Annotated in this window: 51 protein-coding genes, 3 tRNA genes and 2 pseudogenes (2 of these 56 only partly in view); 30 read left to right on the top strand and 26 right to left on the bottom strand. The window is 70.1% G+C overall.

The genetic code is table 11. The features are described from left to right. The 4 genes from ACZ39I_RS36390 to ACZ39I_RS36375 all read left to right on the top strand — a co-directional run. Positions 1-887 carry the 3' portion of an AAA domain-containing protein gene (locus ACZ39I_RS36390; protein WP_467249257.1) on the top strand. 469 nt of this gene lie to the left of the window's left edge, so the window shows 887 of its 1356 coding nt (coding positions 470-1356); its start codon lies off the left edge, out of view; its stop codon occupies positions 885-887. A 307-nt stretch (positions 888-1194) separates the two neighbouring features. After that, entirely contained in the window at positions 1195-1563 is a 369-nt protein-coding gene (locus tag ACZ39I_RS36385; RefSeq protein WP_352391320.1) for a hypothetical protein, read from the top strand. 119 nt (positions 1564-1682) lie between these two features. Further along, complete coding sequence (locus ACZ39I_RS36380) at positions 1683-2270, top strand: bifunctional DNA primase/polymerase (protein WP_352391319.1); 588 nt, start codon at positions 1683-1685, stop codon at positions 2268-2270. After that, a tRNA-Lys gene (locus tag ACZ39I_RS36375) sits at positions 2261-2334 on the top strand. The genes ACZ39I_RS36380 and ACZ39I_RS36375 overlap by 10 nt, the downstream gene beginning before the upstream one ends. Before the next feature lie 101 nt (positions 2335-2435). Here the strand turns inward: ACZ39I_RS36375 and ACZ39I_RS36370 are convergent. Beyond that, positions 2436-4463 carry a S8 family serine peptidase gene (locus tag ACZ39I_RS36370; RefSeq protein ID WP_467249255.1) on the bottom strand — a complete coding sequence of 676 codons (2028 nt, stop codon included), beginning with the start codon at positions 4461-4463 and terminating at the stop codon, positions 2436-2438. Positions 4464-4928: 465 nt separating this feature from the next. Here ACZ39I_RS36370 and ACZ39I_RS36365 point away from each other — a divergent pair, with 465 nt between their 5' ends. Beyond that, entirely contained in the window at positions 4929-5681 is a 753-nt protein-coding gene (locus ACZ39I_RS36365; RefSeq protein ID WP_467249253.1) for a ZIP family metal transporter, read from the top strand. Between the two features lie 70 nt (positions 5682-5751). Here the strand turns inward: ACZ39I_RS36365 and ACZ39I_RS36360 are convergent, their stop codons facing one another. The 3 genes from ACZ39I_RS36360 to ACZ39I_RS36350 all read right to left on the bottom strand — a co-directional run bounded on the left by ACZ39I_RS36360 (position 5752) and on the right by ACZ39I_RS36350 (position 9259). Then, positions 5752-6006 carry a hypothetical protein gene (locus tag ACZ39I_RS36360; protein WP_467249251.1) on the bottom strand — a complete coding sequence of 85 codons (255 nt, stop codon included), beginning with the start codon at positions 6004-6006 and terminating at the stop codon, positions 5752-5754. A gap of 190 nt (positions 6007-6196) precedes the next feature. Continuing rightward, on the bottom strand, positions 6197-7699 hold the full coding sequence (locus tag ACZ39I_RS36355; RefSeq protein WP_467249249.1) for a tyrosinase family protein: 1503 nt from the start codon (positions 7697-7699) through the stop codon (positions 6197-6199). 276 nt (positions 7700-7975) lie between these two features. Then, entirely contained in the window at positions 7976-9259 is a 1284-nt protein-coding gene (locus ACZ39I_RS36350) for a M6 family metalloprotease domain-containing protein (RefSeq protein ID WP_467249247.1), read from the bottom strand. A 284-nt stretch (positions 9260-9543) separates the two neighbouring features. On the opposite strand from ACZ39I_RS36350, the gene ACZ39I_RS36345 reads away from it, so the two are divergent. Further along, positions 9544-11358, top strand: coding sequence for a putative bifunctional diguanylate cyclase/phosphodiesterase (locus ACZ39I_RS36345; protein WP_467249245.1), 1815 nt, complete (start codon positions 9544-9546; stop codon positions 11356-11358). A 9-nt stretch (positions 11359-11367) separates the two neighbouring features. On the opposite strand, the gene ACZ39I_RS36340 is transcribed toward ACZ39I_RS36345, so the two are convergent. Next, positions 11368-12489, bottom strand: coding sequence for an LLM class flavin-dependent oxidoreductase (locus ACZ39I_RS36340; RefSeq protein WP_467249243.1), 1122 nt, complete (start codon positions 12487-12489; stop codon positions 11368-11370). Positions 12490-12664: 175 nt separating this feature from the next. On the opposite strand from ACZ39I_RS36340, the gene ACZ39I_RS36335 reads away from it, so the two are divergent. Continuing rightward, positions 12665-12931 (top strand): hypothetical protein, encoded by a 267-nt coding sequence (locus ACZ39I_RS36335; protein ID WP_467249241.1) that lies wholly within the window; start codon positions 12665-12667, stop codon positions 12929-12931. Positions 12932-12945: 14 nt separating this feature from the next. Then, positions 12946-13479 (top strand): hypothetical protein, encoded by a 534-nt coding sequence (locus tag ACZ39I_RS36330; protein ID WP_467249239.1) that lies wholly within the window; start codon positions 12946-12948, stop codon positions 13477-13479. A gap of 19 nt (positions 13480-13498) precedes the next feature. Here ACZ39I_RS36330 and ACZ39I_RS36325 read toward each other — a convergent pair whose 3' ends face one another. Both ACZ39I_RS36325 and ACZ39I_RS36320 read right to left on the bottom strand, forming a co-directional pair. After that, entirely contained in the window at positions 13499-14230 is a 732-nt protein-coding gene (locus ACZ39I_RS36325) for a maleate cis-trans isomerase family protein (RefSeq protein ID WP_467249237.1), read from the bottom strand. Next, positions 14227-15051, bottom strand: coding sequence for a maleate cis-trans isomerase family protein (locus ACZ39I_RS36320; RefSeq protein WP_467249235.1), 825 nt, complete (start codon positions 15049-15051; stop codon positions 14227-14229). The genes ACZ39I_RS36325 and ACZ39I_RS36320 overlap by 4 nt, the downstream gene beginning before the upstream one ends. Positions 15052-15192: 141 nt before the next feature. On the opposite strand from ACZ39I_RS36320, the gene ACZ39I_RS36315 reads away from it, so the two are divergent. Together ACZ39I_RS36315 and ACZ39I_RS36310 are read left to right on the top strand one after the other, a co-directional pair. Continuing rightward, positions 15193-16140 (top strand): D-2-hydroxyacid dehydrogenase, encoded by a 948-nt coding sequence (locus ACZ39I_RS36315; RefSeq protein WP_467249233.1) that lies wholly within the window; start codon positions 15193-15195, stop codon positions 16138-16140. A 19-nt stretch (positions 16141-16159) separates the two neighbouring features. Beyond that, positions 16160-17584 carry an amidase gene (locus tag ACZ39I_RS36310; RefSeq protein WP_467249231.1) on the top strand — a complete coding sequence of 475 codons (1425 nt, stop codon included), beginning with the start codon at positions 16160-16162 and terminating at the stop codon, positions 17582-17584. A 207-nt stretch (positions 17585-17791) separates the two neighbouring features. On the opposite strand, the gene ACZ39I_RS36305 is transcribed toward ACZ39I_RS36310, so the two are convergent. Further along, positions 17792-18286 (bottom strand): DUF3830 family protein, encoded by a 495-nt coding sequence (locus tag ACZ39I_RS36305; protein ID WP_467249229.1) that lies wholly within the window; start codon positions 18284-18286, stop codon positions 17792-17794. 97 nt (positions 18287-18383) lie between these two features. On the opposite strand from ACZ39I_RS36305, the gene ehuB reads away from it, so the two are divergent. From ehuB to ACZ39I_RS36275, 6 genes are all read left to right on the top strand, one after another. Beyond that, positions 18384-19289: an ectoine/hydroxyectoine ABC transporter substrate-binding protein EhuB gene (gene ehuB / locus ACZ39I_RS36300; protein WP_467249227.1), complete on the top strand. Its 906-nt coding sequence runs from the start codon at positions 18384-18386 to the stop codon at positions 19287-19289. Then, complete coding sequence (gene ehuC, locus ACZ39I_RS36295) at positions 19286-19984, top strand: ectoine/hydroxyectoine ABC transporter permease subunit EhuC (protein WP_467249225.1); 699 nt, start codon at positions 19286-19288, stop codon at positions 19982-19984. Before ehuB ends, ehuC begins: the two co-directional genes overlap by 4 nt. Then, positions 19981-20631: an ectoine/hydroxyectoine ABC transporter permease subunit EhuD gene (gene ehuD / locus ACZ39I_RS36290; RefSeq protein WP_403652701.1), complete on the top strand. Its 651-nt coding sequence runs from the start codon at positions 19981-19983 to the stop codon at positions 20629-20631. Before ehuC ends, ehuD begins: the two co-directional genes overlap by 4 nt. Then, positions 20621-21418, top strand: coding sequence for an ectoine/hydroxyectoine ABC transporter ATP-binding protein EhuA (gene ehuA, locus ACZ39I_RS36285; protein WP_467249223.1), 798 nt, complete (start codon positions 20621-20623; stop codon positions 21416-21418). Before ehuD ends, ehuA begins: the two co-directional genes overlap by 11 nt. 221 nt (positions 21419-21639) lie before the next feature. After that, on the top strand, positions 21640-22398 hold the full coding sequence (locus ACZ39I_RS36280) for an IclR family transcriptional regulator (protein ID WP_467249221.1): 759 nt from the start codon (positions 21640-21642) through the stop codon (positions 22396-22398). A 101-nt stretch (positions 22399-22499) separates the two neighbouring features. Continuing rightward, positions 22500-22576: transfer RNA gene (locus ACZ39I_RS36275), tRNA-Lys, on the top strand. A gap of 242 nt (positions 22577-22818) precedes the next feature. On the opposite strand, the gene ACZ39I_RS36270 is transcribed toward ACZ39I_RS36275, so the two are convergent. The 5 genes from ACZ39I_RS36270 to ACZ39I_RS36250 all read right to left on the bottom strand — a co-directional run bounded on the left by ACZ39I_RS36270 (position 22819) and on the right by ACZ39I_RS36250 (position 28255). Then, positions 22819-24423: a long-chain-fatty-acid--CoA ligase gene (locus ACZ39I_RS36270; RefSeq protein ID WP_467249219.1), complete on the bottom strand. Its 1605-nt coding sequence runs from the start codon at positions 24421-24423 to the stop codon at positions 22819-22821. Positions 24424-24463: 40 nt separating this feature from the next. Continuing rightward, the gene (locus ACZ39I_RS36265; protein WP_467249217.1) at positions 24464-24898 is read right to left on the bottom strand and encodes a hypothetical protein; all 435 of its coding nucleotides are present in this window, start codon (positions 24896-24898) and stop codon (positions 24464-24466) included. Positions 24899-24983: 85 nt separating this feature from the next. Next, a complete protein-coding gene (locus tag ACZ39I_RS36260) occupies positions 24984-25589 on the bottom strand; it encodes a lytic polysaccharide monooxygenase auxiliary activity family 9 protein (protein WP_467249215.1) in 606 nt (201 codons plus the stop codon). 95 nt (positions 25590-25684) lie between these two features. Then, a complete protein-coding gene (locus tag ACZ39I_RS36255) occupies positions 25685-26794 on the bottom strand; it encodes an SPFH domain-containing protein (protein WP_467249213.1) in 1110 nt (369 codons plus the stop codon). 138 nt (positions 26795-26932) lie between these two features. After that, a complete protein-coding gene (locus ACZ39I_RS36250; protein WP_467249211.1) occupies positions 26933-28255 on the bottom strand; it encodes a peptidoglycan-binding protein in 1323 nt (440 codons plus the stop codon). 154 nt (positions 28256-28409) lie between these two features. Between ACZ39I_RS36250 and ACZ39I_RS36245 the strand changes: the two genes are divergently transcribed. From ACZ39I_RS36245 to glxA, 3 genes are all read left to right on the top strand, one after another. Beyond that, positions 28410-28483 (top strand) — tRNA-Lys (locus ACZ39I_RS36245). A gap of 588 nt (positions 28484-29071) precedes the next feature. Further along, positions 29072-31069 (top strand): glycosyltransferase family 2 protein, encoded by a 1998-nt coding sequence (locus ACZ39I_RS36240; protein WP_467249209.1) that lies wholly within the window; start codon positions 29072-29074, stop codon positions 31067-31069. After that, positions 31066-33003 carry a radical copper oxidase GlxA gene (gene glxA / locus ACZ39I_RS36235; RefSeq protein ID WP_467249207.1) on the top strand — a complete coding sequence of 646 codons (1938 nt, stop codon included), beginning with the start codon at positions 31066-31068 and terminating at the stop codon, positions 33001-33003. Before ACZ39I_RS36240 ends, glxA begins: the two co-directional genes overlap by 4 nt. A 73-nt stretch (positions 33004-33076) precedes the next feature. Here the strand turns inward: glxA and ACZ39I_RS36230 are convergent, their stop codons facing one another. Beyond that, entirely contained in the window at positions 33077-34117 is a 1041-nt protein-coding gene (locus ACZ39I_RS36230; RefSeq protein WP_467249205.1) for a glycoside hydrolase family 6 protein, read from the bottom strand. A gap of 162 nt (positions 34118-34279) precedes the next feature. Here ACZ39I_RS36230 and ACZ39I_RS36225 point away from each other — a divergent pair, with 162 nt between their 5' ends. Further along, entirely contained in the window at positions 34280-35059 is a 780-nt protein-coding gene (locus ACZ39I_RS36225) for a GAF and ANTAR domain-containing protein (RefSeq protein WP_467249203.1), read from the top strand. A gap of 271 nt (positions 35060-35330) precedes the next feature. Here ACZ39I_RS36225 and ACZ39I_RS36220 read toward each other — a convergent pair whose 3' ends face one another. Both ACZ39I_RS36220 and ACZ39I_RS36215 read right to left on the bottom strand, forming a co-directional pair. Beyond that, positions 35331-35975: a class F sortase gene (locus ACZ39I_RS36220; RefSeq protein ID WP_467249300.1), complete on the bottom strand. Its 645-nt coding sequence runs from the start codon at positions 35973-35975 to the stop codon at positions 35331-35333. Positions 35976-35981: 6 nt separating this feature from the next. Beyond that, positions 35982-36509 carry a hypothetical protein gene (locus ACZ39I_RS36215; RefSeq protein ID WP_467249201.1) on the bottom strand — a complete coding sequence of 176 codons (528 nt, stop codon included), beginning with the start codon at positions 36507-36509 and terminating at the stop codon, positions 35982-35984. 167 nt (positions 36510-36676) lie between these two features. Between ACZ39I_RS36215 and ACZ39I_RS36210 the strand changes: the two genes are divergently transcribed. The 3 genes and pseudogenes from ACZ39I_RS36210 to ACZ39I_RS36200 all read left to right on the top strand — a co-directional run bounded on the left by ACZ39I_RS36210 (position 36677) and on the right by ACZ39I_RS36200 (position 39765). Beyond that, complete coding sequence (locus ACZ39I_RS36210) at positions 36677-37585, top strand: helix-turn-helix domain-containing protein (protein ID WP_467249199.1); 909 nt, start codon at positions 36677-36679, stop codon at positions 37583-37585. A gap of 1 nt (position 37586) precedes the next feature. Beyond that, a pseudogene (locus ACZ39I_RS36205) lies at positions 37587-37840 on the top strand (hypothetical protein); the annotation flags it as partial. A 212-nt stretch (positions 37841-38052) separates the two neighbouring features. Further along, positions 38053-39765, top strand: a complete 1713-nt coding sequence (locus ACZ39I_RS36200) for an LPXTG cell wall anchor domain-containing protein (protein ID WP_467249197.1) — start codon at positions 38053-38055, stop codon at positions 39763-39765. Positions 39766-39947: 182 nt separating this feature from the next. Here ACZ39I_RS36200 and ACZ39I_RS36195 read toward each other — a convergent pair whose 3' ends face one another. Continuing rightward, a complete protein-coding gene (locus ACZ39I_RS36195) occupies positions 39948-40727 on the bottom strand; it encodes an HAD-IIA family hydrolase (protein ID WP_280851281.1) in 780 nt (259 codons plus the stop codon). A 113-nt stretch (positions 40728-40840) separates the two neighbouring features. Further along, positions 40841-41635, bottom strand: coding sequence for a hypothetical protein (locus ACZ39I_RS36190; RefSeq protein WP_467249195.1), 795 nt, complete (start codon positions 41633-41635; stop codon positions 40841-40843). 6 nt (positions 41636-41641) lie between these two features. Between ACZ39I_RS36190 and ACZ39I_RS36185 the strand changes: the two genes are divergently transcribed. Next, the gene (locus ACZ39I_RS36185; RefSeq protein ID WP_467249193.1) at positions 41642-41977 is read left to right on the top strand and encodes a hypothetical protein; all 336 of its coding nucleotides are present in this window, start codon (positions 41642-41644) and stop codon (positions 41975-41977) included. 100 nt (positions 41978-42077) lie between these two features. Here the strand turns inward: ACZ39I_RS36185 and ACZ39I_RS36180 are convergent, their stop codons facing one another. Next, positions 42078-43202, bottom strand: a complete 1125-nt coding sequence (locus tag ACZ39I_RS36180) for an ROK family transcriptional regulator (RefSeq protein ID WP_467249191.1) — start codon at positions 43200-43202, stop codon at positions 42078-42080. Positions 43203-43250: 48 nt separating this feature from the next. Here ACZ39I_RS36180 and ACZ39I_RS36175 point away from each other — a divergent pair, with 48 nt between their 5' ends. Genes ACZ39I_RS36175 through ACZ39I_RS36165 form a run of 3 tightly spaced genes read left to right on the top strand, consistent with a single transcriptional unit; the run spans position 43251 to position 45734 of the window. Then, positions 43251-44324 carry a Gfo/Idh/MocA family protein gene (locus ACZ39I_RS36175; protein ID WP_467249189.1) on the top strand — a complete coding sequence of 358 codons (1074 nt, stop codon included), beginning with the start codon at positions 43251-43253 and terminating at the stop codon, positions 44322-44324. Continuing rightward, positions 44321-44830: a heme-degrading domain-containing protein gene (locus tag ACZ39I_RS36170; RefSeq protein ID WP_352391288.1), complete on the top strand. Its 510-nt coding sequence runs from the start codon at positions 44321-44323 to the stop codon at positions 44828-44830. The genes ACZ39I_RS36175 and ACZ39I_RS36170 overlap by 4 nt, the downstream gene beginning before the upstream one ends. A 46-nt stretch (positions 44831-44876) precedes the next feature. Next, complete coding sequence (locus tag ACZ39I_RS36165) at positions 44877-45734, top strand: LLM class F420-dependent oxidoreductase (RefSeq protein ID WP_467249187.1); 858 nt, start codon at positions 44877-44879, stop codon at positions 45732-45734. Positions 45735-45772: 38 nt separating this feature from the next. On the opposite strand, the gene ACZ39I_RS36160 is transcribed toward ACZ39I_RS36165, so the two are convergent. The 5 genes and pseudogenes from ACZ39I_RS36160 to ACZ39I_RS36140 form a co-directional block, all read right to left on the bottom strand. After that, positions 45773-46630, bottom strand: coding sequence for a fumarylacetoacetate hydrolase family protein (locus tag ACZ39I_RS36160; RefSeq protein WP_467249185.1), 858 nt, complete (start codon positions 46628-46630; stop codon positions 45773-45775). A gap of 116 nt (positions 46631-46746) precedes the next feature. Beyond that, positions 46747-47460 (bottom strand): YidC/Oxa1 family membrane protein insertase, encoded by a 714-nt coding sequence (locus ACZ39I_RS36155; protein ID WP_467249183.1) that lies wholly within the window; start codon positions 47458-47460, stop codon positions 46747-46749. A gap of 87 nt (positions 47461-47547) precedes the next feature. After that, positions 47548-47859, bottom strand: coding sequence for a DUF6412 domain-containing protein (locus tag ACZ39I_RS36150; protein WP_467249181.1), 312 nt, complete (start codon positions 47857-47859; stop codon positions 47548-47550). Positions 47860-47896: 37 nt separating this feature from the next. After that, positions 47897-48022: pseudogene (locus tag ACZ39I_RS36145) on the bottom strand (winged helix-turn-helix transcriptional regulator); the annotation flags it as partial. A 14-nt stretch (positions 48023-48036) separates the two neighbouring features. After that, the gene (locus ACZ39I_RS36140; RefSeq protein WP_467249179.1) at positions 48037-48834 is read right to left on the bottom strand and encodes a class E sortase; all 798 of its coding nucleotides are present in this window, start codon (positions 48832-48834) and stop codon (positions 48037-48039) included. A 300-nt stretch (positions 48835-49134) separates the two neighbouring features. On the opposite strand from ACZ39I_RS36140, the gene ACZ39I_RS36135 reads away from it, so the two are divergent. Together ACZ39I_RS36135 and ACZ39I_RS36130 are read left to right on the top strand one after the other, a co-directional pair. After that, positions 49135-50607, top strand: a complete 1473-nt coding sequence (locus ACZ39I_RS36135) for a glycoside hydrolase (RefSeq protein ID WP_467249177.1) — start codon at positions 49135-49137, stop codon at positions 50605-50607. 116 nt (positions 50608-50723) lie between these two features. After that, positions 50724-51734 carry an SEC-C metal-binding domain-containing protein gene (locus tag ACZ39I_RS36130; RefSeq protein ID WP_467249175.1) on the top strand — a complete coding sequence of 337 codons (1011 nt, stop codon included), beginning with the start codon at positions 50724-50726 and terminating at the stop codon, positions 51732-51734. A 75-nt stretch (positions 51735-51809) separates the two neighbouring features. Here ACZ39I_RS36130 and ACZ39I_RS36125 read toward each other — a convergent pair whose 3' ends face one another. Together ACZ39I_RS36125 and ACZ39I_RS36120 are read right to left on the bottom strand one after the other, a co-directional pair. After that, positions 51810-52166 carry a hypothetical protein gene (locus tag ACZ39I_RS36125; protein ID WP_467249173.1) on the bottom strand — a complete coding sequence of 119 codons (357 nt, stop codon included), beginning with the start codon at positions 52164-52166 and terminating at the stop codon, positions 51810-51812. A 352-nt stretch (positions 52167-52518) separates the two neighbouring features. Beyond that, complete coding sequence (locus tag ACZ39I_RS36120) at positions 52519-52998, bottom strand: hypothetical protein (protein WP_467249171.1); 480 nt, start codon at positions 52996-52998, stop codon at positions 52519-52521. Positions 52999-53388: 390 nt separating this feature from the next. Here ACZ39I_RS36120 and ACZ39I_RS36115 point away from each other — a divergent pair, with 390 nt between their 5' ends. Further along, positions 53389-55690 carry the 5' portion of a DEAD/DEAH box helicase gene (locus tag ACZ39I_RS36115; RefSeq protein ID WP_467249299.1) on the top strand. It continues 860 nt past the right edge of the window, so 2302 of the gene's 3162 nt are visible here — the first part of the coding sequence; the start codon lies at positions 53389-53391; its stop codon lies off the right edge, out of view.

The following is a 55690-nucleotide window of genomic DNA, read 5'->3' as shown; positions in this document are numbered from 1 at the left end:
ACGCGCTGCTGGCGGTGGCGGGCCTGTTCGAGCGGGCGCTGTTCGTGGGGGACCCGGGGCAGCTGGATCCGTTCGCGATCGTGGGCAGTGAGCAGTGGGCGGGGCTGTCGTACGACCCCTCGGCCTCGGCGGTGACGACCCTGCTGGCCCACAACCCCGAGCTGCCCCAGCACCGCCTGCCGGTGTCCTGGCGGCTCCCCGCCTCGGCCGCACCCCTGGTCTCGGACGCCTTCTACCCCTACACGCCCTTCCGCAGCGGCACCGGTCACGACGACCGCAGGCTCACCTTCGGCGTCCCCTCGGACGGCTCGGGCCCCGACCGGGTGATCGACGCGGCGGCGGAGTCCGGCTGGGGCCTGCTGGAGCTGCCCGCACGGCACACTCCCCGCACGGACCCCGAGGCGGTGCGGGCCGTCGCGGCCGTCGTACGGCGGCTGCTGGACCGGGGTGGGGCGGCCACGTCGGAGCGCTCACCGGACCCCGCGCCGCTGACGGCCGACCGTATCGCGGTGGGAACGGCGCACCGGGACCAGGCGGCTGCGGTCCGCGCGGCGCTGACCGACCTCGGCGTCACCCAGGTCACCGTCGACACGGCGAACCGTCTCCAGGGCCGCGAGTACGACGTCACGGTGATCCTCCACCCGCTCTCCGGCCGCCCCGACGCCACCGCCTTCCACCTGGAGACGGGCCGCCTGTGCGTCCTGACCTCCCGCCACCGCCACGCTTGCGTCGTGGTGTGCCGGGCGGGCGTGAGCGACCTGCTGGACGACTACCCGTCCACGGAACCGGTCCAGCTGGGAACCCTGGTGAAGTTCCCGGACGGCTGGGAGGCCAACCACGCGGTGCTCGCACGGCTGGCGGAGCATCGGGTCGCGTGGAGACCGTGAGCGACGTGCCCGGCCCCCTGACCACAGGCGCCCGCTCAGCGCCGCCCCACCGCCGGACGGAGTCCGGCACGCCGCCGGAGGCGGCCGATGGCTACAGCCCCGGACGGCTGGGAGGCCAACCACGCGGTACTGGCGCGGCTGGCGGAGCATCGCGTCGCGTGGAGACCGTGAGCGGGAACACCGCGCGGGCCGTAGACCTTGGTACGGCAGCAGGCGTCCCGCCCTCTTGCACGGGCGCGGGACAATGGACGGTGGCCCATGCATCGGCGGGCCGTCGGTACGGACGACGTACGAGGAGGATGAAGACATGGCGGAGCCCACGCCGCGTCGGAACGAGCCGCGGCTGCGCCCCGCGCCCCTGCTGTTCGAGCCCACACAGGTGGCCGAGGACCCGGAGCACTTCTTCGACCTGGAGTCGATCGACGACCCGCGCGCGCTGCTGACCCGGTCCACCGAGCTGGCGCAGGCCTTCCGCGCGGCGGCGGACCGTGCCGTGGAGTTCCAGGCGATGGCGGCGGCCCAGCTGGCCGACCCCCGGCGCTTCGACCGGCTCACGACGGCGGACATCGCCGAGCGTGCCGAGTGGACCGAGGACTACGCGAAGAAGATGGTCGAGTTCGGCCGTGACCTGCTGCGCGGCGCGGAGGGCGGAGCGGGGCACGCCGACCCGGTGTGAGCCCGTAAACGATCCCTGGCATATGCCAGGTGGGCAAGATACCCCTCCACGCCCCCTCCTGTCCCGATTTCTCACAACCCTGCGGAACGGCCCGCTCACAGCCGGTAGATGTAGGCGGCATGAGCACTCGCGACGAACCCTTCTCGGACCGCTTCGACGTCTCCGGCGTCACCGCGGACGGCGCGGCCTGGCTCGCCTCGGCGGGGGCGTACCCGCGCAGCACCCTGTCGTTCTGGGACGAGCGGCCCGCCGCTCCGGTCGTCCTGCCCTGCGGCACCGCCTTCGACGTGGTCAGCGCCCCCGCGATGTTCGGACGCCGGATGCTCGACCGGCTGTGGGACGAGGGACCGGGCTCGGGCCCGGTGGCGACGCTCCGGGGCCGGATGCTGCTCTTCGCGGCCCCGGGCACGGCACAGCGGCTGCCGTCCCTGCTGCGGTGGGAGGAGTGCGGCCGTACGGCGGCGATCCCGCCGCTGCTGTGCCACGGCGCCGGTGACGCGGTGACCGTGCCGCCCCCGCTGAGCGCCGCGAAATCGGCACTGACCTCCCGCTGGCTGGTCGCCCCCGACACCCGTCACCCCTGGCTCCCGGGCCCGGAAATCCTGCTCTGGGCGGCCGTCCGAGCGGCCCGCACCGCCGTACGGATATCGATTTTTCCCCCAGCCGATCAGGATGCTAAGGTCTACGACGTCAGCAGGCGCCGCTAGCTCAGTTGGTTAGAGCAGCTGACTCTTAATCAGCGGGTCCGGGGTTCGAGTCCCTGGCGGCGCACAGACAATGAAGGCCTCCCGCCAGCGCGGGGGGCCTTCATTTTTGACGGCGCTACTTCTCCTGGGAGGGCGCCTTGGTCGTTCTCAGAGTCGGCTCACGCCTCAGAGGATGCGCCAGGCGACGGCGTAAGGCTGGGTGAACCGGGTGATCCGGTGGGCCCTGACGACGACCTCGGCCTCCCCGGCGGGAATCTCCCGCCACAGCACCTGCTCGACGTTGTTGACACGGTCGAATCCTGGGTCCGTACCCATGTTGCCGTGGTGCTCCTGACCGTCCGCCCGAACGATCAGGTCGAGGTCGTTCTGCAGGGCCGCGCCAGGGGGATCCGTCCAGACGAGGGTGACCTTCAGGGTGTGGGTCGCCCCCTCCGGGATCGTGATGGCGAACGCTCGCTCTTCTCCCTGGTCCAGCTCCTTGGCGTCGGTGAAGCCGGCCCGGCCGGCGTCGGTCGGCAGGACGACGGCACGCTGAAGGTTGACGATGCCGAAACCCGAGCTGTTGTTGGGGGAGGCACCCGCTTCGGTGGGGCTGTACTGGCCGGCAAGTTCGTCGGCACCGTTGACCAGCATGGCCTTGATGAGCGCGGCGCTGGGCTTCGGCGTGCCGTGCTTCATCAGCGTCTCGCGCAGCACCGCCACACAGCCGGCGACCAGTGGAGTGGCCATACTGGTACCGCTGTCGAACATGTACGCGGGGTCCGTGGAGACGCCGAAGAGGTGGCCGTCGGGAGCCACGCGCGAGCGGGTCGACAGGATCGACGTACCGGGGGCGACGAGGGTCGGAGAGATCCGGCCCTCCTGGGTCGGGCCGCGACTGCTGAAAGCCGCCAACCCGCTCGGGTTGTCCGCCATCCGGTCGCCGTGGATCGGCGGGGCGGGGAACGAAGCCGGTCTCAGCTCGTCATAGGTGCGGGAGATGTCGGGGCGGTTGCTTTCACTGGCGCCGACCGTGATGACGTTCTTGGCCCCGCATTCCCCACTGACGGAGCGCAGGTTGACGCGACCGTCACCGTCGCGGTCCGTGCCGTCGTTGCCCGCGGCGAAGCAGATGACGAAGTCCTTCTTCTCCCAGACCATCTGATCGGCTTCGGCCGCGCTCCGGTTGTACGGGAGCCCCGGGGTGGTCGGGCCCCACGAGTTGGTGTGGATCCGCGCCCCGTCCTCCAGGTAGGGCGGCCTGAACAGATTGAGCAGGTTCGTCGGGATGCCGGTGAGAAAGCCGTCCTCGTCGATCAGGGACTGCAGGACCAGTCTCGCTCCGGGAGCCGTGCCGGTGACGGCGCCGCCCATCGACGCCGACGTCCCGTCGCCGAGGACCGACCCCGCCACATGGGTGCCGTGCCCGTCGGGGTCGTCCGTCCGTGCGGGGCTCTTACGTCCCAGGGCGATCAGGCGCTTGACCCGGCCGTTGAAGGCTGGGTGCACATCAGTGACCGACCCCTTGTCGAAGCCGGTATCGGCGACGCATACGATCTGGCCCTCGCCGCGGAACTTCGTGCCGTTGAGTGACACCTGGGCGTGCATCAGCGTCCCCGCGACGGTGTTGTACAGCATCCTCTCGGGGACTTCCTCGACTGTCCGCACCTCGTCGAGTGCAGCCAGTGCGGCCAGGTCCTCCTCACGGACCGCCGCGCGCAGCTTGCCGTGATCGGGCCGTACGTCGCCGGGGCTGATGCCGGCTGCCGCGGCGATCCGATCCCGTACCCCGTCGGTGTTCGCGTCGACGTCCTCGTGGAGGACGATGTCGACGGTACGGGTCCGCGGGCCTGCCGCCTCGACGGGGTCGGCCAGCACGGCGAGACCCGGGCGGAGCCGGCCCGACCGGAGCGACTGGGCGATCTTGAAGCCCTTCAGGTACACATCCGCCCAGGCCACGAAGGGCAGAGCGCGCACTGCAGCCAGGTCCGTGGGCCGGTAGCCGCACAGGTAGGTGTCGTCCGGAACGTATTCCTGGATCACCACGCCGAGTGCCGCGAGTTGCTCCTTCTCTTCGGGCGACGGCGGGTGCGTGGTCTGGACGAGCAGGTAGTTGGACTCGGTGGCGTCCTCGGACGTCAGCGAATGGGTGGCCATCTCATGGGCCTGGGCCAGCGGGTCCACCGTGACGCCGTTGATGGTGATACGGGACATGTCGAACTCCCGGAGGGTACGGGTGAGGGTGATGGCGCGCACGGGGCCGCCGCGGCTCTCGCCGCCAGGGCTCAGGTTGGCGCCGACCCGACCGGAGCCTGTCCGGGACGGTGGCGCGCCGGGCTGCGCGGTCGCTTCCGTTCAGCCCACACGCTAGGCGTGCTGTCGCCGGCCGGCACCTGGAGCACCCGTGAAGGCCCCTGTCCGGGGCCGATGTTGCTCCGAAGGGGGCATTTCCCGCCCTGCAGGTGCTTTGGCGTGCGTGTACGGCGTCTCGGTCGGCCCTCGCCTGGGAGTCGGGGCCGCCCTCACCCGTATGCCCCGTGGAGCAGCCCGACAGCATGCGGCTGGGCAGGACATGCGGCAGCGTCACGAAGGCATGGCCGCCGTGCCCCGTGTCACGGCCCGGCGGTTCAGCTCTCCCTCGCAGCGCTCCGGGGCGGATGACTTGATGAAAGGCGAGCGGTGGTCGGTAGTACGGTTGCCGAGGCAGGGGCACAGTCCGCGCTGCCTTGGGGAGCGTTCGTCCCGGGGCAGTACCTGGGACTGGTCCTGATCGCCGCAGGAACGCTCCTCGGGGCTTGGTCGGGGCGGCGTTGGTCGCGTCACTCGACGGTGCTGCTCGGGGCCGCCTCGGGAGTGCTGCTGGCGGTGGCCGGCGTCGACATCGTGCCGCATGCGCTTCACGAGGCGAACGAGGCGGGGCTGTCCGGCTGGGTGGTGCCGGTGACCGCGTTGACGGCTTTCGCGCTTGCCTCGGCGGGGTCCCTGATGCGCGGGCGGGGTGAGCCGGGGCGCCTTGTGAGTGCCGGGACAGCGGTGGGCCTTGTGCTGCACCGGATGGTGGAGGGCATGACGGTCGTCCTGCTGGCCTCGGTTGTCGTGGTGGCCGCGCTGGTCGTGCACTCAGTCAGTGAAGGACTCGCGCTGACGGCGGTCCTCGATACTCGGAGCCGGCGGCGCCTGACTCCGTGGCTGATCGCCGTCTGCCTGAGCCCGCTCGTGGGCGGCTTGATCACCGAGACGGCTCCCGTTCCGGAGTGGGTGCATGCACTGCTGCTCGCGGCGGTCGCGGGGGTGCTGCTGCGGGGTGCGTGCACGGGCCTGACGCTGGTCCAGCGCCGGCGGTCGAGCGGGGAGTTGGTAGCTCCGACCGTGCTGCTGGCGCTCGGGTCGGCTGCCATCATCACGATGACGGCCGTACTGGTCCTGCACTGACCGCGGCGGCACGCCGATCCGGCCCGAGCCCTCCGGCACGGAAGACCAGCAGCCGGACCGGCCTGCCGCGTCAGGCCTGGCGCTTCACCGCAAGGAAGCTGGCCGTTTGTCCGGCCCTGGCCAGGGTGGCGCCGCTCCCGTGATCCTCGGCGCGCAGTACCGTCCCGGCGAGGGTCATCCGCTGGCCGATCCCGGTGTCCCAGTGGCGCAGGACGACGCCGTCGTACTCGTAGTGGAAGTCCGCGATGGGGCTACCCGGCCTGCCCTTGCCGGTCAGGGTGAACGCGAAGGGAGACGCGCCAGATGCCCGGCCGACCATGTCCATGCCTATGGTGTCGCCTCCCGGTTCCTCCTACGAGAAGACCAGCTCACCACTGACGGTGCCGTCCGGTTCGGCGGTGAGCCTGAGCTCGAGCTGCGCGAACTGGAGTTTGTTGAAGTCATCGACGGGCTCCGGCCGGTTCAGGAAGCTCCGGTATGTGTACGTTCCCGTCAGCTCTGCTGCGTCCGGATGGTCATGCCTCCTGCACGAGCAACCGCGCGTTGATGGTGGGACTGCCCGCCTGTGCGAGCGGGAAGGCCGTACCGATCTCCTCGGCGTGCCCTGGCACATCGATACGGACGGACAGCGTCCGGTCGAGAAGCCGGTCCTGTGTCATCCGGAAGTCAATGTTGACGATGCCGTGATGCACACAAGTCGCACATTCTCGCGGATCGTCCGGTTGGAAGAAGAAGCGCTTCGCGATCGTCTCACCGTCGGCGAGCAGACTCACGACGAACGACCCTGGGATGTTCAGCCGGTGGATCCCCTTCACGCGCACCGAGACCGGGTCGGTGCTCCGGAACGCGAAGGTGCGGGCGGCTTCCATGCTTCCGGACAGGTTCTCCAACGCGCCCTCCGCGGGGCTGACGAGATCCAGCCGATCGTACGAGACTTCGGTTTCGATCATCTGCTCGGCGGTCGCGCTGAACGGCGGCAGTGCGTTGAACGGCGCGGTGAGCCAATCGGTGTTCTGCCCCAGGATGGTTCGGAAGCCGGTCAGCGTGGTCGCGCCGACCCGTGTCTGCCAGCTCAGCCAGAGGCGGTCGAGGTTGCAGTGGAAGAACCAGAACACCGGGTCATAGGACGCGACATCGGGGTTGCCCATCGTCGGTCCGATCGATCCGTGGCCACTGTCATGGGCCTGGATCGAAAAGTCCTGGTAACCGTTCACATCGGACGCGCCCCACACCGACTGGGTCAATGACGTGGCGAGGTCGGCCAGGACCTCGTAGTCATTCATGTTCCGTGCGATGTCGGCGGCCGGGAAGCGCTGAGTCGTGTACGGAAAGAGTCCGGCCACGGGGTTCGGCGTCACGGCGGCGCCGGGATCGGCCGGCAGAGCGTACTCGTCGAACGGCGGATGCTGCAGTCGGTCCGGCAGCTCGGTGGTGATGTCCCAGTAGGGAAGCGTCACCCCCTCACAGCCCGGGACGGAGCGCAGCGCGTCCTCGAACACGCGCAGGTACTGGCGGTGCCAGGCGATGAAGCGGTCCTCGTGGTGCAAGCACCAACGCCTCGGGAGACCGTGCTTCCCGGCCAGGACGAAGTAACTGTCCGCAGCCTCCGGGGGGCGGGCCATCAGACCGGTGAACGCTGTCGTCAGCAGGTCGAACTCGGCGTCGCTCAGCGTCGTGACGTCCTTGCGCAGCCGAGTCGGGACCTGTCCGTCCGGCGGTGGCTCGACTGGCGTCACCGTACCGAGCGGGAATCCGTTGACAATCCAGTTACGGAACGTCTGCGAGCGTTCGGCACTCCATTTTCCCGCTGCGTCGGGGGGCATCTTTGCGTTTGGCGGAGCGGTCTGCGCGTGAATTGCCAGCGCGTTGCTCCTCACCCCGTCGTAGGTGCCGAGCTCGATTCCCTTGGTGGCCATGTGATCCACGTCTTCGGGGCGGAAGAAGAAGCGGATGTCCGCCAGATACGTCGGCGCCGCAACAACTTGGTTGACGATCGCGCTGTTCTCGGTCGCAGTCATACTTCTCCTCTGTACCAACGGGCATCTGCCGCCGGAGTTGAGGGAGCCGGGGGTTGATTCGTCCCATGACGCTCCGTCGGGAATGCCCCACAGTTAGGTGTCACGCGCCTTGGGGGTGAAGTGGGAGAGCTTGACGCAGAGGGATCGGCGGATGGCGACGATGCTCGCCCTGGCGGGTGCCCCCTCTGGGGCTGCAACTCCATGCAAACACTGGCAGAGCTGTGTTGCCAGTCGGAGATCCGGCAGCCCGTATGTCATGCATTCGGGTATCCGCCGCTATCGAGGCGCGATCTCCACATCCCACGCCCCCGTCGTCGTCCGCCCCGTCACCGTCACCCGGACGTTCTCCCCCGGGACCCTGAAGCTCTCGCCGACGTCGACGGGGGCGTCTGCGAGGGGTGGGTAGACCGAGTTCTCCCAGCAGGCCTCCGTGCGGGGGTGGGCGTCGATCACTTCGATCGGGCCGCCGCCGGACGCCGCGCCGCTGTGGACGCGGTAGATGAGCACGCCCTGCCGGCAGACCGCCGCGTCGTTGCCCACCGCCGCGCGCGCCTCGAAGGCGAGCGCGCTGTCGGCCCCGGTGCGTACGACCGCGAGCTTCGTGCCGCGCCCGAGTCCGAAGATCCCGGCGCGGTCGGGCCCGGCCGCCACCGGCTCCAGGGCCAGCCGCACCGGCTTCGGCCCCCGTACGCACACCACCTGCCGCCGCTCCAGCCAGCCCAGCTTCCACTTGTGCCAGGCGAACAGATCCGGGGCCAGACCGAACTGGCTGCCCATCAGGTCCCAGTCGCCGACGTAGGTGTCCCAGTCGCCCTTGCCGTCCATCGGCCGGTGGTAGAGGTCCGGCAGGTCGAAGACGTGCCCGGTCTCGTGGGCCAGCACCAGACGGTCCGGCGGGTGCTTCTCGAAGACTGTGACGACCCGGCGGATGTCCGTGCGGTCGGCCCGTAGCGGCACATCCAGGTTGACGACCTTCGTGGCGTCCGAGTCGACGCCGGGCGCGTCCGGGTCGGCGACGAAGTAGACGACGTCGTAGCGCGAGAAGTCGACCTGGCCGTCCGCCGCGGCGAGCGCGTCCCGCAGATAGGCGCCCCGGTGCTCGGCACTCCAGTCGCGCTGTATGACGTACGCCGTCGACGGGCGCGGCATCCGGATCCAGTGCCGCAGCGGGTGCGGACGCAGGGTGAAGCGGCCGTAGGAGGTGCGTTCGAAGAAGCGGGTGGTGGCCGGGAAGTGATCGGCGGTCAGCTGGGCGGGGGTGGTCAGCGGCGGGGCGTCCGGGAAGGACAGGAAGACCATCACCGCGTCGAGGGCACGGGCCGGGCGCGGATAGGCGGTGTTCCAGGTGTCCAGGCCCTCCGAGTGGTGGGCCCCGGTGCGTTCCAGGGTGCAGGGCGCCGAGGAGAAGGGTCCGGCGACCGAGGGGCCGGTGATGAGGGAGGTGGCGGCGAGGGCAGCCAGGGTGGTGAACACGGCGGCGGTGCTGCGCAGTCGCGGGCGCGGCACAGTGCGCGGAAACGGGCGCGGCAACGGGACCTCCGGGAGCGGTTCACGGGACACCGCACCCAGCCTGTGTGAGTTTGGGGTAGTACGCCCTGTTTATCTGCACCGGACGAGTGAGTTGGCGTGACCTGCCGAACCGGCCGACACCCCCGAATCACTCACGGAACGTCACAACCGGTCTTGAGCCTCAAGAACCCGTCCAGCTGCGGGCAGAAACGATCTGCCAGAAGGGGTTGCCGGTCCCCCGGACCGGGCAATGGCTGGAAGGGCCCGGGGGCAGCCTCTATGATCGGCACACTTTCCTGCGCGGACAGCGATCGAGTGCACTGCGGGAGCTAGCGGTGAACGGAACGTCCGAAGGGCCGGCGCCCGCGGCAGACCTCGACGGGGCTGCCGTTACAGAGAGTGATATCGCGACACCTTTTCGTACCGAGCCGCCGTCGCATCGCGCGGCGTTCGCGGCGGCGCCGCTGGCCATGGCCGTGGTGGACCGCGAGGGCACGGTCGTCGACGCCAACCCCGCCTTCGGCGAGCTGCTCGGCGCCGTACCGGAGGAGCTGACCGGGACCCCGGCCGCCGACCTGGTGGACCTGGCCTCGGACGCCCGCACCTGGCACTCCTATCGCGAGGTGCTGCGCGGCCGTCAGGCGAAGCTGCGCTGCAAGCGCCGGCTCAAGCATCCCGACGGGCACTCCATGTGGGCGCAGATCACGGTCACCCCACTGGCCGCGGACTCCCACGGCTCACCCGGTGTCCTGCTCTCCGTCGCCGACATCACCGCCCGCCGTGAACTCCAGGCCCGGCTGCGGCACTTGCAGATGCACGATCCGGTGACCCGGCTGCCCAACCGCACGCTGTTCTTCGAGCGGCTGACGGCCGCGCTGGAGCCGGAGTCGTACGAGCAGGGCGGCACGGGCCGGATCGGACTGTGCTACCTGGACCTCGACGGGTTCCAGGCCGTCAACGACACCCTCGGCCACCGGGTCGGCGACCGGCTGCTGGCCGCCGTCGCCGAGCGCCTGACGCGCTGCTCGGACGAGGCCGGCCACGGCCGGGCGACCGCTCCCCTGGTGGCGCGGCTGGGCGGCGACGAGTTCGCGCTGCTCGTCGAGGACTCCACCGGTACGGAGCAGCTCGCCGACCTCGCCGAATCCCTGCTGAAGGCGATCCAGGCACCCTTCGACCTCTCCGGCCACCGGATGTCGGTGTCGGCGTCGATCGGGGTCGTCGAGCGGCGGGCCGAGGGCACCTCGGCGACCGCGCTGATGCAGGCCGCCGACACCACGCTGTACTGGGCCAAGACCGACGGCCGGGACCGCTGGACGCTGTTCGACCCCGAGCGCAACGCCCACCGCATGACCCGCCAGGCCCTCGCCTCCACCCTGCGCCCGGCCATCGAGCGCGGCGAGTTCCAGCTGGAGTACCAGCCGCTGGTGGGCATGGAGGACGGCCGGTTGCGCGGGGTCGAGGCGCTGGTGCGCTGGAACCATCCGCAGTTCGGGATGCTGACGCCGAATCGGTTCATCGCACTGGCCGAGGAGGACGGCTCGATCGTCCCGCTGGGCCGCTGGATCCTGGCCACCGCCTGCCGTCAGGCCCGGCAGTGGCAGCTGGACCGCCCCGACGAGCCGCCGATCTTCGTCAGCGTCAATGTGGCCGTCCGTCAGGTCTGGGACTCCGACCTGGTCGCGGACGTGGCGCAGACCCTCGCGGAGACCGGCCTGGCCCCGCACCTGCTCCAGCTCGAACTCACCGAGTCCGCGGTGATGGGCTCGGCGGGCCGCCCGCTCCAGGCCCTGCAGGCGCTGAGCGACATGGGCGTCGGCATCGCGATCGACGACTTCGGCACCGGCTACTCGAACCTCGCCTACCTCAGCCGCCTCCCGGTCTCCGTCCTGAAACTGGACGGCTCCTTCGTCCGGGGCTTCCAGTACGAGGGTGAGGGCGTCCCCCCGAACCCGGCCGACGAGATCGTCGTCGAGGCGATGATCCAGCTCGCCCACCGCCTCGGCCTCACCGTGACGGCGGAGTGCGTCGAGACCTCGGCCCAGGCCAGTCGGCTGCGCCGCATCGGCTGCGACACCGGCCAGGGCTGGCTGTACTCGCGGCCGGTGTCGCCGGATCGTATCTCCGGGCTGATGCGTGTGAAGGCCTAGCCGACAGGCCTAGGAGATCGCAGCGGCCGTGGGCAGCCCGTAGGCGTCCGCGACGAGCTCGTACGAACGCAGGCGTATGTCGCCGCTGTGGGCGTTGCCCGTGATCATCAGTTCGTCGGCGCCGGTGCGCTTGTGGAGGTCGTCGAGACCGGAGCGGACCTCGTCGGCGGTGCCGTGGATGACGTTCGCGTTCCAGGAGTTCGCGAACTCCTCCTCCATCGGGCTGAACTCGTAGGCCTCCGCCTCCTCGGGGGTGGGGACCAGACCGGGGCGGCCGGTGCGCAGCCGGATCATGTTGAGCGCGGCGGCGCGGACCTGGCGGCGGGCCTCCTTCTCGTCGTCGGTGGCGAGGGCGGAGACGCCGATGAGGGCGTAGGGCTCGGCGAGGACCGCGGAGGGCCGGAAGGACTCGCGGTACAGGTCCAGGGCCGGGATGGTGTTCTGCGCCGAGAAGTGGTGCGCGAAGGCGAAGGGCAGACCGAGGGAGCCGGCCAGCTGTGCGCTGAAGCCGGAGGAGCCGAGCAGCCAGAGCGGCGGGCGGTGCGGGGACTGGACGCCGCCGGGCGAGGTGGCCTGGACGGGGCCGGGTACCGCGTGGATGCGGCGGTAGGGGTGGCCGTCCGGGAAGTCGTCGTCCAGGAAGCGGGTGAGCTCGGCGAGCTGCTGGGGGAAGTCGTCGGCGCCCTCGTTGAGCCGGTCCGTGCGGCGCAGGGCGGCCGCGGTGGCGCCGTCCGTGCCCGGGGCCCGGCCGAGGCCCAGGTCGACGCGGCCCGGGGCCATCGCCTCCAGCGTGCCGAACTGCTCGGCGATCACCAGCGGGGCGTGGTTGGGGAGCATGACGCCGCCGGAGCCGAGCCGGATGCGGGTGGTGTGGGCGGCGAGGTGGGCGAGGATCACCGCGGGCGAGGAGGACGCCACGCCTGGCATGGAGTGGTGCTCGGCGACCCAGTAGCGGTGGAAGCCGCGGGACTCGGCGAGCCTGGCGATGGCGACGCTGGTGCGCAGGGCGTCGGTGGCCGTGCGTCCGGCGCCGACGGTGACCAGGTCGAGCACCGAGAGAGGTACGGGGGCGGTGCCCTGTGCGGTACCTCGGATCTCGTCTTCCGCCACGGTGGGGTGCCTCCTGCTCATGAGCCGTGCGCTGTCGTCCTGACAACAACAGGAGAGTGTCCCCGGTTGTTCCCGAGAGTGGTCGCTCATGTCCCCCGGAGTCCCGTCTTCCGTATCCCGTACGGCAGTTGACCGCTTGTCGCACGGGCCCCCGGGTACCCAGAACGCACCGCCCCACAGACCGGAGGGATCGCCCATGACGCAGGAGAACACGTCGCGGCCGCCGTCGTCGGAGCTCGGACCGCTCGAACCCGGCACCGCGCAGCGCGCCCAGCTGTCCGTCCGGATCGCCGACATCGCGTGGACCGCGCTGAGTGTCGTCGCCGCCCTGTGGGTGATCCTGGCCACCGTCGACGCCGTGCGCGGCTCGGGCTCGTGGGCCTACTCAGTGGTGGCCCTGGTCCTGCTGGCCATCGGCCTGACGATGCGGTTGCGAGCCGTCCGCCGCCGCGACCGGATGTGACGGGGAGGCCGGCCGTGGAACGCGTCAACTCCTTTCTCGGCAAGCACGTGTGGGCCCAGGTCGTCCTTTCCCTCCTGGTCGCGTGCGCCGTGGTCCTGCTGCTGTCCCCGGAGCGCTCGATCGCCTCGGCCCTGCTGTACGTGGTGTTCGCCTCGGTCGGCGGGGTCGGCGTCATGCTCGCCGTGCGGCGCCGGGAGAAGCGGGCCGCCGGAGGCTCCGTGGACAGCCTCGTGTCGTTGGACCGGAAGCTGCGCCGGGGCGAGGTCCCCGCGGACCCGCAGGAGCGGCAGGCCATGCGCGGCCTGGTCGAGGACCGTCTGCACCGCACCCGCCACCGGGTCGCGGCCCAGGTCGGCCTCGCCGTCATGTGCTGCGTGGTCGTGGTGGCGACGGCTCTGACCGCGAGCCTGCCGCAGACCCTCGGCATGAGCCTGTTCGCCGGGGTCTTCCTGGGCTGGCTCGTCCTGTACGGAAACCGTCAGCACCGGCGACTGCGCGCCATGCACACGGAACTCACCGCCGAGGCCGCCCAGGACCGTCGGCGGTGAGCCCCTGACCGGGCGCGTCTCACACCTGGACGATCGGCTCCCTCGTGAACAGCGTCCCCATCGCCGGCGCGTTCACCCGGCGGTCCGTCAGCCTCAGGGCCTCCCAGACGGTGACCTGGTTCGCGGTGAGGACCGGCTTGCCCAGCTCCTTCTCCAGGGCCGGGATGTGGGTGACCGTGTGGAGGGCGGTGTCCGGGAGGAGGACCGCCTCGGCGTCCGGTGAGTCGGCCTCCCGGGCCAGCGCGAAGATCTCCTCCTCACCCCAGGTGCCGACCTCCGCGGCGGTGATGATCCCGGCGCCGTGGACCTGGAGGACCTCGACGCCGCCCGCCCGCAGGAACTCGGCGAACAGGCCCGCCACGTCGTCCGGGTAGGTCGCCGCGACCGCCACCCGCCCGGCCCCGATCTCCTGGGCCGCGTGCACGAAGGCGAACGAGGTGGAGGAGGCGGGCAGGCCGGCCGTGCGGGCCAGGGTGCGGACCTGCTCCTGGGCGCCCTCCCAGCCGTGCACGAAACTGCCGCTGGTGCAGGCCCAGACGACGGACTCGGAACCCGACAGGCGCAGTTCCTCCACACCCGCGGCGAGCCGCTCGGCGGTGCCCATCTCCAGGAGGGCGTCCACGCGGTGGGCGTCCGTGCCGATGTCGGTGTGGACCACGTCCAGGCGGATGTCGCTGCCCAGGAGCTGTTCGATGCGCGGATAGTCGTCCTCTGCGGCATGGCCCGGGTAGAGGAATCCGAGTGCGGTCATGTCCAGCCTTCCTGCTGCTGTTCTTCGTCCGGCAGGCCCCGGACTTCCGGCAGACCCGGAATCTCCGGGCGCGCGGGCCCCGTCCTCGCCGCCGGGTCGATCAGCGCCTGGTACGGTCCCACGGCTCGGGTACCCAATCGGCGCAACGCCGCCCACATGGTCACCTGGTTGGCCGAGATCACCGGTATGCGCAGTTCCGCCTCCAGTTGCGGGATGACGTCGTACGTCGGCAGGTTGGTGCAGCTGATGAACAGCGCCTGGGCGTCGGCCCGTACGGCCCGGTGGGCCATCTCGGAGACCTGGCGGTAGGGCACCTTCCAGATGTGCCGGGTCAGGCCCATGTAGGCGCACCCGGCGACCTGGACGCCCGCCTCGGCGACGTACTCCTCCAGCGACCTGGTCACCGACACCGTGTACGGCGTCACCAGCGCCACCCGGCTCACCCCGAGTTCGGCGAGGGCGTCCAGGAGGGCGCCGGAGGTGGTCAGGGACGGGACCGCGCCCGCCCTGGTCATGGCCGCGCACATGGCCCGTTCCCCGGCGATCCCGCCGACGAAGCTGCCCGAGGTGCAGGCGTAGGCGACGACCTCGGGGGCGATGGCGTTGAGCGTGCGCACGGCCTCGTGCAGGGTCTCGTGCTCGCTGACCAGGCGGGCGAGGTCGAGGCCGACCTCGACGGGCACGTACGGGGTGCGGGTCAGATGGAGCGAGATCCCGTCGGGGACCCAGCGCCACAGCTCGCGATCGAGCGCGAAGTCGAAGGGGGCGACGACACCGACACCGCGTTGCGGGCGCGGACCACCCAGAAAGGAAACGTCCATGGCAGAACCGGCCTCACGGTGAGAGACGGAAGGACAGCGGAACGTGCACAACGCCTGTGTTGACGAAGGTAGGTTCGGGTGCGAGCGTGGTCAATCCGCCCACGTCAGACACTGGGCCGTCCCCGGAGAAACGGTGCCTGGATGTCCGTCCCCACCCTTCTGGTCCTGGACGCCGATCCCCCGCCGAGGCTCGGCAGCCTCACCGGCCGGGCCCGGATCGTGCACGCGGACGCGTCCACGCTCGCCGAGCGGCTGCCGTTCGCCGACGTGCTGCTGGTCTGGGACTTCACCTCGACCGCGGTGCGCGACGCCTGGCCGGGCGAGGGGCCCCGGCCGCGCTGGGTGCACACGGCGAGCGCGGGCGTGGACCACCTGATGTGCCCCGAACTCGTCGCCTCGGACACGAGGGTGACCAACGCGCGCGGTGTCTTCGACCGGCCGATCGCCGAGTACGTCGCCGCGCTGGTCCTGACGATGGCCAAGGACCTGCCCCGGACCCTGGAGCTCCAGCGGGAGGGTGTGTGGCGGCACCGGGAGTCCCAGCGGGTGGCCAGCACACGCGCGTGCGTGGTGGGTTCCGGGCCCATCGGGCGGGCGATCGTCGCCACCCTCAAGGCGCTCGGCGTCACCACCGCCCTGGTCGGCCGCCGTTCCCGTACCGGGATCCACGGTCCCGACGACCTCGACCGGCTGATGGCCCGCGCCGACTGGGTGATCGCGGCCGCCCCGCTCACCGCGGAGACGCACGGCATGTTCGACGCCCGCCGCTTCGGGATGATGCAGCCCTCGGCCCGGTTCATCAACATCGGGCGGGGCCAACTCGTCGTGGAGGACGCGCTGGTGGAGGCGCTCACCAAGCGGTGGATCGCCGGGGCCGCCCTCGACGTCTTCGCCACCGAACCCCTGCCGCCGGAGAGCCCGTTGTGGCGGGTGCCGGGCCTGATCGTGTCCCCGCACATGAGCGGTGACACCGTCGGCTGGCGCGATGAACTCGGCGCGCAGTTCGTGGAGATGTACGACCGCTGGGAGGCGGGCAGATCACTCACCAACGTGGTCGACAAGCAACGCGGGTACGTGCCGGGGCACTGAACGTCGAGCGGAGGGGCACATGCAGGACCTCACCGAACTGACCGCCGTACAACTCGTCGAGGGCTACCGCAAGGGCGAGTTCAGCCCCGTGGAGGCGACCCGGGCGGCGCTCGACCGGGCCGAGCGGATCCAGCCGCAGGTGAACGCGTTCGTGCGCGTGACCGGCGAGGAGGCCCTGGCGCAGGCCCGCGCGTCGGCGGACCGCTGGCGGCGCGGGGAGCCGTCCGGCGCGGTGGACGGCGTCCCGGTCACGGTGAAGGACATCCTGCTGATGCGCGGCGTCCCGACGCTGAAGGGCTCCAGGACCGTCTCGGAGAGCGGCAGTTGGGACGAGGACGCGCCGTCCGTCGCCCGACTGCGCGAGCAGGGCGCCGTGTTCCTCGGCAGGACGACCACCCCGGAGTTCGGCTGGAAGGGCGTCACGGACTCGCCGCTGACGGGCGTGACCCGCAATCCCCACGACCCGTCGCGCACCGCGGGCGGCTCCAGCGGGGGTGCCGCGGCGGCCGTGGCGCTCGGTGCGGGGCCGCTCGCACTGGGCACGGACGGCGGGGGCAGTGTCCGTATCCCGGCCGCGTTCTGCGGGATCTTCGGCCTCAAGCCGACGTACGGCCGGGTGCCGCTGTACCCGGCGAGTGCCTTCGGCACCCTCGCGCACGTCGGCCCGATGACCCGTGACGCGGCCGACGCGGCGCTGCTCCTCGACGTCATCGGGATGCCGGACTCCCGTGACTGGTCGGCACTGGGCCCGGCGGCCGGCCCATACACGGCGGCCCTGTCGGGCGGGGTACGGGGTCTGCGGGTCGGGTACTCCCCCTCCCTCGGCGGCCAGGTGGCGGTACAGCCCGGCGTCGCGGCCGCGGTCCGCCGGGCCGTGGAACGCCTCGCCGGACTCGGCGCGTACGTCACCGAGACCGACCCCGACTTCGCCGACCCGGTAGAGGCCTTCCACACCCTGTGGTTCAGCGGGGCGGCCCGGGTGACCCAGCATCTCGGGCCGCGTCAGCGGGAGTTGCTGGACCCGGGGCTCCGCGAGATCCGCGACCTCGGGGCACGCATGAGCGCGCTCGACTATCTCGCCGCGGTGGACGTGCGGATGGAACTCGGGCGCCGGATGGGCCGCTTCCACGACTCCTACGACCTGCTGGTGACCCCGGCCCTGCCGATCACGGCGTTCGAGGCGGGCACGGAGGTCCCCAAGGGCTCGGGGTATCGCCGCTGGACGGGGTGGACGCCATTCACGTACCCCTTCAACATGACGCAGCAGCCGGCGGCGAGCGTGCCCGTCGGCACGGACGGCGCCGGGCTGCCGGTGGGACTGCAGATCGTGGCGGCCCGGCACCGGGACGACCTGGTGCTGCGGGCGGCGCACGCGCTGTACGAGGCAGGGGCCGCGGGAATCGCGCCGCCCGTCTCAGCCCACGAGGGCCACGTACAGGGGTGAGCCCAGCAGGACCAGAGGCCGACCACGGTACGTCCGTCCCGGCCGCCGAAGAAAACCGTCGAACTGTCGTCGCGGCCGCCGTCGGCCAACGGCCCCCACTGGACGGGGAGTCGGCGATCCCCCGATCTCGTCGGTGCGGCTCGCCTCGAACGACGTGGCGAAGGACCGCAGGGCAGGAACCGCTCCCGTCCGGCGTCCGAGCCGCCGCTACGCCCGGCGGAAGCGGAGTCTCTCGCCGAGTGCGCCTGAGCGCCAGAGATCGTTGCAGCCCTCGGCGAGGGCGTCCAGCCCCTCCACCACCTGGCCCCAGACGATCCCCGGCACCCAGCCCACGTCGCCGTTCAGGAGCAGGTTGTTGCGTTCGTAGAACAGGGCCAGGTCCACCAGTGTCGTGTCCGCGCGGACCTCGCGGTCGTAACCGTGGGACGCGGTGCCCAGTTGCGTACCCGCGAAGGAGAAATAGCAGAGATCTCCGGGAATCGGGGTAACTGTCGGATTTTCCAGGGGCGGTTCCGATTCCGCGAAGGGCGGGAAAAGGGCGTAGATCTCGTTGCGCGCGTACTTGGCGTGATAGACGTCACCGGCGAGCGGGAGGGCGTCCCATACGGCCGCGCAGGTGATCGGCGCCCGGTCGTCGAGGAGCTTTGCCGTCGCGGTGATCTCCCGCTCGACCAGCGAGACTTCGATATAGCGGTCAGCCATGCATTCCATGGTCCCCCGCCGGTCAAGAGGGCCTCGGTGCGAAACGGGGCTCGAATCGATCCGCATAAGTCGCGTCCGGTCGGGTAGCCGCGCCGCCATGGCTCCACCATTGGAACAAGGCGAACACATATCCGGGACCTCCCGCCGATCGCTGCTCGCGGGGGTGGCGGCGCTCGGTGCGCTGGGCGCCGCCGGCTGCTCACGCGTGGCCACCGCCTCCACCACGGGCGGCGGTGAACTGCTCGACCGGCTCAGGGCGGCGGGTGTCGTACGGCTGGGAATCGCGGGCGAGATCCCCTTCGGTTACATCGACAAGAACGGCGACCTGACCGGCGAGGCCCCGGAACTCGCGAGGGCCGTATTCAAGCGGCTCGGAGTGGACAAGGTGCAGCCCGTGCCCACCGAGTTCGGCTCGCTCATTCCCGGACTGAATTCGCAGCAGTTCGATGTGGTGGCAGCCGGGATGTACGTCACCCCGGAACGCTGCGAACAGGTGATCTTCGCGGATCCCGACTACCAGATGCTCGATTCCTTCATCGTGGCCAAGGGAAATCCCAAAGGTCTTCACACTTACCAGGACGTCGTCGAGAAGAAGGCGAAGTTCGCCACCGGCACCGGCTACGCGGAGATCGGGTACGCCGTCGAGGCCGGATACAAGGAGAGCGACATCCTGATCGTTCCCGACCAGGTCGCGGGACTGAACGCGGTGGAGGCGGGACGCGTCGACGTGTTCGCCGGGACCGCGCTCACCACCCGTGAGGTGGTGAAGAAATCGGCCAAGGCGGAGGCGACGAAGGCCTTCACCCCGACCGTGGGCGGCAAGCCGCACATCGACGGAGGTGCCTTCGCGTTCCGCCGCACCGAGACGAAGCTGCGGGACGCCTTCAACACCGAGCTGCGGAAGCTGAAGAAGAGCGGGGAGCTGCTCCGGATCCTCGAGCCCTTCGGGTTCACACGGGCCGAGATGACGGACCTGACCGCGAAGGAGCTCTGCGGCGGATGACAACCGGACTCTGGGAACTGGTCCTCAAGGGCATCTGGACGACCGTCCAGCTGCTGGTGTTCAGCTCGCTGCTCGCCGCCGCCGTGTCCTTCGTGGTCGGCGTCCTGCGCACTCACCGGCTGTGGATCGTCCGCTTCCTCGCGGGCTTCTACACCGAGGTGTTCCGCGGGACCTCGGCGCTGGTGATGATCTTCTGGGTGTTCTTCGTGCTGCCCCCGGCCTTCGGCTGGCAGCTGGTACCCATGTGGGCGGGCACGCTCGCGCTCGGCCTGACCTACGGGGCGTACGGCTCCGAGATCGTGCGCGGGGCGCTCAAGGCCGTCGACCCGGCCCAGCAGGAGGGCGGGATCGCGCTGAGCTTCACGCCCTGGCAGCGGATGCGGCTGATCCTGCTGCCGCAGGCGGTGCCGGAGATGATCCCGCCGTTCTCCAACCTGCTGATCGAGCTGCTCAAGGGCACCGCGCTGGTGTCCGTGATGGGCATGGGCGACCTGGCCTTCAGCGGCAACCTGGTGCGGCTCGCGCTCCAGGAGAGCGCCGGGATCTACACGTATCTGCTGCTCATCTACTTCGTGATCGCCTTCCTGCTCACCCGGCTGATGCGCGGCCTCGAGAAGAAGCTCAAGGCGGGGGTCGGCAAGGAGCCCGCGCGTGAGGTGCAGGTGCCCCAGCCCGTCGGAGGTGGTGTCGGATGACCTGGGACTGGAGTGCCGTGAGCGACTTCATGCCGCAGTTCTGGGACGGTCTGCTGGTCACCCTGCAGGCCCTCGCGCTCGGCTCGCTGATCTCCTTCGCGCTCGGCCTGGTGTGGGCGCTGCTGATGCGCGCGCCCTCGCGGTTCGTGCGCTGGCCGGTCGGGGTGGTCACGGAGTTCGTGCGCAACACCCCGCTGCTGGTCCAGCTGTTCTTCCTCTTCTACGTGCTGCCCGAGTGGGGCGTGACCCTCTCGGCGCTGGCCACCGGTGTCATCGGGATCGGGCTGCACTACTCGACGTACACGATGCAGGTCTACCGGGCCGGTATCGAGGCGGTGCCGGCCGGCCAGTGGGAGGCGGCGACGGCGCTGAACCTGCCGCGGATCAGGACCTGGCAGGTGGTGATCCTGCCGCAGGCGATCCGCCGGGTCGTGCCGGCCCTCGGCAACTACGTGATCTCGATGCTCAAGGACACACCGATGCTGATGGTCATCACGGTGCTGGAGATGCTCGGTGAGGCGCGGCTGTTCGCGCAGGAGCACTTCCAGTTCACCGAGCCGCTGACCGTGATCGGCGTGGCCTTCATCGTCATCTCCTATCTGGCCTCCCTTCTTCTGCGATCCCTGGAGCGACGTCTTGTCCGCTGACACCCCTTTGACGGCAGCACTCGATGCGAACACCAACCCGCCGGTCGACGGCAGTGAGCTGATCCGCTTCGAGGACGTGACCAAGCGCTTCGGGTCGAACACGGTCCTGGACCGGCTGAACTTCTCCGTGGACTCCGGGAAGCACGTGACGCTGATCGGGCCGTCCGGGTCCGGCAAGACCACGATCCTGCGGATGCTGATGACGCTGACCAAGCCCGACGAGGGCACGGTCACCGTGGGCGGGGAGAAGCTGTTCCCGGCTCCGGAGAAGCAGCTGCGCGAGGTGCGCAAGAAGATCGGGATGGTCTTCCAGCAGTTCAACCTGTTCCCGAACATGACGGTCCTGCGCAACATCACCGAGGCGCCCGTCACCGTGCTCGGCCTGTCCAAGGACGAGGCGGAGGCACGCGCGCGTGAGCTGCTCGACCTGGTGGGGCTCGCCGACAAGGCCGGGGCCCGGCCGACGCAGCTGTCCGGCGGACAGCAGCAGCGGGTGGCGATCGCACGGGCGCTGGCCATGCGGCCGCAGGTCCTGCTGCTCGACGAGGTGACCTCGGCGCTCGACCCGGAGCTGGTCGCGGGCGTCCTCGACGTGCTGCGGGACATCGCCCGCACCACCGACATCACGATGCTCTGTGTGACCCACGAGATGAACTTCGCCCGGGACATCTCCGACCAGGTCCTGATGTTCGACTCGGGCCGCATCATCGAGTCGGGCGCACCGGAGAAGATCTTCAGCGACCCCGAGCGGGACCGCACCCGGGAATTTCTGAGCGCGGTTCTCTGACTCCAAGAGGTGAACAGAGTTCAACCTTCGAGGTCCCGGACCCGGGTCATGTCACTGGCATATGCCAGTGTGCCAGCGGCCCTGCTGAGAGGGCCCGGCCCGGGGACGGAATCTCGTCAACCGCCGCTCACTACAAGCCTTTTGCCGGTTATCGTGGAAGGGATCGCTGTCTGGATTACGGCCCAGTAGTAGTGCGACCTAGCGAGCGCAGGGGGAACACCGTGGCGCTGAAGCACGAACCGACCGCGCCGTACCACTCCGCCCAGGACGCACTGCGCGTCCTGGAGACCGTGGCACGGCACACGACCGGAGTCACCGACACCGAACTCGCCCGAACCACCGGCCTCGCCCCGGAGCGACTGACCGCGCTCCTGAGGATGCTGCGCCGCGAGGGATACGTCGAGCAGGTCGCCGACGGCGCGTATGTGACGGGCGAGGCCCTGACCAGGATCAGCTCCACCCACGAACGCGACCAGGCCGTGCGCGACAAGCTCCAGCGCACCCTCGACGAACTGCGCGACGCGATCGGCGCGGCCGTCTACATCAGCCGGTACGTCGACGGCGAGGTCACCATCTCCCAGTACGCCGACGGTCCCGCGACCCCGGCGGTCAACGAGTGGGTGGACTTCCGCTCCTCGGCCCACGCCACCGCGCTCGGCAAGAGCCTGCTCAGCCAGCTCGACCACAACGGCCGCCGCGACCATCTCTCCCGGCACCGCATGACCCGCCTCACCTCGCGGACCATCACCAGCGACAAGCTGCTCCTCTCCCGCCTGGAGGCTCAGCCGCCGACGGTCCCCCACCTCGACCTCCAGGAGTACGCGGTGGGCACGGTGTGCGCGGCGGTACCGATCACGGCGGGCTCGTCGGTGGGATGCCTCGCGCTGTCCCTGCCGCTCGACCAGGCACATCGCCTGCGCCAGGCGACGGACCGACTGAACAGGGGGGCGGCACCGGTCCTCCTGTCCCTGGCGATCTAGGAGCGGGGCAGGAGGTGGTCGGTCGGTGGTCACGAGCACCCCTGGGGACCGGGTAGTATTTTCTCGTCGCCAGCCGCCGAGAGGCGGACGGCGAGGGTCATGCGCCGCTAGCTCAGTTGGTTAGAGCAGCTGACTCTTAATCAGCGGGTCCGGGGTTCGAGTCCCTGGCGGCGCACCAATGAAGGGCCTCTCGTGGGAGCGAGGGGCCCTTCGGCGTTTCCCAGGCCCAGACGAGGCCGGTCGGCCGGGGGTCTGGGGGTCGCCCCCAGAAGACGCAGCATCAGCGGGTCCGGGGTTCGAGTCCCTGGCGGCGCACCAATGAAGGGCCTCTCGTGGGAGCGAGAGGCCCTTCGGCATTTCCCAGGCCCAGACGAGGCCGGTCGGCCGGGGGTCTGGGGGTCGCCCCCAGAAGACGCAGCATCAGCGGGTCCGGGGTTCGAGGGACCCTTCGGCGTGTGCCAGTCGCTGGTACGTCCGCGCCCCGGGCGGCCGCCACCACACCGGGTCCGCGCACCGCACGCCCTCTTTCCTGAGCAGCGCTCGGTGGATCTTGTTCGTGGCCGTGACCGGCATCCGCTCCACCACCCGCACGAACCGGGGCGCCATCTTCGTACCGAGATCGGGCTGGGCTTCCAGGAACTCCGCGAAGGACAGCGGATCGAAGGTCCCCGCGATCGTCGCCATCACCTGGTCCCCGGTGACCGGATCCGGCACCGCGTACACGGCGACGGCCACCGCCCCCTCGTAGCGCGCAAGGATGTTCTCGATCATCGCGGCGGCCAGGTTCTCGCCGTCCACGCGGAGCCGGTCGTCGGTGCGGCCCGCGAAGTAGAGGTAGCCGTCGGTGTCCCGGTAGAAGAGGTCACCGGTCCAGTACCAGCCTCCCCGGCGGCGCTCGGCCTCCGCCTCCGGATTACGCCAGTACCCCTCGAAGGGGTTCGGCGCCCGGTTCACCAGCTCCCCTATCGCCTCGTCCCCGTTCAGCAGCCGCCCGGCCGCGTCGAACCGTGCGGGCGGACACTCCCGCCCCGTCTCCTGGTCGAGTACGACGAGCCCGGGCCCCGCCCGCCCGACCGCACCCTCGGGAGTCCCCGGCGCCCACTGGATCGCCGCGCCGCCCTCGGAGGACCCGTACCCCTCGACCAGCCGCACCCCGAACCGCCGCTCGAAGGCCGCCGCGTCCACCGCCCCCGCCTCGGTGCCGAAGCCGAGCCGCAGCGGGTTGTCCCGGTCGTCCGCGCGCTCCTCGGTGGCCAGGACATACTGGATCGCCCGGCCGACATAGGTGAAGTACGTCGCCCCGTACGCACGCACGTCCGCCAGGAACCCCGACGCCGAGAACCGCCGCCTCAACGCCACCCCCGCCCCGGTCACCAGCGCGGGCGCCCAGTCGGCGATCACCGCGTTGCCGTGGAACATCGGCATGCAGATGTAGTGCACCCCGTCGGGCCCGAGCCGGAACTGGTCGGCCAACGAGCGCCCGGCGGCGGCCAGGCGGCCCTGGGAGCACAGTGCCGCCTTGGGGGCGCCGGTCGAACCCGAGGTGAAGTAGAGGAGCAGCCGGTCGTCGGGGGCGGCACGGGAGGCGTCCGGTTCGGCGCCGGCGTAGGGCGCGATCAGGGCGTCGTACTCCTCGGTGCCGGTCAGCAGGAGGCGGACGCCGGGGAGGTCGAGGCCCCGCAGCAACGGGAGTTGGGACGGTTCCGTGATCAGCAGGCGGCACTCGGTGTGCACGATGTCTCGGGCCAGTTCGGCGCCCCGCCGGGTGGGGTTGACCCCGGCGACGGCGACCCGGGCGAGCGCGGCGGCGCCCAGCCACAGCGGGTACTCGGGGGTGTTGTCGAGCAGCACACCGATGTGGGCCCCGGCACCCGGCAGCAGGTCGGCGAGCAGTGCCGCCCGTGCGGCGGCGCCCGCGGCGACCTCGTGGTGGGTGAGCGCCCGCCCCTCGAACCACAGCCCGGGCCGGTGGTCACCCCACCGCCCGGCGACGAGCTCCGCGACCGTACGCCTCCTGGAGTCCATGGAGGCGCACGGTAGTTGACGGACCGTCAGATGTGGAGGCCTAGGACGTCGCGGTGAGGGCGACCATGACGACCGCACAGACGAGCGCGACCACGCCGGCCATGGCGACCACCGCGCAGGCGGCGCACCCGTGCCCGCCACGGCCGGGGCGGGCCGTCGCCACGACGTCCGGGCTGTCGGCGTAGTGGACGGTGACGATGTCGCCCTCGAGTATCGTCCCCGGACCGCCCTCCTCCTCGAAACGGACGACCCGGCCGTCACGGGCCCTGAACTCGTACACATGGCGCAGCGCGGTGCGCACCCCTGTGTCGCCGCCCCCGTGGGCCATCGCGTACACCCGCAGGCACCGCCCCTCGGCGGTCAGCCCGCTCGTCCAGGCGCTGCGCATCCGCAGCCAGCGCCGCACCACGACGTACGCGGCCAAAAGGACCACGGCCATGATCTGGACGGGAATGACGTAGAAGAAGGCGTCCATGGCAGATCCCCCGAGGTCAGGCACCGATCGCGTGATCGTGTGGGGAACCTACCCCGGGGGACACCTGGACTGTCTCAAGCAATGCTCAGAACGTGACGTCCGAGCAGGCGTAGAACGCGTTCGTCGTGTCGGCGATCGTCCACACCGCGACGATCACATGCCGTCCGCTGAGCCCGGACGGCAGGGTGCCGCTGTGCGAGAGGGTGGAGGGGGGCCGCTGGCCGTTGTAGGGGACGGTCAGGAACGGGGTGAGGTTGAGGTCGGAGCGGGTCAGGTTGTGGTTCTGGTTCCAGCCCGCCTTCGTGACGTAGTACTTGAAGTCGGTTGTGGCGTGCATGGCGGTGAACTGCCAGCGGAACGTGTAGCTCTGGCCACCCGTCACCTTGGTCGCCGGCCAGGCGCTGCCCGACGGGGTCTTCGGCGCGCTGAGCTGGCTGAACTGGCTCAGGCCGGCGTTGCATATCTGCCCGTCGGCGGGACCTGAGGCCGGGAAGCCCTTCGGGCCCTCGACGCTCTGCGGCTCCCACTGGATCGAGCCGCAGTTCGCCACCGTGCCGTTCTGGCAGAGCTTCTGCCTGCTGATGGGGAGGTCGGTGTAGCCGTGGCTGCTGGCGCCACCGGAGGAGAGCACGAGGGCTCCGGTGGTGGCGAGGCCCACCACGGCGGCGTACCACTTGGTCTTTTTGCGCATGCTGCCGCTCCTGGAGAACGTGGGGAAGTTCAGTGAGCTTGCAGGTCTAGACCAAGTCCCAGATTATTACCGCACGTTGACCATGTCCATACCAACTACGCGCCCTGTTCCGTTCGCCCCGCGCAGAACGCCACCGTCAAGTCCTTCACCAGCGCCTTGCGTTCGTAGTCGTCCAGTTCCACCAGGCCCCGCATGGTCAGCCGGGTCACGGTGTCCTCCACCGAGTCCACGACCGAGGTCAGCATGCTCGACCGGTGCTGGGCGTCCAGCGCGGCGATCCGGCGGCGGTGCATCGCGGCGGCGACCTCGGGGGCGTACTCGATGAGCAGCGGCTGGACCGAGAAGACCTCGACGCCGACGGGCGCGGTCTCCGCGGCCACCAGCCGGGTCAGCGCCTCCCCCGCCGCGTCGACCGAGCCGCGTCCGGAGCCCGGCGCCTCCACCGGGATCCGGGCGAGCGCGGCCTCGACGCACTCGCGCAGGTACGTCTCGTGATCGTCGACGCCGAGCGTGGCCCGCGCGGTGTCCCGCACCCGCCACACCACGAGGACGACGACCCGCAGCCCGACCCCGCTCGCGTCGGCGGCCGGCATCGGCTCGCCGCGCCAGTGCCGCAGCCGCACGTCGACCCGGCGGCGCAGCAGCAGCGGGTTGACCCACATCAGGCCGGTGCGCCGGACGGTTCCCCGGTAGCGGCCGAACAGACCGAGCACCCAGGCGCGTCCGGTGCGGCCCCGGGCCAGACCGCCGAAGCCGAACAGGGCGAGGGCAGCGGCTCCGGCGTACGCCGCCCACTGCGCCGGACCGAGACCCGCGCCCGCGAACGCCGGGAGCCGGAGAGCCTTCAATGCGAGCGGTGGCAGCATCCCGGCCCACCACGAGGTGACCGCGCACCCGGCCAGCCCGCAGACGCCGGCGAGGACGCCCACCGAGCCCGGCAGCACCCGGGCGGGGCGTTCGGCCAGCTCCGGGTCGACGTCGGGGGCGGGTCGCGGGGTGACCTGGTGGGGCCTGCGCAGGCGGGGCTGTTCTCCGGTGCCCTGCCGGCGTCCCACCACCGCGGGTCTCAGCGGTACCGAGACGGGGTCGGGGTCGTCACGGAAGAGCAGATGGACCGGGATCTCGGTGGTCGCCTCGTTCTGGATGAGCCGGGCGGACCGGAACGGTCCCTCGGACTCGGGCGTGTGTGAAGTGGTCGTGCTCATGAGTGCCTCCAGCCTCCGCGCCAGATGCGTCACAACGGGTGATGACGGGCCAGGTGATCGGGCCAGGTGATGACGAGAGGGCGCGCCGGGCGATGACGAGCCGGCTGAGACGCGCCTTGGTGATGTCGCGCCGGGTGATTACGAGAAGAGCCGCCGCCAGGTCTCCGGCCCCGGGTAGCCGTCCGCCGCGCCGCCCCGCCAGCCCTGGGCGCGCTGGAAGGCCTCGACGCCCCGCCGGTCCGGCTCGCCCCAGCGTGGCCCCGGCCCGGTCGTGTAGTACTTGCCGAACCCTTTCTTCACCAGCTGTCTGCCGAGCTGGGTGACGTATCTGTTGTTCGCGCCGGGCCGGAACATCGCGCGCCCCGGGTAGCCGCGGACTCCGTGCGAGGAGGGCGAGGAGGATACGGGCGGGCCCGCCGTCTCCGTCCCCGTCCCACCGCCCGCCTCGATGTCCTTGCCGGCACCGGTGACCAGCAGCTTCCAGGTCTGCGCCCCGGGCAGCCCGTCCGCGTCCCCGCCCCGCCAGCCCTGCGCCAGCTGGAACGCCTGAGTGGCCCTGCGGTCCGTGTCCGTCCAGCGCGGGCCGGGGCCGGAGGGGTAGTAGCGCCCGGCGCCGCGCTTCACGAGCATCCGGCCGAGCTGGGTGACGTACTTGTTGTTGGCCCCGGGACCGAAGTAGGCGGGCCCCGGGTAGGGCGTCACGTCCGGCGCCTGCGGCTTGGCGGTGTCCGGCTCGGCGCCCGCGGCGGCGCCCGCGAGCCCCTTGTAGCGGTAGGCGACGTAACGGTCCGAGTTGCTCCAGTAGGCATACGGGGTGGCCTGCCCCCGGGCGTACGGGCGGGTCTCCTCGTAGGCGAGGTAGTAGGTGCGCGTGTAGTCCGTCCAGCCGCCGAAGATGACGACGTGGGAGCCCTGCTCGGGGTTGTCCGGGTTGTGGAAGAGCAGGATGTCTCCGGGCTGGAGGTCGTCCTTGGCGATCCTGATCCCGTACTGGCCCAGGCTGCCGGTCCACTCGTTGCCCGGCAGGTTCCAGGCCATGGACACGAAGCCCGAGCAGTCCTGCCGGTAGCCGTCGCTCCAGTAGGCGGACATGCTGTACGGCACTCTCGCGGCGACCCAGCTCTTGGCCCGCCGGATGATGTCGGCGCGGGTGGTGGTCGGCGCCTTGACGGCCGCGGGCCGGCCGCCGGAGCTGTGCAGCGGGGCCTTGTGGCCCTGGGGGGTGTCGGGCCCGTCGATCCCCGGGATCCCCGGACGGACCGGGACGTGGGAGGCCGCGAAGGCCGGGGCCGTGTGGACCACGCCGAGGGCGGTGGAGGCCGCGGCGGCGAGGATCAGGGCCCGGGTGGCGGCGGGGTGGCCTCCGCCGGTCGAGCGGGGGAGCACGCGCCGCCAGTGGGCGCATCCGGGGCAGTCGCAGTCGCTCGCGGGATCGATTTCCTCGAATACCGGAGTCTCCATGCGACGCCCCTCACACTCCAGATTGAAATGTCCGCAACTGTGCACATTCGTCAGTTTCTCAACTGTCGCCCGCACGCGCATGCTGACGGTCCGAATGATGTACGACGAGTCCGGAGCACCCTCGCCCGTCGGGTAGAGTTGTGCAGGTCAGCAGGCGCCGCTAGCTCAGTTGGTTAGAGCAGCTGACTCTTAATCAGCGGGTCCGGGGTTCGAGTCCCTGGCGGCGCACAGACGATTGAAGGCTTCCCGTGAAGGCGGGGGGCCTTCAATGCTTGACGGCAGGACGGCAGGACGGCAGGGGGTCCGGGGGTTGCCCCCGGAAGATGCAGCATCAGCGGGTCCGGGGTTCGAGTCCCTGGCGGCGCACCGACATGGAAGGCCCCTCGCTCCGGCGGGGGGCCTTCCTGCGTGAAAGGGGGGTGAACCGGACCGGTCCGGGGGCCGTATGGATGTCCGCAACGACCTCCGCATGACACCCACAGGGGCCACAATGAACGCGTATGACCGGTAAACACCGTGTTTCGCATCTTGCGATCATGATGAGCACCGTAGAACCCTGGTTTTCAAGATGCTGCGTATACGCGGCAGTTGGGGGGCAAGGAGACGGTTGCCGGTGTTGCGGGGAAAGGGGCCCCGCCGCTGACGATGATGCCGGAGGGGGCGTCTGCAACCGGAAGGTCGCTGTTACCTGTCTCATGCTGTGAAGAGTGTGGTGACTGCGGCCCACCACTGATACGTCTGAAAAGGTCGAGGGGGACCAGCTCAGCCGTAAGGAACCGACGACACGCGGCCTGTCCGCGTGTGGGGGGATGACTCATGACGTCGACGCCGACGGGCGCCCGGCAGAATTTCGACCCGTCCGACACCACTCAGCTCAGGCTGCCTTCGCACCGGACCGGCACACTGCGCCGGATAAAGAAGACACTTCCGAAGTACGACTACGAGCACTACAGCAGACTGGCCGGTCCCCTCACACAGCCCGACCCGGGCCAGCCCTACAAGGTGCAGTACCGCTCGTTGATCTCGCAGGAGCCGCACCGCATCCGGGTCGCCCTGATGCTCGCCGCGGCCCCGCTGCTCTCGCTGGTCCTGCTGGCCTGGCTGCTGCAGCCCGAGCACTGGACCGAGCGCGACTACCCGGCCTTCTCGTGGCTGCCGGCCCTGGACATCGTCATGCTCGTCTCGATCGGCCTGATCGAGTTCTTCCGCTGCATGAACGTCCTGTCCAACGCGCACGCCACCCTGGTCGCCCGTGACCCGATCCCGGTGGTGCCCGAGACCGGCACCAGAGTGGCCTTCCTCACCTCCTTCGTGCCCGGCAAGGAGCCGCTGGAGATGGTGACCCGGACCCTCGAAGCCGCGGTGAAGATCCGCCACCGCGGCCTCATGCATGTCTGGCTCCTGGACGAGGGCGACGACCCGGAGGTCAAGGAGGTGTGCGCCCGGCTCGGCGTGCACCACTTCTCCCGCAAGGGCGTCGAGAAGTGGAACCAGCCCAAGGGCCCGCACCGCGCCAAGACCAAGCACGGCAACTACAACGCCTGGCTGGACGCGCACGGCGACCAGTACGACTTCTTCGCCTCCGTGGACACCGACCACGTGCCGCTGCCCAATTACCTGGAGCGGATGCTCGGCTTCTTCCGCGACCCGGACGTCGGCTTCGTGATCGGCCCGCAGGTCTACGGCAACTACGACAACTTCGTCACCAAGGCCGCCGAGTCCCAGCAGTTCCTCTTCCACGCGCTGATCCAGCGCGCCGGCAACAAGTACGGCTCCCCGATGTTCGTGGGGACCTCCAACGCCGTACGGATCAAGACGCTGAAGCAGATCGGCGGGCTGTACGACTCGATCACCGAGGACATGGCCACCGGCTTCGAGATCCACCGCGCCAAGAACCCGGCGACCGGCAGGAAGTGGCGCTCGGTCTACACCCCGGACGTGCTCGCGGTCGGCGAGGGCCCGAGCGCCTGGACGGACTTCTTCACCCAGCAGATGCGCTGGTCGCGCGGGACGTACGAGACGATCCTCAAGCAGTACTGGAAGGGCTGGTACTCGCTGCCGCCGAGCAAGCTCTTCAACTACACGATGATGATCATCTTCTACCCGATGTCCGCCCTCAACTGGATCCTCGCGGCCCTGAGTTGCGCGCTGTTCCTGGGCCTGGGCGCCTCGGGTGTGAACATCGACCCGACCGTGTGGCTGATGCTCTACGGCAACGCCTCCGCGCTCCAGATCGGCCTGTACATCTGGAACCGCCGCCACAACGTCTCCCCGCACGAGCCGGAGGGCTCCGGTGGTGTGGCCGGCATGGTGATGTCGGCGCTGTCCGCCCCGCTGTACGCGAAGGCACTGGTCGACTCGCTGCTGCGGCGCAAGAGCAAGTTCGTGGTGACGCCCAAGGGCGACTCGGCCAGCCCCGACCGGTGGTTCGCGACCTTCCGCTACCACTGGTACTTCATCGCGATCTTCGGTGGCTCGATCGGTGCGGGTGTCGCCCTCGGGCACTCCCACCCCGCGATGATCACCTGGGCGACCTTCGCCATGCTGATCACCGCGACACCGATCTTCACCTGGCGGCACATGCTGCGACAGGCGAAGAAGAAGCCCGCCACCGCACCGCAGGAGACGGCGGTTCCGGCCCAGGTTCCGGCACACCAGCAGTACCAGCCGCAGCCGCTGCCGGCCACTCAGCACGCTCCCGCCCAGCACGCACCGGCGGGCAAGCCGAGCTGGGCCGACTCGAACACGCACGACGAGGGCAACGACCAGACCATGCAGATCGCCCTCGGTGGACTTGGGGGACGTAAGGAATGAACGACCGTGCAGGCCGCCGCCGCGCCCGTCGACTTGCGATCGGTACGGCGGTGGTGCTCGCGCTGGCCGGGATGAACGGCCCGTGGCTGTACCGCTTCGGGACGGCGAAATACCACCAGTACCAGATCAACAAGCCCGAGTACAAAGCCGAGAACGGCAAGTGGGAGATCGTCGATTTCCCCGAGGAGTACCGGCAGAACACCATCCACGCGGCGCTGCTGCGCACCGGGAAGGTGCTGCTGGTGGCGGGCTCGGGCAACAACCAGGACAACTTCGACGCGAAGAGGTTCGACACCCGGATCTGGGACCCGGTCAAGGGCACGATCAAGAAGGTGCCGACGCCGAAGGACCTGTTCTGCACGGGGCACACCCAGCTGGCGAACGGCAATCTGCTGATCGCCGGTGGCACCAAGCGGTACGAGAAGCTCAAGGGTGACGTCACCAAGGCCGGCGGCCTGATGATCGTCCACAACGAGAACCCGGACCAGCCGATCACCCTGCCGGCGGGCACCAAGTTCACCGGCAAGGAGAACGGCAGGACGTTCGTGTCGAGGGACCCGGTCGTCGTGGAGCGGGCCACGAAGGTCTTCGACAAGACGACCGGGAAGTTCCTGCGCAACACCCCCGGGCTCGGGCGTATCTACGTCGAGGCGCAGAAGAGCGGCGCCAAGTACGAGACGGGTACCCAGGACAACTACCGGATCCAGGGGCTCACCGGCACCGAGGCCCGTAACACCTACGGCATCGCGCAGAAGCTCGCGCTCGACAAGAAGGACTTCCAGGGGATCCGGGACGCCTTCGAGTTCGATCCGGTCGCGGAGAAGTACATCAAGGTCGACCCGATGAAGGAGGCCCGCTGGTATCCGACGCTCACCACCCTGAGCGACGGAAAGGTCCTCAGCGTCTCCGGGCTCGACGACATCGGGCAGCTGGTGCCGGGCAAGAACGAGGTGTTCGACCCGAAGACCAAGAAGTGGACGTACCTGCCGAAGGTCCGCCAGTTCCCGACGTATCCGGCGCTGTTCCTCCTGCAGAACGGCAAGGTCTTCTACTCGGGGTCGAACGCGGGGTACGGGCCGGACAACGTGGGCCGGGTGCCGGGCATCTGGGACGTGGACACCAACAAGTTCACCAAGATCCCGGGGCTCAGCGACGCCAACAGGATGGAGACCTCCGGGACCGTGCTGCTGCCGCCGGCGCAGGACGAGAAGTTCATGGTGATCGGGGGCGGCGGGGTCGGTGAGTCCGCGCTGTCCAGCAACCGGACGCGGATCGTGGACATGAAGGCGGACAGCCCGAAGTTCGTGGACGGGCCGACGCTGGAGAAGGGGACGCGGTATCCGCAGGCGTCGATCCTGCCCGACGACAGCGTGCTGGTGTCCGGGGGGTCGGAGGACTACCGCGGGCGCGGTGACTCCAACATCCTCCAGGCCCGGCTGTACCACCCGGACACGAACACGTTCACGTCGGTGGCCGATCCGTTGGTGGGGCGCAACTACCACTCCGGGTCGCTGCTGTTGCCGGACGGGCGGGTGATGTTCTTCGGGTCGGACTCGCTGTACGGGGACAAGGCGAACACGAAGCCGGGTGTCTTCGAGCAGCGGATCGAGATCTATACGCCGCCGTATCTGTACCGGGATTCTCGGCCGTCGCTGTCCGGGGGGCCGCAGACGATCGCTCGGGGGGCGGCGGGGACGTTCACGTCTCCGCAGGCTTCTGTGATCAAGAAGGTGCGGTTGATTCGGCCCAGTGCGTCGACTCATGTGACGGATGTGGATCAGCGGTCGGTCGAGCTGAAGTTCACTGTTTCCGGGGACAAGGTGAAGGTGACTGTGCCGGGGAACAAGAACTTGGTTCAGTCGGGGTGGTACATGCTGTTCGTCGACGATGACCAGGGGACGCCGTCGAAGGCTCAGTGGGTTCGAGTGCCGTAATACCAAAGACGCTCCCGCACCTTTGCTTTCGGGTGCGGGAGCGTCGTGGCTTGTCGCGCAGTTCCCCGCGCCCCTAACTACCGGCAGCCTGCGCCAGTTTCAATGCGTAGGTCGGCCACCACTTGCCCGCCTTCGGGCCGCCCTTGCACTCGCCGTCCGACTCGCCCGGGCGCTTGACCCACAGGTAGGCGTCCACCAGCGGGTCCGCTGTCTTGATGGTCGGGGTCTCCCCCAGGGCCCTGCCCGGTGGGTTGCACCAGCGTTCGTTCTCGTCGCCGGCCTTGTAGGGGCCGTTGCCGTTGCGGCTGGTGTCGATGACGAAGTGTTTGTTGCCGACCTTGGCGGAGAGCTGCTTGCCGTAGGCGATGGAGTCCTCGGTGGAGTAGAAGTTGGAGACGTTCACCGAGAAGCCGTCGGCCTTGGCGATGCCGGCCCATTTCAGGGGTTCGAAGATCTGGTCCGGGTGGCCCCAGCCCGCGTTGCCCGCGTCGAGGTAGACCTTCGTGTTCTTCAGGGCGCCGAGCTTCTCGATGGCGCCGGTGAGCAGGTCGTAGCGCTCCTCGTGGAACTCGTCCTTGGTGCAGCCGTCGACCAGGTGCAGGACGGCGTCCGGTTCGAGGATCACAGTCGCCGACCGGTCGCCGATGCCCGCGGCCACGCCGTCGATCCAGGTCCGGTAGGCGTTGCCGTCGGCGGCGCCGCCCTGGGAGTACTGGCCGCAGTCGCGGTGCGGGATGTTGTAGAGGACGAGCAGGGCCGTACGGCCGGCCCGGTCCGCGGCCTCGGTGAAGCCGCGCGCCTCCTGCTCCGGGTTCTCCGTGCCGATCCACTCGCCGGTCGGCTGCTGGGCGATCTTGCGGATCTGATCGGCCTCGTCGTCCTTGCCGCTCTTCACGTATGCCGCGACCTGCTTGGCCGCGTTGCCGTCCGGGTTGACCCAGAACGGGTCGGCCTCCTTGGGCTGCTGGGTGATCCCGGCACCGGGCTTGTCGCCCCCGCCCTCCTTCTCCGGTTCCCCCGACGACGAACACGCGGCGAGCAGCAGTGCCGCCCCCAGCACCGCCGCGGACGCCCGTGCGCGGGCCGCCCTCCTGGCCCCCCTGCTGACGTACATCCAATTCCCCCCTGGGTGCACCGTGGCAAGTCTCAATCGTGACACACCGGTCGCGCCGCCCACGAGCTCGCCGAAGCCTTGTCCAGGAGCTGTTACAGCCCCGAAGGTCGGGGTAGGGACGCGCCGTACGGGGGCGCTCGTCGATGAGGGGAGTGCTCAGCGATGCGGAACGCCACCTGGGAGATCCGGCTGGCTTCGGCGCTGGTGGAGGCGGCGGACACTCTGGCCGAGGACTTCGAGGCCACCCGGTACTTACAACAGGTCTCCGACCGCTGCGTGGAGCTGCTGGACGTGCGGGCGGCCGGGGTGATGCTCATCGACGGCGGCCGTTCGGTGTCGCTGGCCGCCAGCAGCCGGCACGAGCAGGTGGCCCTCGATCTGCTGGAGGCGCAGCGCGGCGGCGGGCCCTGTCTGGACAGCTACGGCTCGGGAGAACCCGTACCCCCGGTCTCCATACAGGTCGCCCACGCGGCCGCCCGCTGGCCCGACTTCACCGAACGGGCCCTCAGGCACGACATCGTGGCCACGTTCGCGGTCCCGCTGCGCTGCCGCGAGAACCTGCTGGGCGCCCTCAACGTGTTCGCGCCGACGCTGCCCGGCACCGGTCCGGACGACGATGTCACCTCCGAGCTCCATGTCGCCCAGGCCCTCGCCGACGCCGCCGCCCTCGGTCTGCAGAACCGTCACACCTACGCTCAGTCCCGCACCCTGTCCGGTCAGTTGCGGCAAGCCCTGTCCAGCAGGGTCCGCGTCGAGCAGGCCAAGGGGATGCTCGCCGAGCGCTGGGGCGTTGCCGCCGACCAGGCATTCATGGCGCTACGGCAGTACGCGCGACGGCACCGGCTGCCCCTGGACCAGGTGGCCGCCACGGTCATCGAGGGCGCCGCGGACGACGCCGAACTGCTCCGGGAGATCGACGCAGGCGCCGGCGGACCAGCGTAGAACCCAGGGCCACCAGCGCGGATGACGGAGAGCCACGAGTACGGGACTTGGCGTCAGTCGGCCTCTAGGCCCGGGCGCTCATCCGTTCTAAAGTCTTCTCATGAATGACGGCCCCAGCCCCTGGCCGCAGTCATGACCACCGAGCCTCCAGACCTCCCGCGCCATCGCCGGGTTACTCCCGCAACCCGAGCGCGCGTGGTCGAGGACCGGCCCGGTCGGCGACTTCAGGGGGAGCGGGTCGCCGACCGGGCCGGTAATGCCTGCGGGAGTCCTACAGGCCGGTGCCCGTCAGATACGCCGAGACGATCACGTTCGCCGTGTAGCTGCGGCTCGTCCGGTCGAAGGTGCCGCCGCAGGTGATCAGGCGCAGTTCGGCGCGGCCCGGCACGCGGGGGCCGTAGGCCTGGTGGGCGTCGAAGTGGTCGCGGCCGAGAACCTGCACGTCGTCCACGGTGAACTCGGCGACCCTGCCGTCGTCGCGAATCACACGGACCCTCTCGCCCGGTGCGAGGGCGCCGATCCGGTGAAAGACGGCGGGCCGGGTGTCGGTGTCGACGTGTCCCACCATGAGCGCGGTCCCGGCGGCCCCGGGTTGCGCGCCGGCCGCGTACCAGCCGACGACGCCGGGCTGGTCGAAGGGCGGCGGGTCGGGGGCGCCCCGGGCGTCCAGGCCACGGGCCACCACCGGCGCCTGCACCCCGAGGTCCGGGATGTCGAGACGCAGGGGCCGCGCTCCCGTCAACGGCCGTGCGGCGGGCGGCAGTTCGACGGCAGCGGGGGGACGCCCGAGCGCGGCCACGTCACCGATGGCCGACACGGACCTGCCGTGCCGTACGTCGGTGAGCTCGCTGCCCCACAGCCACAGACCGAGCAGCAGCACCGCCCAGGTCGCGCCGGTCAGCAGCCGTTGGTACATCACCGGTCAGCCCGTCCCGCGGCTCCGGCGGCTGCGGCGCAGCACGACGGCCAGCGCCGCGGCCCCGGTGAGCACCAGGCCCGTCACCGCCTGCCCGGTGCCGGGCCCGGCGGCCTGGGGCGCCATGGAGGACAGGTGGGTGGCGGTCCAGCCGCCGCCGGCGTCGACGGAGGCGGCGGGGGACGCCGGGGCGGCGCCGCCCTTCGCCGCTGCGACGGTGATCCTGCCCTTCACCTCGAGGTCGGCGCAGGTGATCCGCACGTCGTAGGGGCCGGGCGCGGCCGAGGAGCGGACACGAGTCTCACCGGCGAGGCTGCCGCCGGTCCCCGTCAGCCGGGTGTCGGCGACGAACGCGGCCGAGGCGGCGGTGGCCGTCCTCCCCGCGCAGCCGGTCACCCGCAGCGTGAGGTCGGCGCCGGCGGCCGGGATCGACGGGGTCACCGAGACGCTGCCGCCGTCCGCGGCCTGCGCGGGCGGGGCGAAGGCGGCGAGAGCCAGGGTCGCGGCACAGAGAGTGAGGCGTAGGAAACGCATCGTGAACCTCCAGATGTCTGGAGGGTCTCCCGGGGGCCGGGGGCCCGCACCCCGGGAGACACCGCGTTGCTCCGTTCGGGTCAGCCCGCAGATCCTCAGGTCTTTGGATGTCCGGGTCGGCGCCACCGCTTGAGTCTCCAGCCGCCGGAGGGTTCAGGATCCTCCTCATGGACGACGAACGCCCCGACATGCTCACCATTGGCCGGCTCGCGCACCGCACCGGACTTCCGGTACGTACCCTGCGCTTCTGGTCGGACGAGGGCGCGGTGCCGCCCGTGGGCCGTTCCGCGGGCGGCTACCGGTTGTACGACGCCGAGTCCGTGGCCCGCGTCGAGCTGGTCCGCACCCTGCGGGAGCTGGGCCTCGGGCTCGACGACGTGTGCCGTGTCCTGAGCGGCCGCACGACGGTCGCCGCGGTCGCCGACGCGCATGTGGCCGCGCTCGACGCGCAGATCCGCTCCCTCAAGGTGAGCCGGGCCGTCCTGTCCACCGTGGCGAAACGGGGTTCGACCGTTGAGGAGACAGCACTGATGAACCGGCTGGCGCGGCTTTCCGCCGCCGAGCGCAAGCAGATCATCGACGAGTTCAAGGAGGAGGTGTTCGGCGGCCTCGACGATCCGCGCCTGCGCGACCGCATGCGCGCCTTCAGCGTCGAATTGCCCGACGACCCCACACCTGAGCAGGTCGACGCCTGGATCGAATTGGCCGAATTGGTTCGGGACCCTGGGTTCCGCGCCCGGTTGCGCACATGGATGGAGCTCAACACGCCCATACCGGGGCAGGGCCGTCCCCCCGGGGCGTCCATCTGGTGGGCCAGGCAGATCGTGCAGACCGTCGCGGAGGTCAGAAAAGGCGGGGTCGCTCCCGAGGGGCCGGCAGCGGCCGAGGTGCTGACCGAGCTGTTCGGCGACGCCGATCGGGCCGCCGTGCTGCGCAGCCTGGAGGCCGGGATCGAGGCGGGAGCGGAGCACTACCGCAGGCTCGTCGCCTGTGTGCGCGGGCAGAATTCGTCGCCCGACGCGACCGAGGAGCTGGACTGGCTGGCGCGGGCCCTGCGCGCCGCGGATCAGACCTGACCTGGTGCTCGACCTGGGCACGGGACAGGCCGCCGACCTGGCGGTGCCGCTCGACCGGGACGAGCTGATCGCCTACGGGCCGCGGCTGTCCGACAACGGCGCCACCCGGCTGGGGACGGCGGCGTTGGTCAAGGAGGCCGGACCCAGCACACGGCACGCGCCATCCCGACCCCGGACCGTTCGCGCCGTCGAGGTGGAAAGGGAGCCCGGGCGTGTCACCGGGGCACCCGGCCGCGGGATCGCCGGGTCCGGTGAGACGGTGCGATCGCGTTTCGGCGAAAAATGATTGAGACGGCAACCTTTCCGCTCCGAGTGGCCACTTAGGCGTGTACCGACGAGGGCGAGCCGTGGTCAGCGGCGCTACGCCCTCTGCGTTAAGACCCTGATCGGAGCATTACGTGTCATCAGACGACCCGAGACCCGCCGAGCAGCCGACGCCTCGGGGGCGCACGCCCCGCCGTAGCCGGATGCGCCGGCATCTGGTCGGGGGAGCGGTGGCGGTGCTCGCCGCCTCTGCCGGTGTCGGCGCCCTGGCGCCCAGCGCGGGAGCCGCGCCGACCGTCGACATCCGTGTGGATGCCGGTACCTCCCTGGGCACGGTGCCCAGCAGCGGTGTCGGCCTCAACACGGGCGTCGGCGACGACCACATGGGGACCGCCAAGGTGACATCGCTGGTGAAGGCCGCGGGAGTCCGGCAGCTTCGCTATCCCGGCGGCTCCGGCGCGGACGACTTCCACTGGAAGACCCACACCATGGGCAACGGCGGCTGGATCGTGCCCAACACCGACTTCGACAGCTTCATGGCCACCGCGAAGAAGGTCGGCGCCCAGCCGATCCTGACCGCGAACTACGGTTCCGGCACCCCCCAGGAGGCCGCCGACTGGGTCAAGTACGCCAACGTCGACAAAGGCTACGGCGTGAAGTACTGGGAGATCGGCAACGAGGTCTACGGCAACGGGCACTACGCCAACGGCAAGGGCTGGGAAACCGACAACCACGCCGACAAGAGCCCGAAGGAGTACGGAAAGAACCTGGTCGCCTACGCGAAGGCGATGAAGGCCGTGGACCCGAAGGTGAAGATCGGAGCGGTGCTCACCACCCCCGGCTCCTGGCCGGACGGGGAGAAGGCTCCCGGTGACAGCGCCGACTGGAACAACACGGTGCTCTCCCTCGCGGGAAACTCGATCGACTTCGTCATCGTCCACTGGTATCCGGGCGGCAAGACCACGGACGACCTGCTGGAGACCCCCTCCAAGATCGCCGGTGTCACGTCCACGCTGCGCTCGCTGATCGCCAAGTACGCGGGCTCGCACGCCCCTTCGGTGGAGATCGCGGTCACCGAGACCGACGCCGAATTCTCGCCCGCCAAGACCAGCCAGGCCGCAGCCCTGTTCGCGCCGGACACCTACATGACCTGGTTCGAGCAAGGCGCCACCCACGTCGACTGGTGGAACCTGCACAACGGCTCGGGCCAAGCACCCACCACCGTCAACGGCGAGACCGACTACCAGGACGGGGGCATTCTCTCCGCCGGAACCTGCGTCGAGGGGAAGTGCGAACCGCCGCGCGACACGCCCTTCCCCACCTACTGGGGCATCCGCTCGCTGACCGCACTGGCGCAGCCCGGCGACACCATGGTCAAGTCGTCCTCGCGCAACCCGTCGGTCACTGTGCACGCGGTGCGGAGCAGTAACGGCGGTCTGAACGTCATGCTGACCAACAAGAGCCCGCAGAAGGCGGCGCAGGTGTCGCTCTCGTACGCCGGATACACCCCGGCCGCAGGGACGGTCACGACCGTTTCGCATGCCCAGGGAGACACTGCCCTGAAGACGGCGAAGCGGGGCACGGCGGTCGCGCAGACGCTGCCGCCGTACTCGATCACGACTCTTCAGCTGAAGCCCGCGTCGGGGACAGCCGGCGCCGCCACGCCGACGCCCGCCGCCACCCCGACCGCCGTCACGCCGGTCGGCTCCGACCCCGACACCACCGGCACCCGTGCGCAGGGGGAGATCGGCGCACTCGTCGGCCGGCCGAGCCCGAGCAGCACGTCCGGCGACCTGGCTTCCACCGGGGCGAGCAACGCTGTCACGTACAGCACCCTCGGTGGCCTTCTGGTCATCGCCTGCGGCGGCGTGCTGGTGCTTCGCGGACGTGGCCGCCGGGGTTTGCACGGGAAGTGAGACCGCGTGAGTGACTGACGGCCCGGCAGCAACGCCACCCACCCGTGGCGTACGCGCCGGGCCGTCGGCCTCCGCACGGGCGTCGGCGGTCAGAAAACAAACAAGTGGCAGAGAGAGGCCCCGCTTTCATGCCCGGCCGGCCACAAGATCACCGGCCGAGTCGACGACCTCGAACTCACGCCTCAGATCCGGTCGACGAGGTCCGCGATCGAGTCCACGACCTTGGAGGGCCGGTACGGGAAGGCCTCGACCTGCTCGGGCCGGGTCAGGCCGGTGAGCACCAGGAAGGTCTGCATGCCGGCCTCCATGCCGGCCAGGACGTCGGTGTCCATGCGGTCGCCGATCATCGCGCTGGTCTCGGAGTGCGCGCCGATGGTGTTGAGCCCGGTGCGCATCATCAGCGGGTTCGGCTTGCCCGCGAAGTACGGCTGCTTGCCGGTCGCCTTGGTGATCAGGGCGGCGACGGCACCGGTGGCCGGCAGCGCGCCCTCGGCGGAGGGGCCGGTCTCGTCGGGGTTGGTGCAGATGAAACGGGCACCGTCGTTGATGAGCCGGACCGCCTTGGTCATGGCCTCGAAGGAGTAGGTGCGGGTCTCTCCGAGGACGACGTAGTCGGGCTCGTGGTCGGTGAGGATGTAGCCGATGTCGTGCAGGGCGGTGGTCAGACCCGCCTCGCCGATGACGTACGCCGTCCCCTCCGGCCGCTGGTCGTCCAGGAACTGCGCGGTGGCCAGGGCGGAGGTCCAGATGTTCTCGATCGGCACGTCCAGGCCCATGCGCCGCAGTCGGGCGTGCAGGTCGCGCGGGGTGTAGATGGAGTTGTTGGTCAGCACCAGGAACGGCTTGCCGGACTCCCGGAGCTTCTTGAGGAAGGCGTCGGCGCCGGGGATCGGTACGCCCTCGTGGATGAGCACACCGTCCATGTCGGTGAGCCACGAATCGATGGGCTTGCGGTCTGCCATGTGCGGGATCTCCTGCCGTACGCGTGTACGCCGTGCTGCGTCGGCCCCAGCCTAGACAGTGGCCGGATCTTGGGGGAATGGCCGGTTGGGGGCAGGTCCCGGAAGGTCCGGGGTCAGCGGCGGCCCCGGGCTCGGAGGATCGCGCCCGCGGTGACCAGGAGGAGGGCGGCGGTGCCGAGGACGGCGGCGGCCACGGCGGGGCCGGTGCTGGCGAGTTCTGCGGCCGCGTCCGCGAAGGGGAGGCCGTCAGGGGCGGGGGTGGTGGGGGTGTCGGACGGTGTGTCCGCGGCGGAGCCGATGCCGAAGCGGTAGTCGTTGGACTGCCCCACCCAGTCGCCGTCCTCGCCGTGCCGCTGGACGACGGCCGCGTTGACGGTGACCTCGTTGGGTACGGCGTCCGCGGCGACCGCGAGCCGTACCTTCACGGTGAGGGTCTTTCCAGGGCCGACGGTGAGCCCGGCACCTCCGAAGGCCCCGACGAGTTCGTCCTCGTCGGTGGTCTCGAACCGGACGGCACGGGGGTGGGGGCCGTCGTAGAACTCCAGACGGGGCTGGGACGGCTTCAGGGCGTGCCGCTCGTCGACGAGGACGACGACCGGGTGGATCCCGCCACAGGTGTGCCGGGTCGTGTTGACGAGATCCAGATACCAGGTCCCGAACTCCCCACCGGCCTCGTAAACGGCGGGACCGCCGTGAATACGGGTGGTGAGGGGGAAGTCGCGGCCGGCGGGGGCGCAGGAGTCGCCGACGGGGGCGGGGTTGACTGCAGCAGGGGTCGTGGGAATCCGGGCGGGTGCCGCAGGGGCCGCGGGAGTGAGGGCGGCGTGGGCAGAGGTGGCAGAAGTCAGGGCGGCTGCCGCCGCGAGGCCGAGGAGGGCGGGCGTGTAACCGTGTACATACCGTCGCATGAACACATGACCATGCCGGGCGGCGACGCCCAACGGGGGATGCCGCTCCGTACACCCCGCGAAGTCCCCTCGATCAGCGGACGCGAGGCGGAGTCCAGGGCGAGGGCGTCCCGGTGCGCGGGTTCGGCGACCGGCGGCGCGACGGGGCCGGCAGCAAGCGCGGGACGCGGACGCCGCCGGGCAGCACCGATCCGCGCCCGCCCTGCGATGGGGCGCGCCCGCGTCGAGCACCGCGCGGGCCGTACGACCGGCACGCGGGCTGACGTCGTGCGCCGGGCGGGCCGTGAGACCGGGATGCCGGGGGACGCCTTCGCCGGGCGCACGGCCGATCCGTGCGGGTGAGTGCTCGGGCGGCGACTCCGTGCCGGCTCGGGCGCGCGGGACGGAGGCGGACCGGCCGGGTCGGATCGGGTCGGGTCGGGGTGCCTGCTCGGCCAGTCCGTCAGGCGTCGGCGCGGCCGAAGAGGGGGGCCAGTACGAGCTGGGCCGCACCTTCGGCCACCTCGTCGGCCGCGGCTCGGACGGGGACCGGTTCCTCGCCGGTGCGCCGGGCGCGTTCGGCGAGGACGGCTTCGACGCCTCGTAGGAACGCGTCCGGGGCGGCGGTGACGGTACGGCCGCCCAGCAGGACCAGGTCGATGTCGAGGAGGGCGACGAGGTTGCCGGCCGCGATGCCGAGGACCCGGGCCGCTTCGGTGAGGTCACCCCGAGCCACCGCCGCCAGGCACAGCGCCTCGACGCAGCCCCTGTCGCCACAGCCGCAGGGCGGTCCGTCGAGCTGGACGACCTGGTGTCCGAACTCCCCGGCCCCGGTCCGCGCACCCCGGTGCACGGACCCGCCGATGACGAGCCCGGCACCGAGGCCCGTACCGAGATGCAGATACGCGAACGACCCGCGCTCCCCCGCGACCGCGAGCCCCAGCCCGGCCGCGTTGGTGTCCTTGTCGACGGCGACGGGCACCCCGAGCCGCCGCGCGAGCGCGTCCCGCAGGGGGAAGCCGTCCCACTCGGGGAAGCCGGTGACGCGGTGCAGCACGCCCCGGGTGTGGTCGAGGGGGCCGGGGAGGGCGACCCCGACGCCGAGGAGGGCGGGGAGCGTGCCTGCGCCGCCCGGCTCCTCCCCGTCTCCTCCCCGCACCCCCGTCACCAGCGCCTCCGCCTCCCCCGCGACCGCCGCCACGACAGCCTCCGCCCCCGCACCCAGGTCCAGCTCGGCGCGTCGTTCCCGCACCACCGTGCCCGCGAGATCCACCAGCACCGTCCGCAGCGCGTCGCGGTCCAGGTGGACGCCCACCGCGTGGCCCGCCCCGGGTACGAGACGCAGTACCGTCCGCCGCTTGCCGCCCGTCGAGGCGCGGTGGCCCGCCTCCGCCGCGAGGCCCTCCTCCCGGAGCCGGGCGGTGATCTTGCTGACGGCCTGCGGGGTGAGGCCCGTGCGGTCGGCGAGTTCCAGTCGGCTGATTCCCCCGGCGCCCGCGCCCCGCAGCAGGTCGAGCACGAGCGCGGTGTTGTGGCTGCGCAGGGCCGGGAGGTTGACGCCGCCGTTCGTCCTGTTCACGCCTGCCATTGTCCGCCACACTTGCACTTTGGCAACAGCGTTGCGAAAGTGGAGGACATGACTGCTGCTGACCTCCGCGTGGGCCTCGTCGGCTACGGCCTCGCGGGCTCCGTCTTCCACGCCCCGCTGATCGCCGCCACCGAGGGCCTCACCCTCGACACGGTGGTCACCTCGAACCCCGAGCGGCAGGCACAGGCTCGCGCCGAGTACCCGGACGTCCGTACGGTCCAGGGCGCCGACGAGCTGTTCGCCCGCGCCGGCGAGCTGGACCTGATCGTCATCGCGTCTCCGAACAGGACACACGTCCCGCTCGCCACCACCGCCCTGGAGGCCGGCCTGCCGGTCGTGGTCGACAAGCCGATCGCGGGAAGCGCGGCCGAGGCTCGACAGCTGGCGGCGCTCGCCGAGGAGCGCGGCCTGCTGCTCTCCGTCTTCCAGAACCGGCGCTGGGACAACGACTTCCTGACGCTCCGCAAGCTCCTCGACGAGGGCGAGCTGGGCGACGTATGGCGCTTCGAGTCCCGTTTCGAGCGGTGGCGGCCACAGCCCAAGGGCGGCTGGCGCGAGTCCGGAGACCCCTCAGAGATCGGAGGTCTGCTCTACGACCTCGGCAGCCATGTCGTCGACCAGGCCCTGACCCTCTTCGGACCCGCCGCCTCCGTGTACGCCGAGGCGGACGTCCGCCGCCCGGGCGCCGAGATCGACGACGACACGTTCCTCGCGATCACCCACACGAGCGGCGTCCGCTCCCACCTGTACGTCTCCGCCACCACCGCCCAACTCGGCCCCCGTTTCCGGGTGCTGGGCTCCAAGGCGGGCTATGTGAAGTACGGCCTGGACCCGCAGGAGGCGGCCCTGCGCGAGGGCGAGCGGCCCGGCGCCGCGGCCGGCTGGGGCCGGGAGCCCGAGTCGCTGTGGGGCCGGCTGGGCTCGGGCGAGTCCCCCGTGACGGGCGGCGGCAGCCCCGTCCCCACCCTGCCCGGCGACTACCCGGCTTACTATGCGGCCGTGGCCAGGGCCCTGACTGACGGCGGCACCAACCCGGTGACCGCACTGGAGGCGGCCGCCGCCCTCGACGTACTGGAGGCGGCGCGCCGTTCGGCCCTCGACGGAGTGGCGGTGAAGCTGTGACGCACAACACCGAGCTGACCCCGAAGTTCCAGCCGGAACTCACCCCGCCGCTGGAGGAGCTGGAGGCGCAGGAACGCCGCCTGGTCTTCCGGCAGTTCACGTACGACGACGCGTGGGCGCTGGGCTCCCTGCTGGTGGAGATGGCCCGGGAGCGGCAGGCGCCGGTGGCAATCGACATCCACCGCGGCGGCCAGCAGCTCTTCCACGCGGCCCTGCCGGGCTCCGCCCCGGACAACGACGCCTGGATCGACCGCAAGCGCCGGGTCGTGGAGCGCTACGGCTCCGCCTCCTACCTGGTCGGCGCCCGTTTCCGCGCCAAGGGCAGCACCTTCGAGGAGTCCTCGCGCCTGGATCCGGACGAGTACGCGGCCCACGGCGGCTCCTTCCCGATCACGGTGGAGGGCGTGGGCGTCGTCGGCACGGTGACGGTCTCGGGCCTGCCCCAGCTGCAGGACCACCGGTTCGTGGTCGAGGCGCTGGAGGAGTTCCTGAGCAAGGACCGGTAGGCCGGGACCGGAATGACCGCCGGGTCCTTGCGCGTTGGCATCGGCCATGAAGCAGATCATCGGCAAGTACGGCATCTGGAACGGCGGCGGCCTGCGCGGGGAGGACCCGGCCCAGCAAGGCGAACGGGCCGAGGCCGCCGCCGAGCTGGAGGAACTCGGGTTCGGCGCGATCTGGCTGGGCGGCAGCAGCTCCGCCGCCAACGCCGCCCCGCTCCTCGATGCGACCTCGCGGATCGCCGTCGGCACCAGCATCCAGAGCATCTGGGACCACGAACCGGAGGCCGCCGCCGCGAGCTTCACCGACCTGGACGCCGCCCACTCCGGCCGCTTCGTCCTGGGTCTGGGCGTCAGCCACGCCAAGATCGCCGACCAGTACCGCCGCCCGTACTCGGCCCTGGTGGCCTACCTGGACGCCCTGGACGAGGCGGGCGTACCGGCCGGGGGCCGTGTCCTGGCCGCGCTGGGACCCAAAACGATCGAGCTGGCCCGGGACCGCTCGGCCGGCTCGATCCCGTACCTGATCACCGCGGACCAGACGGCACGGTCCCGCGAACTCCTGGGCGAGGGGCCCCTGTTGGCCCCGGAGCTGAAGGTCGTCCTCAAAACCGACCCCGCGCGGGCCCGCACCGTGGCCCGCGACTACCTGGCCATCTACCTGGGTCTGCCCAACTACACCAACAACTTCCTCCGCAACGGCTTCACGGAGGACGACCTGAAGAACGGCGGCAGCGACCGCCTGGTCGACGCGGTCTTCGCCTGGGGCACGGACGAGCAGATCCGCGCCCGCGTCGACGAGTTCATCGACGCGGGCGCGGACCACGTGGCCCTGCAGATCGTGGACGGAGGCCCGCGCTCCAACATCCCGAGGCAGGCCTGGCGCAGGCTGGCCTCGCTGCTGGGGTGAGCGAACCGCCCTACGTGTCCTGCGCTACGTGCCCTGCCCTACGCGTCCTTGAACTCCTGGCGCTGACGCCCGAGCCCCGAGATCTCCAGCTCCACCACGTCCCCGGACCGGAGGTAGGGCTTGGGCTCGGGCTCCCCCAGGGCGACCCCGGCCGGCGTGCCCGTATTGATCACGTCCCCCGGGTACAGGGTCATGAACTGGCTGACGTAGCGCACCACTTCACCCACCGGGAAGATCTGCTCGGCGGTCGTGCCGTTCTGCTTCAGCTCCCCGTTGACCCACAGCTTCAGGGACAGGTTCTGCGGATCCGGCACCTCGTCCGCCGTCACCAGCCAGGGCCCCAGGGGGTTGAACGTCTCGCAGTTCTTCCCCTTGTCCCAGGTCCCCCCGCGCTCGATCTGGAACTCCCGCTCGGACACGTCGTGCGCCACCGCGTACCCGGCGACATGGGCGAGCGCGTCCTCCACGGACTCCAGGTAGCGGGCCGTACGCCCGATGACGACCGCCAGCTCGACCTCCCAGTCGGTCTTCACCGACCGCCGGGGCACCAGCACCGTGTCATAAGGGCCCACCACCGTGTCCGCGGCCTTGAAGAAGATCACCGGCTCGGCGGGCGGCTCGGCCCCCGTCTCGCGCGCGTGGTCGTGGTAGTTCAGGCCGATGCAGACGATCTTCCCGATCCGTGCGATCGGCGGCCCGACCCGGAGCCCCGTGGCGTCCAGCGCCGGCAGGTCCCCGGCCTCCGCGGCCGCGCGGACCCGGCCCAGTGCCGCGTCGTCGGCGAGCAGCGTCCCGTCGATGTCGTCCACGACACCGGACAGGTCCCGCAGGACCCCGTCGGCGTCGAGCAGCGCGGGCGTCTCCGTTCCCGCCGTACCGACTCGCAGCAGCTTCATGATCACAGTCTCCCTTTATCGCGGGGTGTCCACCGACGGGTGCAGCCATCGGATGACTGGTCGATCGTCCAAGGTCGATGTCCGCTCCGCAATACCCGGTTCACGGACTGGACCGGTCAGCGGTAGAGAACCGCCCGTTCCACCGCCGCCCAGGTCGAACTGGTCACCACGTACAGCGCGGCCGCCAGCGGCACCACCGCGACGGTGAAGAGGGTGAAGAAGGACATGTACGGCATGACCTTGCTCATCGCGCCCGCGCCGGGGACCGGCTGCCCGTCCGTGACCGGCACGACCGGGTTCGCGGCCATCATGCGCTTGGTGCGGCGGTAGTTGAAGGTCGCCACCACGGCCACGAACGCGAACAGGCAGACGTAGACGAGCCCGGCTCCCCCGAACGCCCCGTCGTGCCCGAGCGCGTCCGCCCAGCGCCCGCCGAGCGGCGCGGCGAACAGCTCGTGGCCGAGCAGTGCGTTCGCCTTCCCGCCGATCGTCGTGTTGGAGAAGAGGTGGTAGAGCAGGAAGAACGCCGGCATCTGGAACATCACGGGGAGGCAGCCGGTCAGTGGTGAGACCTTCTCCTCGGCGTGCAGTGCCAGCACCGCCTTCTGGAGCTTGTCGGGCTGGTCCTTGTGCTTCTTCCGCAGCTCGGCGATCTTCGGCTGGAGCCTGGTGCGGGCCTTCTGGCCGCGGGCGGCGGCGCGGGACAGGGGGTGCACGAGCAGTCGTACGAAAGCGGTGAACAGGACGATCGCGGCGGCGGCCGCGGTGGCGCCGAAGAGGGGGTGGAGCAGGTCGGCGAGATGCTGGACCAGGTCAGCGAAGACGGACATGGGTGAGCCCTCCGGGGGTCTCGTCGTGCCGGAAATGAGCAAGGCGGCATGACGACCCGCGCGGGGTGTCCCTACGGGAGTGAGCCCCTACGCGGCGGTCGCCGGGAGGGCGTGACCGGGCGCTCGGGGGCGGGGGCGGCCCTTGGCGTCGGGGTCGCGTTGCGGCAGGAAGGCCGTACGGCGGTCGCGGTCGCGGATGGCCGTACGGACCCGGGTGGGCGGTACGGCGGGTGCGCAGCGCGAGGCGAGCAGCGAGCAGGCGGCGAACGCGGAGCCGGCCGCGGCGGTCGCGGCGAGGGCGACGGCGGCGGAGAGGCTGCCGGCGTCGAGCAGGACGACGTCGAGGAGGAGGAGCAGGAGCGCGGCGGCGGGACGCATGCCGGCCCAGCTGCGGATCACGGCACTCCCCCTCTCCCTGTCGTCGGTCCTCCCCCGGTTATACCTGATCGACCGCGACCGGCTGCAAGAGCCTCTTCGGCCTGAGCAGCGCCCTGCTGACCGGATCCGCCGGGTCCGGATCGAGCCCGGGGCCCGGCAGCATCAGCACCTCCTCGACCGGCAGGAGCACTGAGCCCCTCAACGCGGCCGCGCGGACACGAGTTTGCCCCACACCACCAGCCGGTACCGGGACGTGTATTCCGGGGTGCACGTGGTGAGGGTGAGGTAGTGACCGGGCACGGCGTAGCCGTAGTTCGGACGGACCGTCGAGCGCGGGACGGGGCGGAGCACTCCCGAGTCGCGGGCCGAGGTCTGGCGCAGGGTCTTGTCCACGGCGTACGTGTAGACCGCGCTCCGCGTCTCCACGCGGACGGTGTCCCCGGGCGTGAGGCGGTTGATGTACCGGAAGGGCTCGCCGTGGGTGTTGCGGTGCCCGGCGAGCGCGAAGTTCCCGGCGCCGCCCGGCTGCCCGGTGCCGGGGTAGTGGCCGACGTACCCCTTGTTGAGGACGCTCCGCTTGCCGACGCCCTCGGCGACGGGGACGCGCAGGTGGAGGCGGGGGATGTCGAGGACGGCGTACGCCTGGGACAGGTCGGGGGTCGCGGAGCCGTCGGCCGGAGAAGCGGGCGAGGAGGAGGGCGGGACGGCCGTACCGGAATCCCCAACGGCGCTCGGGTCGGAGGCCGTGTCGGAGGCCGCGCCGGGATCGTCGCCGGCCGCACCCGATCCCTCCTCCTGGTCCCACTGCCGCTCCAGCGCGTCGACCTTCCGCTGAGCGCCCTCCCTGGCCTCCCGGTTGGTCCACCACAGCTGGTGCACGACGAGCAGCAGCAGGACGATCCCGGTGGTGACCAGGAGTTCCCCGCCGGTCCACACCGCGCGTCGGCGCCGCTCGCGCCGGCGCCGGGCTCCGTGGTGCATGACGCGCTGCCGCATACCTCACGCCTCCTCGGAACGCCTCCTCGGACGGGCCGCCCGCACGATAAGGGCCGGGCCTCCAACTCACCAGGGCCGAGCGCCTCGTAGAGCGGGCGGAGAGGTCGGAGCGGTCGCCGTGCACCCGGCGCAGCGGCCGGCGTGTCCGGCATACCGAACTTCCTCCACAGGTTTTAGGAAGGGCTGTCATAACTCTCGACAACCCCATTGGCCGCACCCGATGCTTCCTCGTGGCATGAACGGGGCAGGCCACGACGCCGGCCAGAAGGCCGCGTCGATCCATCGGAGTTCGGAGTAGCCATGATCCGACGCAGAACGCTGCTGACAGCCGCAGGAGGCACCCTCCTCGGCAGCGCGCTGGCCACCGGTACCGCCCGTGCGGACGCAACGATCGCGGTCAGCCCGGGGACGTCGTACGGCACCTGGGAGGGCTGGGGCACCTCCCTGGCCTGGTGGGCCAACGTGTTCGGCGCCCGGGACGACTTCGCCGACATCTTCTTCACCACCAAGTCGACGTCCTACAACGGCACTTCGCTCCCCGGCCTCGGCCTCAACATCGCCCGCTACAACCTGGGCGCGTCCAGCTGGAACTCCGTGGGCGGCACGTCGATGACCGCCTCGCCGAACATCCCCGCCTTCAAGCAGATCGAGGGCTACTGGCAGGACTGGAACAACGAGGACCCGACGTCCTCGGCGTGGGACTGGACGGCGGACGCGAACCAGCGGGCGATGCTGGTGAAGGCGACCCAACGCGGGGCTGTCAGCGAGCTGTTCGCCAACTCGCCCATGTGGTGGATGTGCCTGAACCACAACCCCTCCGGCGCCTCCGGCGGCGGCAACAACCTTCAGTCCTGGAACTACCGCCAGCACGCCTCCCACCTCGCCGCGACCGCCCTGTACGCCAAGAACAACTGGGGCGTGAACTTCTCGACGGTCGACGCCTTCAACGAGCCCTCCTCGTCCTGGTGGACCGCGACCGGCACGCAGGAGGGCTGCCACATGGACGCGACGGTCCAGTCGGCCGTACTGCCGTACCTGCGCAGCGAGTTGAACAACCGCGGCCTGACCGGCGTGAAGATCTCGGCCTCCGACGAGACGAGTTACGACCTCGCCCGCACCACCTGGAACTCCTTCAGCTCGACGACGAAGGGGTACGTCAACCAGGTCAACGTGCACGGCTACCAGGGCTCGGGCGGCCGCAGGGACCTCCTCTACACGGACGTGGTCACCACGGCCGGCAAGAAGCTGTGGAACTCCGAGACCGGCGACAGCGACGGCACCGGCTACACCATGGCCTTCAACCTGCTCTACGACTTCCGCTGGCTGCACCCCACGGCCTGGGTCTATTGGCAGGTCATGGACCCGTCGACGGGCTGGGCGATGATCGCGTACGACCAGAGCACCCTCCAGCCGACCGCGGTCCAGACGAAGTACTACGTCATGGCCCAGTTCGCCCGGCACATCCGCCCCGGCATGAAGATCATCGACACGGGCGTGAGCAACGCGGTCGCGGCCTACGACTCCTCGGCCAAGCGCCTGGTCATCGTGGCCCTGAACACCTCCACCTCGGCCCAGACTCTGACCTTCGACCTGTCGAGGTTCACGACGGTGACGGGCGGATCCGGCGGCCTGGTCCCGCGCTGGAACACGGTGACGACGGGCGGCGACAAGTACGTGTCGTACTCCAACACCTTCCTGAGCGGGAAGTCGGTGGCGGTGCCGTTCGCGGCGAAGGCGGTGCAGACGCTGCAGATCGACGGCGTGACGATCTGAGGTGACACGTGAAGGGGCGGGGGGTGCGGGCCGGACCCGGGGCTCTTCTCCTGCTAACCGGGCCCTGGCCTGCACCTCCCTCTTCTTTGTCACTGATCGGCAGTACGGTGTCACCCATGCGCCCCGACACGCCTGCCGAGAACGTCGACCACACCGCCGAAGCGGCGCGCCTGGAGCGGACCGCCGACCGGTATCCCGAGGACGCCGAAGCCCTGCTCCTGCAGGCCGCGGCCCATCTGGAACTGGCCGGCGACCGCCCTGCCGCGTCCTCCCTCTACGACCGTCTGCTGGCCACGCAGGAGGGCCTGGAGAACCCGTTTCTCGTCCGTGCCCTGAAGGCCGCGAACCTCTGGGAGTACGGCCATGAGGCCGAGGCCCGCGCGATCATCGAGGGCGTCCGCGTGGCGTCACCCCGGGACCCGGCCCCCTGGGTGATCGTCGGGGAGGCCCTGGAGTCCCACGACGAGCTGGAGCAGGCGCAGGAGACGTTCACGGAGGGAGCCAGGGTGCTCCTCGCCGACGTGGCGGAGCCGCCGTACTCCACGCATCCTCTGCTGTTCGGCCGCCACCGCGTCCGCCGCATGCTGGGCCTGCCCCACGACGACTGGGACGTCCTGGCGGACACCCTCCACACCTCCCCGGTCCCCCTGGACGAACTGCACGACCCGAAGCGCGTCTGGTCGCTCGGCTCGGAGAACCCGGCGGAGTTGGAGGCGGAGATCTCCCGCCTGCGCGCGGAACTCGGCACGTTCAGGGAGGCGCTGTCCCGCCCGTTCCCGGTGGCCGTCCTGCACTGGCCCGCCTCCGAACTCACGGAGCTGGTGGAGGCCTACCCCTCCCTCTCCGCGGAGTACCCCTCCCACGAGGAGCACCTGGCGACGATAGAGGCGTCCCTGCGCGAACTGTCCGCCTCCGGCACGGCGAACCTGGGCATCGTGACCGGCACGGTCCCGTCGTACGAGGCCTTCGCAGCCTCGGAGGGCACGTCCCCGGCAGAGACGTCACTGCTCCCCCAGTACGCGACGACACTGGCAGCGCGTGGGCGTGCGGTGGAGTGGCCGCCGCAGCGGGGGACGGCGTGCTGGTGCGGGTCGGGGCGGACCTACGGGGAATGCCACGGGGAGTGAACGACGGAGTGGGGGCGGGCCCGAGTGGCTGCCGGTCGGCGCCGGGGCCTGCCCCTCCTTCTTGTAGGGACAGACCTACAGATCCGCCACAGAGTTGCCCGGCAAGTACGGCGATTCTCCCGTCACCAGCCAGTACTGAAGGTCCCGCAACCTCGTGAGAGCCGCCTCGTAGTAGCTCGACGGTTCGGGCCTGGGAAATCGCGGATGTTCCGTCTGGCTCGGAAGCCAGTCGGCACACAGCCAGAACCCCTCCACCAGCCATCGCGGCAGGTCCTGTTGCCCGCGCTCCTCGAACGCCTCACACACACCGCGCATCGCCCGCTCCAGCCGGGAGAAGGCCCCCTTGTCCCACCGGTGATCCCTGATCAAGATCACAAGAAACGCGTCCTCGTCCCCCGAGAACTCCTGCCGCAGCACAGCGAGATCATCCACCGGGCCATGATGCCGACGCGCACTGACACTCCACCCCCCTCCGGCCGCAAGCCGCCGAACCAACCCGGCGTGCAGGCGAGACGCAACCGCGTCCCCGATCCCGGCCGACATAACGGCCGACCTGACCCTGAACCCACCCGGGCCACCCGCCTCTCCAGGCCGCCCGCTCGCTTCTCCCCCGTGCTGGAGCGGACTGGGTCAAGGGTCGGCCGAAGGCTGATCGCCGCAGGCGACGCGACCCCAGGGAGCGCCCTTGAGGCAGTCCGCGGAAGCACGACACTGACCAAGAAGCGGGCGGCCCGACGGCACCTGTGAAGTGAGCGGTGCCGCTGGACGGTTCAACGCCCCTGGATCAGCCGCACCGGATGTCCGGAGTGCTGAGGGTGTACTTCACCCCGCCCCGGATCAGTGACCCGCTCAGGTGGATGCACACGTTGGTCGCGTCGAACCAGGTGTAGAGCGGCCCGGCGTAGTAGTGGTAGTTCGCCGGGTGCTCCGGCGGCGGGTCCGCGGCGTAGTCACCGCTCTCGTTGTGAAGGTACAGCGTGATGTTGGATGCCAGACCGTCGTAGGGGCTGGAGAAGAACTTCGCGCAGTTCCGCTTGGTCGAGGCGTTCCAGTAGGTGCGCGCGTAGCCACCCCCGTTGCTCCCCGAAGGGCTCTTGGCCCAATAGGACTTACCGTCCCAACTGCCGCTGCACTCAACAGCCGCGGGAGCGGCGGCAGTTGCTGCGTCGCCCGGTGCCGCCTGCGCGGTCGGGGCGGCGACCAGACCGAGCATCAGCGCCATGACACCGAGGCCGAGCAGCTGTGTTCTCCGTAAACGCTTCATCCGCAACTCCTGTGGTGAGACGTCGCCGATCCGGTACATGACAGATGGCACTCGGAATGCTCTGCTTGCCGCAGCGTCAACACCCGGCTTTTCACGAAATCTCCGCCGGATTACACCCGGCGAACTGGCTCGACCAGCAGCGCGGCCCCGGCCTGCGAAACCCCCACCGCAACCGCCACCCCTCAGCACGGACACACGGGGAGACGGACGACGGCGTTGGACACAGCGGACACCACGGTCGCCCGCCGAGCGCCTGGACCAGCACGACGACCGGTTGTCCCCCTCACAGGCCGAGCCACCTCAGCCAAGGGCGACGGCCTGAAAACGATCACTTTTCGACACAAGGGCTTCGATTGTCAGTGAGTGCTGTTAGAACAGATCCACATCGGCATGAGGGATGAAGGAGCGGTCGTGGCGGAATCGAGTGACCTCAAGGCTGGCCTCCACGAACGGCTTGTCACTCAAGAGCTGCACGATCAGATACAGAGTCTCGAGGCTGCGGGCTGGAAGGCCATCGACGCGGAGGTCAGTCCAGAGTCCACCCCGCACGTGCTGGCCAGGCACATTGGCGAAACCATCGGCCGTCGGTTGGCTCAACTGCCGCAGAACGAGCAGGTTGCCGCCGCTAACCGGATCATGCAATCGCTGACCGGTAGCCCGCCTGGACTGGATGAAGGCGCGCGCAACTCCACCATCGTCGACGGCCCCCGGCAGTTGCTCGCCCTCGCGGAACAGGAAGCCCCCGGCGTCTACGCCATCCGCCCACTCACGCCGCTCTCCGAAACCGCACTGATCACCAACGCTCCGGACGACCCCAGCCTCGGCGCCGAACTGCGCGCAGAGCTAGCCACGGCCGACCGCATCGACCTTCTGTGCGCCTTCGTCAAGTGGTACGGCATCCGTGTCCTGGAGAGTTCACTGCGAGAAGCCGCCCGTCGTGGCGTACCCATTCGCGTCATCACCACGACGTACATGGGCGCCACCGACCGGCATGCCCTCGACCGACTCGTCCGAGACTTCGGCGCCGAAGTAAAGGTCAACTACGAGACCCGCTCGACTCGCCTGCACGCCAAGGCCTGGCTGTTCCGTCGCAATAGCGGATTCGATACCGCGTATGTAGGCAGCTCCAACCTCTCCAAGGCCGCACTTCTCGACGGCTTGGAGTGGAACGTACGCCTGTCGTCCGTGGCGACACCGGCTGTGTTGAACAAGTTCGAAGCCAGCTTTGACTCGTACTGGAACGACATCGCTTTTGAGACCTACGATCCAGCTCGCGACGCCCTCAAGTTGGACGAGGCCCTGGGCGTGGCCGGTAGCTCTACGTCTCACCAGGACGCAAAGATCAGCCTCTCCGGCCTTGAAGTGCGACCGTACCCACACCAGGCCGACATGTTGGAGCGCCTGCGCGTCGAGCGTGAGGTCCGCGGGCACCATCACAACCTGCTGGTGGCCGCGACTGGCACGGGCAAGACCGTCATGGCCGCCCTTGACTACCGCAATCTGCACAAGCAGTGGGGCGGCAAGCAGTACCCACGGCTGCTCTTCGTGGCTCACCGCAAAGAGATCCTCAAGCAGTCGTTGCGTAAGTACCGCGAAGTGCTCGATGATGCGTCCTTCGGTGAGCCCCTCTTCAGCGGTGAGCTACCGCGCGACTGGCAGCATGTCTTCGCCAGCGTCCAATCCCTGACCGACCAGCGACTCGACCAGTTCACTCCGGAGCACTTCGACATCATCGTCGTCGACGAGTTCCATCACGCTACGGCTACGACATACCGCCGCGTCCTCAACCATTTCAAGCCGAAGCAGCTCCTCGGCCTGACCGCCACGCCTGAGCGTGCTGACGGACTCAATGTGCAGGACGAGTTCTTCGAGGGCAGGATCGCTGCCGAGATGCGCCTGTGGGAGGCGCTCGATAACGACCTTCTGTGCCCATTCCACTACTTCGGAGTTCCTGACGGTACGGACCTCACCCGCCTCAACTGGCGTTCGGGGACGTACGACCAGAGCCAACTCGGCGACTTGTTCTCCGCCGACCACGCCCGGGCTCGTATCGTCATCAAGCAACTGCGGGACAAGGTGTCCGACCCGACAAGTATGCGGGCCCTCGGATTCTGCGTAACCCGGAAGCATGCTCACTTCATGGCCAAATGCTTCCAAGAGGCGGGATACAAGGCTGCGGCCTTGGATAGTGAGTCAAAGCCAGAAGTCCGCGACCGGATCCTGTCCGAACTCAAGACAGGAGAGGTCCAGGTCATCTTCTCCGTAGACCTGTTTAACGAGGGCTTGGACATCCCCGACGTCGATACGCTCCTGCTCCTCCGTCCGACGAACAGCGCCACCGTCTTCCTCCAACAGCTCGGTCGAGGCCTACGCCGCACGCCGGACAAGCCAGTGCTCACGGTCCTCGATTTCATCGGGCAGCACCGTGCGGAGTTCCGTTTCGAGGAGCAATTCCGTGCGATGACAAATCTGTCGCGCAACCGACTTCTTGAGCACGCTGAGCATGACTTCCCTCTACTGCCGTCCGGCTGCCAGATCATCCTTGAAGGCAAGTCCAGGGACATTGTGCTGGACAACATTCGCGCCCAGATCAAGGCAACCGTTCAGACTCTAGCCAAGGAAGCCAGGGCCTTTCGTACACCGCTCCTCGCCGACTACCTCAGGGAGAGTCGCCGCGAAATCAAGGAGCTCT

It is taken from the genome of Streptomyces sp. NPDC024687 (assembly GCF_055559055.1).
This window is presented reverse-complemented; position numbering and strand designations above follow the sequence as displayed.

Excerpts from the sequence above, each read along its gene's own strand:
- ACZ39I_RS36385 (WP_352391320.1), top strand. The coding sequence starts at position 1,195 with ATGGCGGAGCCCACGCCGCGTCGGAACGAGCCGCGGCTGCGCCCCGCG.
- ACZ39I_RS36380 (WP_352391319.1), top strand. The coding sequence starts at position 1,683 with ATGAGCACTCGCGACGAACCCTTCTCGGACCGCTTCGACGTCTCCGGC.
- ACZ39I_RS36370 (WP_467249255.1), bottom strand. The coding sequence starts at position 4,463 with ATGTCCCGTATCACCATCAACGGCGTCACGGTGGACCCGCTGGCCCAG.
- ACZ39I_RS36360 (WP_467249251.1), bottom strand. The coding sequence starts at position 6,006 with ATGGACATGGTCGGCCGGGCATCTGGCGCGTCTCCCTTCGCGTTCACC.
- ACZ39I_RS36355 (WP_467249249.1), bottom strand. The coding sequence starts at position 7,699 with ATGACTGCGACCGAGAACAGCGCGATCGTCAACCAAGTTGTTGCGGCG.
- ACZ39I_RS36340 (WP_467249243.1), bottom strand. The coding sequence starts at position 12,489 with ATGAGCAGGAGGCACCCCACCGTGGCGGAAGACGAGATCCGAGGTACC.
- ACZ39I_RS36335 (WP_467249241.1), top strand. The coding sequence starts at position 12,665 with ATGACGCAGGAGAACACGTCGCGGCCGCCGTCGTCGGAGCTCGGACCG.
- ACZ39I_RS36325 (WP_467249237.1), bottom strand. The coding sequence starts at position 14,230 with ATGACCGCACTCGGATTCCTCTACCCGGGCCATGCCGCAGAGGACGAC.
- ACZ39I_RS36320 (WP_467249235.1), bottom strand. The coding sequence starts at position 15,051 with ATGGACGTTTCCTTTCTGGGTGGTCCGCGCCCGCAACGCGGTGTCGGT.
- ACZ39I_RS36315 (WP_467249233.1), top strand. The coding sequence starts at position 15,193 with ATGTCCGTCCCCACCCTTCTGGTCCTGGACGCCGATCCCCCGCCGAGG.
- ACZ39I_RS36310 (WP_467249231.1), top strand. The coding sequence starts at position 16,160 with ATGCAGGACCTCACCGAACTGACCGCCGTACAACTCGTCGAGGGCTAC.
- ACZ39I_RS36305 (WP_467249229.1), bottom strand. The coding sequence starts at position 18,286 with ATGGCTGACCGCTATATCGAAGTCTCGCTGGTCGAGCGGGAGATCACC.
- ehuB (WP_467249227.1), top strand. The coding sequence starts at position 18,384 with ATGGCTCCACCATTGGAACAAGGCGAACACATATCCGGGACCTCCCGC.
- ehuC (WP_467249225.1), top strand. The coding sequence starts at position 19,286 with ATGACAACCGGACTCTGGGAACTGGTCCTCAAGGGCATCTGGACGACC.
- ehuD (WP_403652701.1), top strand. The coding sequence starts at position 19,981 with ATGACCTGGGACTGGAGTGCCGTGAGCGACTTCATGCCGCAGTTCTGG.
- ACZ39I_RS36270 (WP_467249219.1), bottom strand. The coding sequence starts at position 24,423 with ATGGACTCCAGGAGGCGTACGGTCGCGGAGCTCGTCGCCGGGCGGTGG.
- ACZ39I_RS36265 (WP_467249217.1), bottom strand. The coding sequence starts at position 24,898 with ATGGACGCCTTCTTCTACGTCATTCCCGTCCAGATCATGGCCGTGGTC.
- ACZ39I_RS36260 (WP_467249215.1), bottom strand. The coding sequence starts at position 25,589 with ATGCGCAAAAAGACCAAGTGGTACGCCGCCGTGGTGGGCCTCGCCACC.
- ACZ39I_RS36255 (WP_467249213.1), bottom strand. The coding sequence starts at position 26,794 with ATGAGCACGACCACTTCACACACGCCCGAGTCCGAGGGACCGTTCCGG.
- ACZ39I_RS36250 (WP_467249211.1), bottom strand. The coding sequence starts at position 28,255 with ATGGAGACTCCGGTATTCGAGGAAATCGATCCCGCGAGCGACTGCGAC.
- ACZ39I_RS36240 (WP_467249209.1), top strand. The coding sequence starts at position 29,072 with ATGACGTCGACGCCGACGGGCGCCCGGCAGAATTTCGACCCGTCCGAC.
- glxA (WP_467249207.1), top strand. The coding sequence starts at position 31,066 with ATGAACGACCGTGCAGGCCGCCGCCGCGCCCGTCGACTTGCGATCGGT.
- ACZ39I_RS36230 (WP_467249205.1), bottom strand. The coding sequence starts at position 34,117 with ATGTACGTCAGCAGGGGGGCCAGGAGGGCGGCCCGCGCACGGGCGTCC.
- ACZ39I_RS36225 (WP_467249203.1), top strand. The coding sequence starts at position 34,280 with ATGCGGAACGCCACCTGGGAGATCCGGCTGGCTTCGGCGCTGGTGGAG.
- ACZ39I_RS36220 (WP_467249300.1), bottom strand. The coding sequence starts at position 35,975 with ATGTACCAACGGCTGCTGACCGGCGCGACCTGGGCGGTGCTGCTGCTC.
- ACZ39I_RS36215 (WP_467249201.1), bottom strand. The coding sequence starts at position 36,509 with ATGCGTTTCCTACGCCTCACTCTCTGTGCCGCGACCCTGGCTCTCGCC.
- ACZ39I_RS36210 (WP_467249199.1), top strand. The coding sequence starts at position 36,677 with ATGGACGACGAACGCCCCGACATGCTCACCATTGGCCGGCTCGCGCAC.
- ACZ39I_RS36200 (WP_467249197.1), top strand. The coding sequence starts at position 38,053 with ATGCGCCGGCATCTGGTCGGGGGAGCGGTGGCGGTGCTCGCCGCCTCT.
- ACZ39I_RS36195 (WP_280851281.1), bottom strand. The coding sequence starts at position 40,727 with ATGGCAGACCGCAAGCCCATCGATTCGTGGCTCACCGACATGGACGGT.
- ACZ39I_RS36190 (WP_467249195.1), bottom strand. The coding sequence starts at position 41,635 with ATGCGACGGTATGTACACGGTTACACGCCCGCCCTCCTCGGCCTCGCG.
- ACZ39I_RS36185 (WP_467249193.1), top strand. The coding sequence starts at position 41,642 with ATGACCATGCCGGGCGGCGACGCCCAACGGGGGATGCCGCTCCGTACA.
- ACZ39I_RS36180 (WP_467249191.1), bottom strand. The coding sequence starts at position 43,202 with ATGGCAGGCGTGAACAGGACGAACGGCGGCGTCAACCTCCCGGCCCTG.
- ACZ39I_RS36175 (WP_467249189.1), top strand. The coding sequence starts at position 43,251 with ATGACTGCTGCTGACCTCCGCGTGGGCCTCGTCGGCTACGGCCTCGCG.
- ACZ39I_RS36165 (WP_467249187.1), top strand. The coding sequence starts at position 44,877 with ATGAAGCAGATCATCGGCAAGTACGGCATCTGGAACGGCGGCGGCCTG.
- ACZ39I_RS36160 (WP_467249185.1), bottom strand. The coding sequence starts at position 46,630 with ATGAAGCTGCTGCGAGTCGGTACGGCGGGAACGGAGACGCCCGCGCTG.
- ACZ39I_RS36155 (WP_467249183.1), bottom strand. The coding sequence starts at position 47,460 with ATGTCCGTCTTCGCTGACCTGGTCCAGCATCTCGCCGACCTGCTCCAC.
- ACZ39I_RS36140 (WP_467249179.1), bottom strand. The coding sequence starts at position 48,834 with ATGCGGCAGCGCGTCATGCACCACGGAGCCCGGCGCCGGCGCGAGCGG.
- ACZ39I_RS36135 (WP_467249177.1), top strand. The coding sequence starts at position 49,135 with ATGATCCGACGCAGAACGCTGCTGACAGCCGCAGGAGGCACCCTCCTC.
- ACZ39I_RS36130 (WP_467249175.1), top strand. The coding sequence starts at position 50,724 with ATGCGCCCCGACACGCCTGCCGAGAACGTCGACCACACCGCCGAAGCG.
- ACZ39I_RS36120 (WP_467249171.1), bottom strand. The coding sequence starts at position 52,998 with ATGAAGCGTTTACGGAGAACACAGCTGCTCGGCCTCGGTGTCATGGCG.